Origin of the sequence: Falsirhodobacter deserti (genome assembly GCF_004015795.1) — a bacterium.
Lineage (GTDB): Bacteria > Pseudomonadota > Alphaproteobacteria > Rhodobacterales > Rhodobacteraceae > Falsirhodobacter > Falsirhodobacter deserti.
In genome coordinates, this window is record NZ_ML137222.1 from 14,865 (window position 1) to 72,535 (window position 57,671).

At 62.7% G+C, this 57,671-nt stretch carries 44 protein-coding genes and 7 pseudogenes (1 of these 51 only partly in view); 23 read left to right on the plus strand and 28 right to left on the minus strand.

Features of this window, described 5'->3' with window-relative positions:
- Positions 1 to 1,159 (plus strand): IS110 family RNA-guided transposase (locus JX25_RS14305; protein ID WP_128255837.1); only part of this gene is annotated, 1,159 nt, incomplete at its 5' end.
- A gap of 211 nt (positions 1,160 to 1,370) precedes the next feature.
- Here the strand turns inward: JX25_RS14305 and JX25_RS14310 are convergent.
- The 4 genes and pseudogenes from JX25_RS14310 to repA all read right to left on the minus strand — a co-directional run.
- Positions 1,371 to 2,165 (minus strand): annotated as a pseudogene (locus tag JX25_RS14310) (transposase); the annotation flags it as partial.
- Positions 2,166 to 3,141: 976 nt separating this feature from the next.
- Positions 3,142 to 4,251: a plasmid replication protein RepC gene (gene repC / locus JX25_RS14315; protein ID WP_128255780.1), complete on the minus strand. Its 1,110-nt coding sequence runs from the start codon at positions 4,249 to 4,251 to the stop codon at positions 3,142 to 3,144.
- 172 nt (positions 4,252 to 4,423) lie between these two features.
- Entirely contained in the window at positions 4,424 to 5,332 is a 909-nt protein-coding gene (gene repB, locus JX25_RS14320) for a plasmid partitioning protein RepB (RefSeq protein ID WP_128255781.1), read from the minus strand.
- Complete coding sequence (gene repA / locus JX25_RS14325) at positions 5,332 to 6,519, minus strand: plasmid partitioning protein RepA (protein WP_128255782.1); 1,188 nt, start codon at positions 6,517 to 6,519, stop codon at positions 5,332 to 5,334. The genes repB and repA overlap by 1 nt, the downstream gene beginning before the upstream one ends.
- Positions 6,520 to 6,702: 183 nt before the next feature.
- On the opposite strand from repA, the gene JX25_RS14330 reads away from it, so the two are divergent.
- Together JX25_RS14330 and JX25_RS14335 are read left to right on the plus strand one after the other, a co-directional pair.
- Positions 6,703 to 6,933: a type II toxin-antitoxin system ParD family antitoxin gene (locus tag JX25_RS14330; RefSeq protein ID WP_128255783.1), complete on the plus strand. Its 231-nt coding sequence runs from the start codon at positions 6,703 to 6,705 to the stop codon at positions 6,931 to 6,933.
- The gene (locus tag JX25_RS14335) at positions 6,926 to 7,219 is read left to right on the plus strand and encodes a type II toxin-antitoxin system RelE/ParE family toxin (protein ID WP_128255784.1); all 294 of its coding nucleotides are present in this window, start codon (positions 6,926 to 6,928) and stop codon (positions 7,217 to 7,219) included. Before JX25_RS14330 ends, JX25_RS14335 begins: the two co-directional genes overlap by 8 nt.
- On the opposite strand, the gene JX25_RS14340 is transcribed toward JX25_RS14335, so the two are convergent.
- From JX25_RS14340 to JX25_RS14360, 5 genes are read right to left on the minus strand one after another with little or no spacing between them, the layout of a single operon-like run.
- Complete coding sequence (locus JX25_RS14340; protein WP_128255785.1) at positions 7,216 to 8,367, minus strand: glycerol dehydrogenase; 1,152 nt, start codon at positions 8,365 to 8,367, stop codon at positions 7,216 to 7,218. The genes JX25_RS14335 and JX25_RS14340 overlap by 4 nt on opposite strands.
- Before the next feature lie 12 nt (positions 8,368 to 8,379).
- The gene (locus JX25_RS14345) at positions 8,380 to 9,159 is read right to left on the minus strand and encodes an SDR family NAD(P)-dependent oxidoreductase (protein ID WP_241557998.1); all 780 of its coding nucleotides are present in this window, start codon (positions 9,157 to 9,159) and stop codon (positions 8,380 to 8,382) included.
- An 18-nt stretch (positions 9,160 to 9,177) separates the two neighbouring features.
- Complete coding sequence (locus tag JX25_RS14350; protein ID WP_128255787.1) at positions 9,178 to 10,710, minus strand: GMC family oxidoreductase; 1,533 nt, start codon at positions 10,708 to 10,710, stop codon at positions 9,178 to 9,180.
- Positions 10,711 to 10,763: 53 nt separating this feature from the next.
- Complete coding sequence (locus tag JX25_RS14355) at positions 10,764 to 12,296, minus strand: UxaA family hydrolase (protein ID WP_128255788.1); 1,533 nt, start codon at positions 12,294 to 12,296, stop codon at positions 10,764 to 10,766.
- Positions 12,296 to 12,970, minus strand: coding sequence for a GntR family transcriptional regulator (locus tag JX25_RS14360; protein ID WP_128255789.1), 675 nt, complete (start codon positions 12,968 to 12,970; stop codon positions 12,296 to 12,298). The genes JX25_RS14355 and JX25_RS14360 overlap by 1 nt, the downstream gene beginning before the upstream one ends.
- A gap of 200 nt (positions 12,971 to 13,170) precedes the next feature.
- Here JX25_RS14360 and JX25_RS14365 point away from each other — a divergent pair, with 200 nt between their 5' ends.
- From JX25_RS14365 to JX25_RS14400, 8 genes are all read left to right on the plus strand, one after another.
- Positions 13,171 to 14,280 carry an iron-containing alcohol dehydrogenase gene (locus tag JX25_RS14365; RefSeq protein ID WP_128255790.1) on the plus strand — a complete coding sequence of 370 codons (1,110 nt, stop codon included), beginning with the start codon at positions 13,171 to 13,173 and terminating at the stop codon, positions 14,278 to 14,280.
- A gap of 75 nt (positions 14,281 to 14,355) precedes the next feature.
- Positions 14,356 to 15,399 (plus strand): sugar ABC transporter substrate-binding protein, encoded by a 1,044-nt coding sequence (locus JX25_RS14370; RefSeq protein WP_128255791.1) that lies wholly within the window; start codon positions 14,356 to 14,358, stop codon positions 15,397 to 15,399.
- 59 nt (positions 15,400 to 15,458) lie between these two features.
- On the plus strand, positions 15,459 to 16,979 hold the full coding sequence (locus tag JX25_RS14375; RefSeq protein WP_128255792.1) for a sugar ABC transporter ATP-binding protein: 1,521 nt from the start codon (positions 15,459 to 15,461) through the stop codon (positions 16,977 to 16,979).
- Positions 16,976 to 17,947, plus strand: coding sequence for an ABC transporter permease (locus JX25_RS14380; protein WP_128255793.1), 972 nt, complete (start codon positions 16,976 to 16,978; stop codon positions 17,945 to 17,947). Before JX25_RS14375 ends, JX25_RS14380 begins: the two co-directional genes overlap by 4 nt.
- Entirely contained in the window at positions 17,944 to 18,927 is a 984-nt protein-coding gene (locus tag JX25_RS14385; RefSeq protein ID WP_128255794.1) for an ABC transporter permease, read from the plus strand. The genes JX25_RS14380 and JX25_RS14385 overlap by 4 nt, the downstream gene beginning before the upstream one ends.
- A gap of 11 nt (positions 18,928 to 18,938) precedes the next feature.
- Positions 18,939 to 19,958, plus strand: coding sequence for an aldo/keto reductase (locus JX25_RS14390; RefSeq protein ID WP_128255795.1), 1,020 nt, complete (start codon positions 18,939 to 18,941; stop codon positions 19,956 to 19,958).
- 9 nt (positions 19,959 to 19,967) lie between these two features.
- On the plus strand, positions 19,968 to 20,387 hold the full coding sequence (locus tag JX25_RS14395) for an RbsD/FucU family protein (RefSeq protein WP_128255796.1): 420 nt from the start codon (positions 19,968 to 19,970) through the stop codon (positions 20,385 to 20,387).
- 4 nt (positions 20,388 to 20,391) lie between these two features.
- A complete protein-coding gene (locus JX25_RS14400; protein ID WP_128255797.1) occupies positions 20,392 to 21,216 on the plus strand; it encodes an amidohydrolase family protein in 825 nt (274 codons plus the stop codon).
- 20 nt (positions 21,217 to 21,236) lie between these two features.
- Here the strand turns inward: JX25_RS14400 and JX25_RS14405 are convergent.
- Positions 21,237 to 21,505 (minus strand): annotated as a pseudogene (locus JX25_RS14405) (transposase); the annotation flags it as partial.
- A gap of 225 nt (positions 21,506 to 21,730) precedes the next feature.
- On the opposite strand from JX25_RS14405, the gene JX25_RS14410 reads away from it, so the two are divergent.
- The 5 genes from JX25_RS14410 to JX25_RS14430 are packed head-to-tail and all read left to right on the plus strand — an operon-like array spanning position 21,731 to position 29,540.
- Complete coding sequence (locus tag JX25_RS14410; protein ID WP_241557999.1) at positions 21,731 to 22,888, plus strand: efflux RND transporter periplasmic adaptor subunit; 1,158 nt, start codon at positions 21,731 to 21,733, stop codon at positions 22,886 to 22,888.
- 12 nt (positions 22,889 to 22,900) lie between these two features.
- Positions 22,901 to 26,011 (plus strand): multidrug efflux RND transporter permease subunit, encoded by a 3,111-nt coding sequence (locus tag JX25_RS14415; RefSeq protein WP_128255798.1) that lies wholly within the window; start codon positions 22,901 to 22,903, stop codon positions 26,009 to 26,011.
- A complete protein-coding gene (locus JX25_RS14420; RefSeq protein WP_128255799.1) occupies positions 26,008 to 26,706 on the plus strand; it encodes a response regulator in 699 nt (232 codons plus the stop codon). The genes JX25_RS14415 and JX25_RS14420 overlap by 4 nt, the downstream gene beginning before the upstream one ends.
- Positions 26,696 to 27,775, plus strand: coding sequence for an ATP-binding protein (locus JX25_RS14425; protein WP_206611620.1), 1,080 nt, complete (start codon positions 26,696 to 26,698; stop codon positions 27,773 to 27,775). Before JX25_RS14420 ends, JX25_RS14425 begins: the two co-directional genes overlap by 11 nt.
- Complete coding sequence (locus tag JX25_RS14430; protein WP_128255800.1) at positions 27,768 to 29,540, plus strand: ABC transporter ATP-binding protein; 1,773 nt, start codon at positions 27,768 to 27,770, stop codon at positions 29,538 to 29,540. The genes JX25_RS14425 and JX25_RS14430 overlap by 8 nt, the downstream gene beginning before the upstream one ends.
- Before the next feature lie 58 nt (positions 29,541 to 29,598).
- On the opposite strand, the pseudogene JX25_RS14435 reads toward JX25_RS14430, so the two are convergent.
- From JX25_RS14435 to JX25_RS14445, 3 genes and pseudogenes are all read right to left on the minus strand, one after another.
- Positions 29,599 to 29,973, minus strand: a pseudogene (locus JX25_RS14435) (IS5 family transposase); the annotation flags it as partial.
- Positions 29,974 to 30,499: 526 nt separating this feature from the next.
- Positions 30,500 to 31,672, minus strand: a complete 1,173-nt coding sequence (locus JX25_RS14440; protein ID WP_128255801.1) for a DUF418 domain-containing protein — start codon at positions 31,670 to 31,672, stop codon at positions 30,500 to 30,502.
- On the minus strand, positions 31,665 to 32,267 hold the full coding sequence (locus tag JX25_RS14445; RefSeq protein ID WP_128255802.1) for a TetR/AcrR family transcriptional regulator: 603 nt from the start codon (positions 32,265 to 32,267) through the stop codon (positions 31,665 to 31,667). Before JX25_RS14445 ends, JX25_RS14440 begins: the two co-directional genes overlap by 8 nt.
- A gap of 198 nt (positions 32,268 to 32,465) precedes the next feature.
- Between JX25_RS14445 and JX25_RS14450 the strand changes: the two are divergent.
- Positions 32,466 to 33,545 (plus strand): annotated as a pseudogene (locus JX25_RS14450) (IS5 family transposase).
- A gap of 287 nt (positions 33,546 to 33,832) precedes the next feature.
- Here the strand turns inward: JX25_RS14450 and JX25_RS14455 are convergent.
- The 10 genes and pseudogenes from JX25_RS14455 to JX25_RS14490 form a co-directional block, all read right to left on the minus strand.
- A protein-coding gene (locus JX25_RS14455) for an IS5 family transposase (protein WP_241558006.1) occupies positions 33,833 to 34,557 on the minus strand; the annotation gives its coding sequence in 2 pieces (ribosomal slippage) (positions 33,833 to 34,267 and positions 34,270 to 34,557; 723 coding nt in all).
- A gap of 264 nt (positions 34,558 to 34,821) precedes the next feature.
- Complete coding sequence (locus JX25_RS14460) at positions 34,822 to 35,871, minus strand: hypothetical protein (RefSeq protein WP_128255803.1); 1,050 nt, start codon at positions 35,869 to 35,871, stop codon at positions 34,822 to 34,824.
- The gene (locus JX25_RS15190; RefSeq protein ID WP_241558000.1) at positions 35,864 to 36,727 is read right to left on the minus strand and encodes a viral aspartic protease; all 864 of its coding nucleotides are present in this window, start codon (positions 36,725 to 36,727) and stop codon (positions 35,864 to 35,866) included. Before JX25_RS15190 ends, JX25_RS14460 begins: the two co-directional genes overlap by 8 nt.
- Positions 36,727 to 37,182, minus strand: a complete 456-nt coding sequence (locus tag JX25_RS15275; protein ID WP_277750086.1) for an EAL domain-containing protein — start codon at positions 37,180 to 37,182, stop codon at positions 36,727 to 36,729. Before JX25_RS15275 ends, JX25_RS15190 begins: the two co-directional genes overlap by 1 nt.
- 106 nt (positions 37,183 to 37,288) lie before the next feature.
- Positions 37,289 to 38,173: pseudogene (locus JX25_RS15400) on the minus strand (diguanylate cyclase domain-containing protein); the annotation flags it as partial.
- A gap of 254 nt (positions 38,174 to 38,427) precedes the next feature.
- Positions 38,428 to 39,852: a hypothetical protein gene (locus tag JX25_RS14470; RefSeq protein WP_128255805.1), complete on the minus strand. Its 1,425-nt coding sequence runs from the start codon at positions 39,850 to 39,852 to the stop codon at positions 38,428 to 38,430.
- A complete protein-coding gene (locus JX25_RS14475; protein WP_128255806.1) occupies positions 39,837 to 40,913 on the minus strand; it encodes a family 8 glycosyl hydrolase in 1,077 nt (358 codons plus the stop codon). Before JX25_RS14475 ends, JX25_RS14470 begins: the two co-directional genes overlap by 16 nt.
- The gene (locus JX25_RS14480; protein WP_128255807.1) at positions 40,910 to 43,147 is read right to left on the minus strand and encodes a cellulose biosynthesis cyclic di-GMP-binding regulatory protein BcsB; all 2,238 of its coding nucleotides are present in this window, start codon (positions 43,145 to 43,147) and stop codon (positions 40,910 to 40,912) included. Before JX25_RS14480 ends, JX25_RS14475 begins: the two co-directional genes overlap by 4 nt.
- Positions 43,144 to 45,444 carry a UDP-forming cellulose synthase catalytic subunit gene (bcsA, locus tag JX25_RS14485; RefSeq protein ID WP_128255808.1) on the minus strand — a complete coding sequence of 767 codons (2,301 nt, stop codon included), beginning with the start codon at positions 45,442 to 45,444 and terminating at the stop codon, positions 43,144 to 43,146. The genes JX25_RS14480 and bcsA overlap by 4 nt, the downstream gene beginning before the upstream one ends.
- Positions 45,445 to 45,491: 47 nt before the next feature.
- Complete coding sequence (locus JX25_RS14490; protein ID WP_128255809.1) at positions 45,492 to 45,965, minus strand: hypothetical protein; 474 nt, start codon at positions 45,963 to 45,965, stop codon at positions 45,492 to 45,494.
- A gap of 397 nt (positions 45,966 to 46,362) precedes the next feature.
- Here JX25_RS14490 and JX25_RS14495 point away from each other — a divergent pair.
- From JX25_RS14495 to JX25_RS14510, 4 genes and pseudogenes are all read left to right on the plus strand, one after another.
- A pseudogene (locus tag JX25_RS14495) lies at positions 46,363 to 46,527 on the plus strand (transposase); the annotation flags it as partial.
- Between the two features lie 101 nt (positions 46,528 to 46,628).
- The gene (locus tag JX25_RS14500; protein WP_128255810.1) at positions 46,629 to 46,865 is read left to right on the plus strand and encodes a hypothetical protein; all 237 of its coding nucleotides are present in this window, start codon (positions 46,629 to 46,631) and stop codon (positions 46,863 to 46,865) included.
- The gene (locus JX25_RS14505) at positions 46,862 to 47,830 is read left to right on the plus strand and encodes a sensor domain-containing diguanylate cyclase (RefSeq protein ID WP_128255811.1); all 969 of its coding nucleotides are present in this window, start codon (positions 46,862 to 46,864) and stop codon (positions 47,828 to 47,830) included. The genes JX25_RS14500 and JX25_RS14505 overlap by 4 nt, the downstream gene beginning before the upstream one ends.
- 1,057 nt (positions 47,831 to 48,887) lie before the next feature.
- Positions 48,888 to 51,923, plus strand: a complete 3,036-nt coding sequence (locus tag JX25_RS14510; RefSeq protein WP_128255812.1) for a calcium-binding protein — start codon at positions 48,888 to 48,890, stop codon at positions 51,921 to 51,923.
- Positions 51,924 to 52,366: 443 nt separating this feature from the next.
- On the opposite strand, the pseudogene JX25_RS14515 reads toward JX25_RS14510, so the two are convergent.
- A pseudogene (locus JX25_RS14515) lies at positions 52,367 to 52,573 on the minus strand (transposase); the annotation flags it as partial.
- Positions 52,574 to 52,666: 93 nt separating this feature from the next.
- On the opposite strand from JX25_RS14515, the gene JX25_RS14520 reads away from it, so the two are divergent.
- A complete protein-coding gene (locus tag JX25_RS14520; protein WP_128255813.1) occupies positions 52,667 to 53,647 on the plus strand; it encodes an NAD(P)/FAD-dependent oxidoreductase in 981 nt (326 codons plus the stop codon).
- 102 nt (positions 53,648 to 53,749) lie between these two features.
- Here the strand turns inward: JX25_RS14520 and JX25_RS14525 are convergent, their stop codons facing one another.
- Entirely contained in the window at positions 53,750 to 53,956 is a 207-nt protein-coding gene (locus JX25_RS14525) for a hypothetical protein (protein ID WP_128255814.1), read from the minus strand.
- Between the two features lie 184 nt (positions 53,957 to 54,140).
- Between JX25_RS14525 and JX25_RS14530 the strand changes: the two genes are divergently transcribed.
- Positions 54,141 to 55,346: a transglutaminase family protein gene (locus JX25_RS14530; protein WP_241558001.1), complete on the plus strand. Its 1,206-nt coding sequence runs from the start codon at positions 54,141 to 54,143 to the stop codon at positions 55,344 to 55,346.
- A 106-nt stretch (positions 55,347 to 55,452) separates the two neighbouring features.
- Here the strand turns inward: JX25_RS14530 and JX25_RS14910 are convergent, their stop codons facing one another.
- From JX25_RS14910 to JX25_RS14540, 3 genes are all read right to left on the minus strand, one after another.
- On the minus strand, positions 55,453 to 55,623 hold the full coding sequence (locus JX25_RS14910; protein ID WP_164876172.1) for a hypothetical protein: 171 nt from the start codon (positions 55,621 to 55,623) through the stop codon (positions 55,453 to 55,455).
- Positions 55,624 to 55,690: 67 nt separating this feature from the next.
- The gene (locus JX25_RS14535; protein WP_128255815.1) at positions 55,691 to 55,924 is read right to left on the minus strand and encodes a hypothetical protein; all 234 of its coding nucleotides are present in this window, start codon (positions 55,922 to 55,924) and stop codon (positions 55,691 to 55,693) included.
- 749 nt (positions 55,925 to 56,673) lie between these two features.
- A protein-coding gene (locus JX25_RS14540; protein ID WP_128255816.1) for an IS256 family transposase crosses the window boundary here: on the minus strand, positions 56,674 to 57,671 show its 3' portion. Its footprint extends 217 nt past the window's final position; 998 of the gene's 1,215 nt are visible here — the last part of the coding sequence; its start codon lies beyond the right edge, outside the window — the gene reads right to left on this strand; it ends in the stop codon at positions 56,674 to 56,676.

A 57,671-nucleotide genomic window follows, 5' to 3' on the forward strand; every position in this document is an offset into this window, starting at 1 on the left:
CACCGCCGATGATTATCGTCGTCTCATCGCGGCTTTGATAGAATACGGTCTGCCTGTCACCGTCGGTTTCGAGGCGACAGGCAACTATCACCGGGCGCTGATGTTCGCCCTCGGGGCCGCGGGGTTCGAGCTGAAGCTCGTGTCTTCCGTCGCTCTCGCCCGCACGCGGGAAGCGCTGCACAACAGCTGGGACAAGAACGATCCCAAGGATGCGCAGGTCATCCTGCGTATGCTGGAGATCGGTGCGGTGCAAGTCTTTCACGACCCGTTGGTTGCTGGCACATGCGACATTCAGGAACTATCGAAGACCTACGAGATGGTTGCGCGGTCGAAGACCGAACTGTGGCATCGTCTCCTGACCCATTACCTGCCCCTGTATTTTCCAGAGGCGGACCGGTTCCACCGCAGTTCTCGTGGTGACTGGTTTTTGGCGTTCCTTGAGGCTTTTCCGTCTCCCTACATGATCACCGCCATGGACAAGGATGCTTTCATAGAGGCTGCCTGGCCGGTAATTGGTCGCCGCGTTGGCAAGGCGGCGCTTCTAGCGGATATCTACGAGACGTCAAAGACTTCCGTGGGTCTGCCTGTCGCTCCAGATTCAGATGCAATCCGGATGTTCCGCCTCGTTCTAGCGCAAGGACGCAGCCTTGTTCAGCAGCGCAACGCCATCGAGGATCGTGCGGCAGAGCTGCTGGCCGACCATCCAGATTATCAGCTGCTGCGCACGATACCCGGGATCGGGCCTGTCAATGCGCTGGCTGTTCTGGCCGAAGCCGGTGATCTGCGCCGCTTTCGTCATCACCGCCAGTTTCTGAAGTTCTGCGGTATGGACCTCGCGACCGTGCAATCCGGCGTATTCCGCGGACGAAGCAAAATCTCGAAGTATGGCAATGCCCGCCTGCGTCGCACACTCTGGCTGGCCAGTCAGGCCGCCGTGCTGAAGCCCGCCAACAGCTTCCGCGACAAGTTCGAGCGCTACATAGCGCAGGATCGCCACAATCCCGATCTGCGCCGCAAAGCCTATACTGCCATCGCTGCGAAGATGGCACGCACCATTCACGCCGTGATCAAATCCGGCGAACCCTATCGTCCCTTCTTCGAGGGGACGAGCCCAGGCGGAAGGACCCCTCTCTGTAGAGCCGTGGAGGCAGCCTCCTGACCTCGTAGATAATGTTCGGGCCTTCCGCTTGGGATTTAGGATCTCGTCTTAAGGACGGTGAGGGCGGCATCGTGGCCGACCCTGTATTTGATATGGAAGAGACCACTTCTTGACGGCGGAGCCCGCCTGGGCAACTATTCAAAAGGCATCCGGTCGCTCGGATGCCCCGTGATCTGATGCTCAAAACGGCAAATCGCTCCCGGCATAGGACGTTGTCGCTGACGATGCAGGCCGGCTCGCCATGGATCCTGACCAGCGCATTCAACTCTCGGGCCACCCTCGCGCCCGGGATGCTGGTGTCTTCGACCAGGCACAGGTTCTCGCGGCAGCAATCGTCGATCACCGTCAGGATCCGGAACCTGCGCGGGGCTCCGAACGTGTCCGCCACGAAGTCCAGCCACCAGCGCTGGTTCGGCATCAGGGCCGCCGGCATCGGCCTGCACGCTTGCGGCCCCGTCGCTGTTCGACCGAAAGTCCTTCCTCGCGATAGAGCCGATACAGGTTCTTCTGGTTCATCAGCATGCCCTTACGCTCCAGCAGCAGACCGATCTGCCGATAGCCGAACCAGCGGCGCACAGCCGCGATCTCGCGCATGGCCTTGCGGATCTCCGGATTGTCGGGCGGATGCTGCGCGTCGCACCGTCCTCGGATCGACACCGACCAGAACGCAGGTCCGACGTCGCGAGATGTCATGATCCCGCATCGCCCTGAGCACCGCCTCCCGCCGCACCTTCGGTGTCGTCAGGGCTTTCCCGGAAGATCCTTGAGCATGATGTTGTCGAGCATAGCATCCGCCAGCAGGCGTTTCAGCCTGCCGTTCTCGTCCTCCAGTGCCTTCAGCCTTTGCGCATCGGACATATCCATGCCGCCATACTTGGCCTTCAGCTTGTAGAACGTCGCCCGGCTGAGCCCATGACCCCGGCACACCTCCGCCGTCGCCATCCGGGCTTCCTACTCCTTGTAGCATTCCGATGATCTGCGCCTCGGTGAAGCGGCTTTTCCTCATGTCGTCTGCTCCTTCGTGATGAAGCAAGCTCTACATCAAACCGAGGGACCTTCCGGGGGGCAGGTCAATACCACCTGCTGAATGGAAAGCATCCTCTCGCCGCTTTCAGTAGAGACCAAGGGCTGATTGCGACCGGGCACAGCGTGGAGCCGACCCGGAACGTCACGTTGTCGGGCGGGTTGAGGGTGCAAGGCTCCTGGTCAAAACGGGTGCAAATGCCGCTTTACGCCAGAAGTTTGTTGTGGGTGCCGATTTTGGCGACCCGCGCCCTAGTTCAGAACGAGGACCGGGTCCATATGCGAGATAGTGTGCAATGACAAAGACCGTCTTACCCGCCGTGTCTGAGACCGGGGATGGATCGGCGACCACGGTTGAATGCGGTGACATCCTGCAGGGATACAAGAAGCAGATCCGGTGATCTGCAGGAAACCTGCAGCGACGCGCTACACGCTTCGTACATCTGGCAACACGCCTAAAGTGGTAGGAGGACCGTTGATCCGGATGCTAAGCTAGTGTTTGCGTGCTGCATGTCCAAGGCTGGCTGCGGAAGTTGGATGTGCCTCAAGAGGGGATGAAGTTCTATCTCCTAAAGACGACTTACGTCTCGGGGGACCATCTTCTGGTTTGTTCGCTGGTCGATGCCCTCATCATGCAGATATGTATTGAGGCTCGGGCGACCGTCTGCTGCGGAGGTAGTTAAGACTTTCTCGGCTACACCTTCCAGCTCTGGAAGGTGACGGGCGCAGCGCGCCGAAGCCGCTACACGCATTCATTCACAAATGGATAGCATTTGGTGTTGGCGGCTCTACCACTCGGGCAGGTTGCGATCCTACTAGGTGATACGTCGAATTGACTATCCATTTGTTGTCCGTTCGCCAAAGCCCCGCGATAGTTAGATTCGCATGAAAGGCGTTTCTGGTACTCGCCCATTGCTCCAGATCATTTACGATGAGGCGGGGTTGACAGCTGTCAACTTTCAGCCAGCTTGCGCTCCCCTGAGAAGCGCCTTGATCATCGGTTCGGTTCTGAAGCTGCCGATCGAGGCCTTCTTCACAAGACTTCTCAGGTAAGCTCCGGGGCAAGATATGTGCTCGAATCTTTGGAGGATGCACAAGACCGTAATGGCTGCGTCAGTTACTCCCATATAGCGTTTTGCATCCCGCCAAACGTTCGAAGCGATTCCCATCATCGGGTAAACCCTGTCTGCCGTAGCAACCAGCCTAGGCCAATCGGTTATCGGAGCTGGTGCGTAGTCGCTACTATTGGAACATGCAGACAGAACAGCGGCCAGATCATGGCATTCATCCGTTTCTACGTACTGTTCAGATTCAGATGGAGTTTTGTTTGAATCCTGTATGTGCCGCTCATTTTGGCTGTCATTGGCGCTCAGGATCTCTGCTTGCGGCTGAGGGGGCAGCACCTTCGTCGCGAGAGTCGCCACGTCATGTGCTAACGCCTTAACCTCGTCCAGTGACAGCTTCCGGCGAAGGCGGCGATGCAGGTCCGCGGCTTCAGCGGTGGCACCACGCAGCTGCGAAATATCGCGAAGGTGAAGGATGATTGTCTCGCGCATCTGCTTCAATTCTGCGGCCTCGCGATGTGCGGCTTCTGCGGCTTCAGTGATCTCGTTTGCGCGGGCCAAAAGCGGGCGCAGGTCGAAGCCGAAGGCGCGGCAGATACTGCCAGTCGCGTCCCGGCGGGCGAAGCGTTTTCCATTGGGGCTGTCGTGGCGCATGATCAGGCCGGCACTGACCAGCGCCGCAATATGCCGACGCAACGTGCTTTCCGGCATCCCGTGCAACCGCTCAGACAGGCGGGCATTGGAGGGGAAGACGATTGTCGGTTCATCCACCGACAGGTCGCGGGGCGGGTGGAATGAGACCAGCGCCTGCAGAACCGCCAAATCTCGATCGCTGACACCAAAGGCGCGGCGCGCCGCTGCAAGCGCGTTCAGCAAAGACCACTTGTCAATGGGTGTGGCAGGGCAGGGCGCCTCGGCCAGTGCGCGGTGTGCTGCGGCATCGGTCTGCATCTGGCCAGCAGAAACCGTCCGCCGCCCGAAGGGCGTCGTGGAAATGTGCTTCATTCGCGTTCACGAGGATGCAAATTTCAGGCCGTCCGGACTGACGGGTGTTGACAGCTGTCAACTTCTGGCGTTACGTACGAGTGCTTAGATCGACGAAACGGCCTCTCGGGATGTCATGTCCTGGGGGGCTTTTCTTTTGCTTTCCCTTTTCGTGCCTCCTTGTTGTTGCCGTTTATTCGTCACGACTGGCAAGCCAGTCATGGTGAATTGCTTCCATATTCGCCACGAGCCAGTCATCGAAGCCGGCAGCGGTGTCTCGGGCGATGGTGAGTGTCGTCGATCTTGCGCTGCGGCTGACTTGGCCCAGTGGACCGTTCGCGCCGGGCAGGACCTGTCGTGCCGGTGGCTTGGATGCGGCGGTAACATTGGCCAAGACAGCCTCGAACCGCGCGTCCGAGGTGTTCCCAACTGCCGCAGCGACAAGCGCTCCCACGTTGCGGCTGGCAATGCGGCTTGTCAATTTCATCCAACGGTCGCGGCCGATGCCAGGCGCCGCGCCGATCGCTGTCAGCAGGGCAGGGGGGACGGCATCGGCGATGGTTAACATCCGCGAAATCAATGTCTTGTCGATTTGAAGGGCGTCGCAGATCACCTTGCGGTCGTATCCGCTGTCGCGCATGTGCCGCGCGAAATTCGCCTTCTCGATGAACGACAGATCCTTGCGGGCGGTGTTTTCCTGCCCTTGTGCGATCACAAGGTCACGGTCGTTCAGATGGCGGACCATCGCCTTCACCGGCCGGCCAAGCAGCTTCATCGCGGCCACGCGGCGGCGGCCATAAACGATTTCGTATCGGCCTTCACTGTTAGGCGAATGGCGCAACAGGACCGGAACCTGCTGCCCGTATTCCCGCATGGATTCGGCCAGAAGCGCGATGCCCTCGGGATCGTCATCCAGACGGTCGCGCAGGCCTGCATGGTCGATCATGTCGGAAGGCACCTCGATCACCGAACGGTTGCGCAGATCAGCGATGGACTGGCTGACGGCGCCGATCGCACCCTTCGTTGCGCGGGGCTGTGCCGAAGGGACGGGTGCGCCTGGCGAAGGGGAAAGCAGCCCTTTCAGAAGATCTTTCCGCGCCATTATGCCACCCCTTTCCGGCCCCAGGCCTGCTGGATCAGCGCTCCGATCTCACCGTTCACTGCGTTCAGGCTTTCGATCGCGCGTTCATAGGTGGAGCGGGTAAACTGGTTCCGTTCCACCTCATAGAGCGTTTGCTTTGTGATGCCAGCATCCGAAATGGCGGTGGATTTCAGAACCGGATGGTTCAGCACGTGTTCCCCGAACATCGAACGCATGAAGCTGACCATCTGGTTCTGCGGCCCGTCGCCCGGTTCATATCGGGTCACGACATAGCGCAACCAGTCATAGCTCATGTTGCCACCCGCCTCGGCCACGACACCAAGAAGATTGGACGTCATCAGCAGGAACTGACACATGGACATCACGTCCAGCATCTGCGGATGAACGGTAACAAGAACCGCCGTGGCGGCAGAAAGTGCGGACATCGTCAGAAACCCCAGCTGTGGTGGGCAATCGATCACGACGACGTCGTAATCATCCTGCACCTCTGCCAGCTTGTCGCCCACGCGGGTAAAGAAGAACTGAGCGTTCCGTTCGGACAGGGCCCGGGGGGTTTCATGCTCGAACTCCATGAGGTCGAGGTTGCCGGGAATGATGTCGAGCCCGGGGAAGTAGCTTTGCCGGATCACGTCCCGCAGGGGCACCGGATCATCATAGCGGATCGCGTCGTAAAGCGTGCCGCCGTCGATCAGGTCGAATTCGGGCTGGAATCCGTGCAGGGCCGAAAAACTGGCCTGCGGGTCAAGATCCACCGCCAGAACACGGTATCCGTCCAGCGCCAGTTTCTGCGCAAGATGCGCTGCGGTCGTCGTTTTGCCCGACCCGCCTTTGAAGTTGATGACAGTGATGACCTGAAGATGGTCGCCATCGCGCCGCCCCGGCAGATAGGTGCCGGGAGTCTTCGTGCCCTTTTCCAGAAGATGGCGCAGATCCTGCACATCCTGAAGGCTGTAATACCGGCGTCCGCCGGCACGCGTTTCGGGCGAGGGGCCGCGACCATCCAGATGCAGCTTGCGCAGATAGGCGTCCTTGATGCCCAGAAGATCAGCCACCTCGCCACTGGTGAACTTGCGCACGTTCTTGGTGGCATTGGGTGGAAAAAGCTGTTCACGATGGGCCTGAAGCCGCTCGGAAAGCCGCTGTGCGTGTTCACCCACGAGAACGTCGATCCGTTCCTGCCGCCTCATTCAACCCTCATGTCCAAGCCGTGTGTTACGGTTCTAGTCGTTTTATATGATTCTTGGCGTAAATGAGTGGACTGGAATCGAGATTCGGGCAAGACGTTTTTCACGAAGCGGTTATCAGCCCGGTGACTTCTTGCGATATGGCAAAGATTGCCATACATTATGGCCAGCTGAAGGGGATCTGCCATGTCCACGATGAACGTTTCACTTCCCGAACCGATGAAAGCCTGGGTTGAGTCGCGCGCCCGCACGGGTCGATTCTCCAACTCCAGTGATTATGTGCGCGACCTGATTCGGCGGGACCAATTGCGCCAGGCGGCACTGGCCGAGGTGCAGGCAGCGCTGACAGACGGGTTGCAGAGCGGCCCTGCAACGCCGTTCGATCTGTCGTCCTTCCTGTCCGAGCGCCGTGGCTGATTATCTTCTGACGCCGAAAGGCCATGCCGATCTGGCCCAGATCTGGGCGGAAAGCGCGGATCGCTGGGGGCAGGCACAGGCCGACACTTATGTCACGGCGCTGACGGGAACGTTCGCGCTGATCGCGGACTTCCCCTCCATGGCGCCTTTGCGGCGGGAGTTTACACCCCCGCTGCGCATCCACCCGCACGGGTCGCACCTGATCCTTTATGTGGGCGCCGATCCGATCACCATCGTTCGCGTGCTTCACGGGCGGCAGGATCTTCTGGCTGCCCTTGACGGCTAGGCACGTCCCGGCGCGCTGGCGCTGCCTTCCGCCCGCTGCCGGCGTGAATGCGGGCCAAGCAGCGCAACAGCCATGGCATCTGCCGTCCTGATCGCACCTGCGATGCCGCGGGCCGTCAGGTCACGGTGGACAGAGTGGATCACGTTGGTGGGTCGCATCGCCTCCTCGCCCACACGCAGCAGGTCACTATCCGACACTTCTGACAGTCCAAGATCGGCCAGCCGGACGGGAAGGCCGATGGTGTGGCAGAAGCGGGCAGCCTCCTCGAACTCGGCCGAAGGGCGGTTCTCCAGCACCAGCAGGCACAGCACGCCGAAGGCCACCTTTTCACCATGGAAGAAGTGATGGGTGGGTTCCAGGATCGTCAGGGCGTCGTGAATTCCATGTGCGCCCGAAACCCCGCAATTTTCGAACCCCAGACCAGAAAGAAGGGTGTTCGCCTCGATCACATTCTCCACCGCATCGGTAAGGCAGCCCGCCTTGGCGGCAAGATACGCGGCAAGCCCGTCGCGCATCAGCACATCGTGACAGCTGCGCGCAATGGCGGCACCGGCAGCCGTAACCGCATAGCCATCGGCGATGTAGTTCTTCGACCGGCTTTCGAAGTTCGACCGCGCCTCGTACCAGGTGGAAAGGGCGTCGCCCATTCCGGCAGCAAGAAAGCGGACGGGCGCGCGCAGGATCACGTCGCTGTCCACCAGCACCATGTCCGGATTGCGATAGCACCGTTCCACCCGGTCATAAACGCCTTCCGCAGAATAGATCACACCGATGGAACTTGTGGGGCTGTCGGTTGAGGCGATGGTGGGAACGGTGAGGATCCGGGCGCCGGCATCGCGCGCAGCGATCTTTCCGGTGTCCAGCGTCTTGCCGCCGCCCACGCCGATCACCGTCGCACACCCCTTCGCCAATCCGGCACAGCGTGCGACCTCGTCCTCGGTGGATTCGCCGCCGAAGACCGTGGCCACCGTTTCCACGCCATGCGCGGCAAGAGAGGCGCGCAGCGCGTCGCCATAGGTCCGCTCCACGAAAGCATCCATCAGCAAAAGCGCCTTCGGGCCAAGCCCGGCCGCATAAAGCCCGACATCCGCCAAAACCCCCGGCCCCTGAACATAACGGAGAGGCCCGCCGTATCCGCGTTGTGTCATATCGTTTTTCCTTCAGCGCAGCGTCAGGCCGCCGTCGATGGTGATGATTTCGCCCGTGGTGAAGCTTGCCGCATCCGAGGCGAGGTAGACTGTCGCGCCCACAAGTTCGTCCGTCCCGCCGATGCGGTTCTGAACCGCGCCCTTGGCCCAGTGGTTCGCCACCACATCGGGATGTTCGCGCAGCACCTCGTCCGTCAGTTCTGTTCGGATATAGCCGGGGGCGATGGCATTGACGCGGATGTTGTGTTCGGCCCATTCGGTGGCCAGCGCCTTGGTCAGCATGTGCACGCCTGCCTTCGACACGTTGTAGGCCGCGTGGCGGAACGGCCAGTTCACGATCCGCCCCGACATCGACCCGACCGAGATGATGGAGCCCCCCTTCTGCGCGATCATCTGCCGCCCCGCCGCGCGTGACATCAGGAATACCCCGTCAAGGTTCACGGCCATGGTGCGGCGCCAGTCTTCCAGCGGCGTGTCTTCGGCAGGGGAGGGCAGGACGATGCCCGCATTGTTGATCAGGATGTCAACGCGGCCGAACGCGGCCACCGTTTCCGCCACAAGCCGGTCGGCATCAGCCTCCACCGAAACATCGGCCTGGACGGCAAGGGCACGCCCGCCGGCCGCCTCGATCGCGGCCACCACGCGGGCCGCGCGGTCGGCGGCGGACTGATAGTTCACGATCACGGCCGCGCCGCGCGCGGCAAGCCCCTTTGCCAGCGTTTCGCCGATCCCCCGCGATGCGCCGGTGACAATGGCCACGCGGCCCGAAAGGTCGAAGATGTCTTTGGTCATATGCATGGGTCCCGTAAGTCAGGCGGCAGCGCTGAGGGTGTTGCCAAGGAGGTGTTCGGCCACCCGCACGGCCTGCGCCACGATGGTCAGCGACGGGTTGAAACCGGTGGAGGACGGCAGGAACGAGGCGTCCACGACATAAAGGTTGTCGACGTCCCAGACCTTGCAGAACGGGTCCAGAACCGAGGTGGCCGGATCGCGCCCGAAGACGGCGGTGCCGCATTGGTGCATGGACACGGTGATGTCCATGCGCTGCGTGATGATCAGCGGATACCCGACGGAGCGCATGATCTGGCCCCATTTGCGAACCAGCTCGTTATGCGCCTTTTCGTTGTTGGGAGTGTACTGGATGCGGACGGTGCCATCCGGGTCCAGCAGGACGCGGTTGTTCCGGTCGGGCAGATCCTCGGACATGATCCACCAGTCGACGGAGCGCTTGGCGAACAGGTTCATCATCCATTCCGGGATGATCTTCATGTTTGCCGTCAGCATCCCGCCCTGAAGCTTGCCCAATCCCTGCACATTGCCCAGCGGATAGGGGCGGTGGTTATTGGCAAGATAGAAATCGTTGACGGCCATCGACTTCTGGAAGGTCACGCCATTCTTGCGGAACGGGTGCACGGCCATCATCGCGGTGTTGTTGTGGGCCATGTAGTTGCGGCCCAGAAGGTCCGAACTGTTGTTGCCGATCCCGCCCTTGTGCTGATCGTTGGCAGACCGCAGCAGCAGCACGGCAGAGTTGATCGCCCCGGCCGAGGAGATGAAGAGATCACCGCCGATGGTGCGGATCTGGCCATCCTGTTCAACTTCGATCGCGGTGATGCGCTTGCCGGTCGGATCGGTCAGCAGGCGCAGCACCTTCGTGTCCAGCACCAGATCGACCCGGTTCGTGGCGATGGCGGGACGGATCAGCCGCACCTCGGCATCGTTCTTGGCGCCAAGCTTGCAGGCAAAGCCGTCGCAGGTGGCACAGCGGATGCAGGCGCCGCCTTCGTGCCGGTCGATCGCGATGGGCAGCGGAAAGGGGCGCAGACCCTTGGCACGCAACTTTTCTGCGATGGCCTCGATCTCGGGCTCGTGCCCGATGGTGGGGTGGGGGAACGGGCCGGAGCGGGGCGGCTCGATCGGGTCCGCGCCCGCCGTGCCATGTGTGCCCATCAGGCGTTCTGCCTCGTCGTAAAAGGGCGCAAACTCCTCATAGCTCCACGGCCAGGCGGGGGCGATGCCGTCCTCATGCTCCAGCACCTCGAAATCTTCCTTGCGGAACCGAACCGTCGCCGCGCCGAAAAACTTCGAGTTGCCCCCGACGTAATAGAAGGTGGAGGGGTGAAACGGCTTGCCGTCCTTGTCGCGCCAGGTCTCTTTCGCGGTGTATTTGCGATCGTGAAAAACCGCCTTGACCGACCAGTTGTCGGCCTCGCGCGGAAGGTAGTTGCCGCGTTCGATCATCAGGACGCGCGCCCCGCCCGCCGCAAGCCGGTTCGCCATCGCGCCCCCGCCCACGCCGGCCCCCACGATCACCACGTCATAGTGGTTGTCGATCGCATTCATCGTCTTCCTCCCTCTGCTCGGCGGTGGGCCTCCTCTGCCCGCCCGCCTGGCCGTCACATGATCGCGCCGACCTGCCACGGCACGAATTCGTTGTCGCCATAGCCCAGCTCCTCGCTGCGCGTCGGCTGGCCCGAGGCCGTGTCCAGCATCAGCTGGAACAGCCTTTCGCCAAGTTCTTCGATGGTTTCCGCGCCCGTCACGACCGTGCCGCAATCCATGTCCATGTCTTCGGCCATGTGGCGGTACATTTCGGAGTTGCTGGCCAGTTTCAGCGATGGCGCCGGCTTGAAGCCGGAAACGGAGCCGCGCCCGGTGGTGAAGGCGATCAGATTGGCGCCGCCCGCGACCTGCCCCGTGACGGCCACGGGGTCATATCCGGGCGTGTCCATGAAGACGAGGCCATGCTCCGTCACCTTTTCCGCGTATTCATAAACCGCGTTCAGCCGCGACATGCCACCCTTGGCCACTGCCCCCAACGATTTTTCAAGGATCGTCGTAAGCCCGCCCGCCTTGTTCCCATGCGAGGGGTTGTTGTCCATCTCGGCATTGTTGCGGGTGGTGTAGTCGCGCCACCACTCGATCCGCTCCAGCAGCTTCTGCGCAACCTCGGGCGAGGCGGCGCGGCGGGTCAGCAGGTGTTCGGCGCCATAGATTTCCGGCGTCTCGCTCAGGATCACGGTGCCGCCATGACGCACCAGAAGATCGGCGGCAAAGCCAAGGCCCGGGTTGGCCGAGATCCCGGAATAACCGTCCGATCCTCCGCATTCCAGCGCCAGCGTCAGGCCGCTGGCGGGCAGCGGTTCACGCCTCGCGGCGCCGACCAGCGGCATCATCTCTTCCACCGCGCGGATGCCGGCTTCCACCGTGCGGCGCGTGCCGCCAACCGTCTGGATCGTCATCGACCGCAGACGATCCGATTCCGCCAGCCCTTCGCGCTGCAGAAGGGCGGGGATCTGGTTCGTTTCGCAGCCAAGACCGATCATCAGCACGCCGCCCACATTCGGATGCGTGGCATAGCCCGAGATGGTGCGGGCAAGGTAGTCATACCCTTCCGCCTTCGTGTTGAAGGCACAGCCGCCGCCATGGGTAAGCGCGATGACGCCGTCCACGCCGGGAAAGGGGGCGCGCGTTGCAAAATGCTGCGCCACCGCCTTTGAAACCGTGGCCGAACAGTTCACCGAGGAGATGATCGCGATGTAGTTGCGCGTTCCAAAGCGCCTATCCGGCCGGCGATAGCCAAGAAATGTCGCACGCTCCGCCTCTGCCACCATCGCGGGGGGCGTGGCATCCACGCACATGGCGTAATCGCGCGTGAATTCACCGACTGTCAGGTTCTGCGTGTGGACGTGATCGCCCGGCGCGATATCGGCGGTCGCGAAACCGATGGTCTGCCCGTATTTCGTCACCGGCTGTCCCCGCTCGATCGGGGCCAATGCCATCTTGTGGCCGCGTGGGATTTTCGCGCGCGGCCGCACGCCGTCGACATCGGGCATTTCCGCGGGGTCGATCCGCTCGCGTGCGACAGCGACGTTGTCGGCCGCGTTCAGCCTTATCAGGGGCGAGACGTAGTTGGCTGTGTCTGGCATCAGGAATCCTCGGACAGGAGTTCGCCTGTCCTTTCATGGTGAAGCTTCGCCATCACGTCGAACGAGGATTCGAGGTGGATGCGCATGGCAAGTTCGGCCTGGTCGGGCTTGCCTGAGGCAATGGCGGCGGCAATGGCTGCGTGCTGTTCGGTGACCACGGCAAGATGGCCAGGAACCGGGGCCGACATCTGGCGCATCCGGTCCAGATGCACCTTGGCCAGCGTGATGAAACGCCAGATGCGGGGCATCCGGCTCAGCCGCGCGATGGCCGCGTGAAAGGCGTCATCCTCGTCAAGGTATTCGTGCAGCTGATCCGCTGCGATCAGCCTGCGCATCCGGTCGATGATCGGATCCAGCTCGGCCCCGGGGTTTTCGGCGACGGCCGCGGCCCTGCGCACGCTTTCGATTTCCAGCGCGCGGCGGATCACGAATCCTTCCTCCGCCACCTCGAACGAGATCGGGCTGACATAGGTGCCGGAGTGGGAGATGACGTTGACCAGCCCTTCATCGGCAAGCCGCTGGACCGCCTCGCGCACAGGGGTGCGGGAAATCGAAAGCTCGGCGCAGATGTTCTTTTCCACAACGGCCTGACCCGGCGCCAGATCGAGCATGATGATGGCGCGGCGCAGCATCTCATATACTTGCTCGGCTTTTTGTGGTGCGCGATTCTGCATGTCATGGCTCCTCTCTACTCAGAAATAGCGCGTATTTGCGGGGTTTCGCAAACGGTTTTTGGAGGCGCTTGACAGACTCATATGTCGGTGCGCTAAATGACTCATATATCGCTGGGCTGATGACGGAGGAGGTCGCAGACCGGTTGCCACAAGAAGGGGCAGGGCGGGATCAGGCGTTCCGCTGCTTTGGAGGAGTTGTCTTGAGCACCATAAACTACCTGACGCGGATCGAATTCGGAGAGGGCGAGATTTCGCGCCTGCCGGAGTTTCTGGCCGGGCTCGGCGTGCGGCGACCCCTGATCGCGACGGATCGCGGCCTTGTCGCCACGGGTCTGGTGGATCGTGTGACGGCGCAGATACCGGAGGCTGTCGTTTTTGCCGACACCCCTGCGAACCCGACCGAAGAGGCTGTTACCTCGGCCCATGCCCTTTATGTCGCGGAAGGCTGCGACGGGGTTGTTGGGTTGGGCGGCGGCTCCTCGCTGGATCTGGCAAAGGCGGTGCGGCTGCTGACGGGCCATGATGGCCCGCTGGAGCAGTACACGGCCGTGTCGGGTGGCGTCGGACGCATTCATGGCAACATCTGCCCGATGATCGCCGTGCCCACAACTTCGGGCACCGGATCTGAAGTCGGGCGCGCTGCCGTCATCATAACCGCCGAAGGACGCAAGCTGGGCATCATCTCGGGGCATATGCTGCCGACGATTGCGCTGTGCGATCCCGAACTGACCTACGGGCTGCCGCGCGGGTTGACAGCCGCAACCGGGATGGATGCGATTTCCCATTGCCTGGAAACCTACATGGCGCCTGCGTTCAACCCGCCGGCCGAGGCGATCGCGCTGCACGGTCTGGATTGCGGGATGCGGTCACTGGAAGCCGCGATGGCCAACGGGCAGGATGCGGCAGCGCGGCGCGACATGATGACCTGCGCGCTGGAAGGCGCAATGGCGTTCCAGAAAGGGCTGGGGGCGGTGCATGCGCTGACCCATCCGCTTGGCGCGATCCGCGAACTGAACCTGCATCACGGCACGCTGAACGCGGTCCTGATGCCGGCGGTGCTGCGTTTCAATCGCCCGGTCATCGGGGCGAAGTGGGATGAACTGGCGTCGCGCATGGGCGGACAGCCGGATGCGGTGATCGCCGCAATGAACACGCGCATCGGCATGCCTTCCGGCCTGCGGGCCATGGGCGTGACGGATGCCATGATGGAACAGGTGTCGCACGCGGCCCTGAAGGATCACTGTCATGCCACCAATCCGCGGGTGGCCACGCAGGAGGAGTATCTTGCGATTTTGAAGGAATCGGCCTGACGGCCGCGCCGGGGAAGAGGAGCCCCCGGCGGTTTGGGAGCATGGGCCGGAGGGGCCCGACAGAGGGAGGAATACATGACTTTGGAATCCGATACGCCCCGGCTGGTAAGCAGCCATCGCGGTGTCCAGCTGACGCGCCGCGGATTGTTGTCGGCGGGCGCCGCCGCCACCGTGGCCGCCACGCTGCTGCGGCCCGACTTTTCCTGGGCGCAGAACGCGGAAAAGACCTTCTGCGCCTCGCTCGGGTGGACGGTCTGGGAATCCGGCCGCCATATCGTCAACGGCTACAAGGACGCGGTGGAGCGGTTGGGCGGTTCGCTGACCATCGCCGATGCGAACTATGACGTGAAGAAGCAGGCGGACCAGATCCTTGCCTTCATCGAGGCGAAACCCACGGCGATCTTCATCACGCCGGCGGACTCGGCCGCCATCTCGCCGGCCGTGCAGCAGGCCGTTGCTTCGGGCATCCCGATCTTCATCGGCGACAGCTATGTGCCGGGTACGACCGTGACCTCCACCGCGATGTCCAACAACTTCGGCCTTGGCGCCTATCCGGCCGAATACATCGTTGAAACGCTGGGGGGCAAAGGGAAGGTCGCGCTGGTATCGCTGCCCTCGAACGAAAGCTGGGACCAGCGGACGCTTGGCGCGAAATCCGTGTTCACCCGCCATCCGGACATCGAGATCGTGTCCGAGATCGCCTTCGCGCTTGGCGGATCGACAACGCCCCGGCAGGTGGTGGACCAGATCCTGACCGCCAATCCCGAACTGGACGCCATCTGGTGCGCATGGGACGGTGCGGCTTCGGAAGGTACGCTGGCAATCCGGGCAGCCGGGCGCGACACGATCATCACCGGCATCGATGGTGGCCAGCAGTCGTTCGAATACATCAAGGCCGGATCGCCGTTCAAGATCACCATGGCGCAAAGCTTCTACGAGATGGCGTATATGAACGCCTTCTATGCGCAGGAAGTGGCCGCCGGCCGTCAGGCGCCGCGCTTTGTCATCACGCCTTCCTATGCCGTGACGAAGGAGTCGCTGGACCCGCTCGACACCATTCCCGACACCTATGACGTGCCGGGCGAGGCTGCCAAGCTTGGCTGGAGCCGCGTTCTTTGACGCGCGTGGCGGCGGGGCAGCCCGCCGCCGACTTATCTGCATCACGGGAAGGGCAGGGGATGGCTGAAGGCACCCGCACGGTCCTCGACATGCGCGGCATCGAGAAGCGCTTCGGGGACGTCAAGGCACTGGACAATGTCGGCTTCGACCTGATCGCGGGGGAAATCCACGCGCTTCTGGGGGTGAACGGGGCCGGAAAATCGACGCTCATCAAAATCCTGTCGGGCGTTTACACGAAAGATGAAGGCCGGATCACGATCGGTGGAAAGGTGTTTGACCTGGGCAGCCCGCGTGCCGCGATCGAGGCAGGCATTGCCGTCGTTCAGCAGCACCCTGAACTGGTTGGCGATCTGTCGGGTGCTGAAAACATCTTTCTTGGCCATGAATCCTCGCGGCGCGGCCTGTTTTCCCGCATCGACCGCAGTGATCTGGCCACCCGCGCCAACGCGCTTCTGGCGCGCTTTCCCATCGACGTGGACCTGTCCCGCCGTGTGGCCGACATGCCCGCCGTGGACCGCGAGATCGTGGCGATCCTTCACGCGCTGCGCCTTGAGAACGCCCGCATCCTGATCCTGGACGAGCCGACATCAACCCTGACAGAGCGGGAAAAGGCGTCCCTCTTCTCGATGATGCGGATGCTGAAGGCGGCGGGTATCGCCATCATCTACATCACCCACCGGCTGGAAGAGGTTTACGAGATCGCTGACCGCTTCACCGTGTTCCGGGGTGGACGGAACGTCGCCTGCCACACCGTCACCGAGGCGCGGACGACCGGAATGTCGATCCCGAACCTGATGCTGGGCACGGGCGGCGGGCTGACCTTTCCGCCCCGTTGTTCGCGCATCAATGGCGATGCAGTGCTGGAGGTTTCGGGCCTGTCCTGCGACGGGATGTTCCGCGACGTGACCTTCACCGCCCGCAAGGGGGAAATCCTTGGCATCTTCGGCCTTGTCGGGTCGGGCGTGGACGAGCTGTCGAAGGCGCTGTTCGGCGTGTTCCGCCCTGATCGGGGCGAAATGCGGCTGCACGGGCGGCCTGTAAGCCTGCGGTCACCTGCGCAGGCGCTGCGATCGGGGATCTTCCTTGTCCCCGGCGACCGGCGGACAGAAGGCCTGACTTTGAACGAGAACGTGATCTTCAACACCACTGTCGCAAACCTTGGCCGCGCGTCGTTCGGTGGGCTTCTGCGCTTTGGTGCGAACCGCCGCAACGCACGGGCCCTTGCCGAAAAGGTCGATCTTCAGCCGATGCGGCTGGACCGGTCCCTGCGCGGCTTTTCCGGCGGCAACCAGCAGAAGGTGGTGATTGCCAAGGGCCTTTACCGCCAGGCCAAGGTTTACATCTTCGTGGAGCCGACGGTCGGGGTCGATATCGGCGCCCGCTCCAAGATCTATGCGTTGATGCGAGAGATTTCGCAGGACGCCGCCGTGATCGTCATTTCTTCGGATTGCGACGAGGTTCATGGCGTCGCCGATCGCACGCTGGCCCTTTACAAGGGCGCGCCCGTCGGCGGCGCCGACCGTGACATGTCGCGCGACCACCTGCTGCATGCAGGCATCATGGGGGGGATTGCAGCATGATCACGCGGCAACTTGGGATGCGGCTTCTGGCCTTTGCGGCGCTGGTGGCGCTGATCGGACTGGCCTTCTGGTCGCAATCGGCGGCCTTCGCCTCGGGCGGGAACCTGCGGTCGCTGATGCGCCACATGTCGGTGCAGGGGCTGGCCGCGCTTGGCCTGACCTTCGTCATCGTCGTGCGCCATTTCGATCTGAGCTTTCCGGGCGTCGCTTCCATGGGGGCGATGACGCTGGGCTGGCTGATCGCCGCGGGGATGCCCCTGCCGGTTGCCATCGGCGGCGGGCTGGCGGTGGGCCTTGCCTTCGGGCTTGTGAACGGCTTCGCCATCGCGCGGCTGGGGCTGCCCGACATCGTGACAACAATCGCCACGGGCGGCCTCGCCATCGGGTTTTCCTATTTCTATTCCAACGGAACCTCCATCTCGCAGAACTTCTTCATGTCGGGCATTCTTGACCTGAACGACCGCAAGATCCTGGGGCTGGACATGCCGTTCGCCATCCTGATGGGAACGGCCCTGATGGGGGCGATCCTGTTGCACGCGTCCCGTCTGGGGGCCGGCTTTTACGCCACGGGCGAGAATCCCGTCTCAGCACGCTTTTCCGGTGTGCCGACGCGCCTGCTGATCGTTCTGGCCTTTGCGTTGTCGGGTATGATGGCGTGTCTTGCGATCACGCTTCTGGTCGCCTCGTCCGGCGCGGCGAACGTGACGGCAGGCAACCAGCTTCTGATGCCGGCCTTCGCCGCCGTCTATCTGGGGGCTGCGCTGTTCGGACGCCCTTCGATCGGGGCGACATTGGCGGGAACGCTGCTGATGTCGATGATGCTTAACGGCTTCACGCTTCTGGCGATCCCCTACTACTACTCCGATGCCATCGTCAGCACGGTGCTGATCACGGCCATCGCCATCTTTGATCCGCGCGTCTCGGCTTTGCTGCGGGGCGCGGTCCGCCGGAAAGGGGCATCCGCATGACCGACATCATATCCACTGCGCCCCGCATCCGGCAGGGCCACAACAGCAGGGAAGTGCTGATGCGCTACGCCTTCTTTCTTCTGGTCCTCGTGGTCTTCGTGACCTTCGCCATCCTGCGGCCCACCTTCGTGACGCCGGGCAACATCCACGGGATGCTGATGTCGGCCTCCATTGCCGGGCTGATGTTTCTTGGCCTGACATGGCTGATCGCGGCAGGAGAGATCGACGTCAGCTTCATGTCGGTCGCTGCGCTGTCGAACATGGTCGTAGCGGGGCTTGTTGTGGACGGGGCAGGCTGGGGCGTTGCGGTTCTGGGCGGGCTGGGGGCGGGGGTCGTCTTCGGGCTGCTGAATGCAACGCTGGTTGCCGTGCTGCGGCTGCCTGCGCTGGTCATCACGATCGCCACCGGGGCGCTTGCCGCTTCCGTGGCGGCGGCGATCGGGCAGGGCACGTCCATTGCTTTGTCGCATACAGGATTCGTGGGCGATCTTCTGGGACTTCGGGTGGGCGTGCTGCCCCTGATCGCCGTCATCGTCGGCGCGCTTTACGCCGCAAGCTGGTTCGTGCAGGAGCGGCTGGTCTTTGGCCACTACATCTATGCGATGGAACAGAACCGCGCCGCCGTCGTGGAGGCGGGCGTTCCGGTCAACCGGATGCTGTTCCTGCTGTTTGTGCTGTCGGGTGTCGTTTCCTCCTTCGCGGGGGTGCTGCTTGCGGCGAACCTGTCGTCCGGGCAACCTTATCTGGGAACGTCCTACTTTCTTGACGGGCTGACGGCGGTTCTGCTGGGCGGCATGGCGCTGAAGCTGGGCAAGCCGAACGTCATCGGCACCCTGACCGCCACGATTTTCCTGATCGGCCTTCTGAACGGCGCGGCCCTGCTGGGCTGGACCGACAGCGAACGGCAGATCGTGCGCGGCAGCCTGCTGCTGATCGGCGTCGGCCTTGTTGTCTTCGCCCGCACCCGCCGCAAAGCATGAAAGGACACATGATGAAAGCGACGACCCGCCGCACCGTTGGCACCACCGGGCTGGAGGTGACAGCCCTTGGCATCGGATCGGCCCCGTTGGGCGGGCTTTACGCCGACGTTCCCGCCGCGCAAGCGCTGGAGATGCTGGAAACCGCATGGGATCTTGGTATCCGCTATTTCGACACGGCGCCGATGTATGGCCTGACCCGGTCCGAACATCTGGTCGGGCACACCCTGCGCGAGCGTGACGGCAGCCATGTCCTGTCCACCAAGGTTGGTCGGCTGATGACCACCGAACGCGCCGGCCGCAAGCTGCCGCCTGCGCCGCCGAAGAACCCGCTTGATCCCGGCTGGTGGAACGGGCTGCCGTTCCGCGAGGTCTTCGATTACAGCTATGACGGCGTGATGCGCAGCTTCGACGACAGCCAGCAGAGGCTGGGCATGGACCGGATCGACCTGCTGTTTGTTCATGACATCGGGCGGGTGACGCATGGCGATCTTCACGACCATCACTGGAATGCACTGACCAAAGGCGGCGGCTTCCGGGCCCTGCAGGAACTGAAGGCCGCCGGCGACATCAAGGGCTTTGGCCTTGGCGTGAACGAATGGGAAGTCATTCGCGATGCGCTTGAGGAGACGGATCTGGACTGTTCGATGCTGGCGGGCCGCTACTCGCTGCTGGACCGCGATGCCGCGGACAGCTTCCTGCCGCTGGCGCAACGACGGGGCGTCGCCCTGGTGGTGGCGGGCGTCTACAACTCTGGCATTCTGGCGGCGCCCAAGGGCGGGCGCAGGAAGTTCAACTATGCCGATGCCGATCCCGCGATCGTGGCCAAGGTGGAGGCGCTGCGCGCCGTCTGCGACGGATATGACGTTCCGCTGGCCGCTGCAGCCATCCGCTTTCCGATGCGCCATCCCGCCGTCACCTGCGTCGTGATCGGCGCGAAGACGGCCACCCAGCTGCGCCAGAACGTCGAATGGTTCGACACCGATCTGCCCGAGGCGATCTGGTCCGACCTCGACCGTGCCCTTGACCTGTAGGAGACAACGATGCTGAAGACGATCAACCCCCTGCTGACCGGCGAGCTGCTGGCGATCCTGTCCGACATGGGCCACGGGGATGAGCTGGTGATCACCGACGCCAACTTCCCCGCGGCCGCTGTGGCCCAACGCCTGGTCCGCCTGCCGGTCAGTGCGACCGACGTGGTCGATGCGGTGCTGTCGGTGTTGCCGCTGGACGATTTCGTGCCCGCACCCTCGGCCGCGATGGACGCGCCGGACGGTCGCCCCGCAATCTATGCCGATTTCGAGGCTGCGATGAACAAAGCCGAAGGCCGCGAGGTGGAGCTGGAGCTGATCGATCGCTTCGCCTTCTATGATCGGGCCAAGTCGGCCTATGCCGTCATCGCGACGGGCGAACGCCGCCTTTATGCAAACATCATTCTGAAGAAGGGCGTCCTGCGGACGTAAGGCCATGCTTGACGCACATCAGCATTTCTGGACTGTCGCCCGTGGTGATTACGGGTGGATGAGCCCTGACTCTGCCACGCTTTATCGGGATTACGGGCCGGAGGATCTGCAACCGTTGATGCGGAAGGCGGGGATCGAACGGACCATCCTTGTTCAAGCCGCCGAGACCGAGGCAGAAACCGACTTTCTTCTTGATATCGCGGCACGAACCGACTTCGTTGCGGGGGTGGTGGGCTGGATCGACATGTTCGCGGCGAATTTCCCGGCCCGGTTCGATCACTATTCCCGGCAGCCGAAATGGGTCGGGCTGCGTCCCATGCTTCAGGAACATGATCCCGAACGGATTCATGATCCGCTGTTTCGCACCAATCTTGCCGAGGTGGCGCGCCGCCGCATCCCCTTCGACATCCTGATCTTTCCGCGCCATCTTCCCGCGATGGTGGAGGCGGTTCGCGCGGCGCCCGGGCTTCACGCGATCCTTGATCATATCGCAAAGCCCGACATGACAGGGCCGCTTGATGAAGGCTGGCTGAAGGGCATCAGGGAGCTTGCCAGCGTGCCGGGCCTGCACTGCAAGATCTCTGGCCTTGTGACAGAAGCGGGCGAGGATTGGACGGTGGACCGCCTGCGCCCCTTCGTCGATCAAGTCGCAGATGCGTTCGGTCCGGACAGGCTGGTTTTCGGATCAGACTGGCCCGTTTGCACCCTGGCCGCGACGCATGAACAAGTTGTCAATGCAGCGAAAGAGATGTTGGCAAGCCGCTTCGGCCCTGAAGAGTTGACCCGCATCATGGAAACGAACGGATTGCGTTTTTATGGGGTTCTTTAGGGTCAGGAACCGTTCTCGGGTCATAGCCAGAACATGACGGCAGCGGCGAAAGCGACGGCGGAGAAGGACGCCCCGGGGCACCGGTCGTAACGGGTTGCAGCCCTGCGCCAATCCATCAGTCGGCCGAACATGATCTCGATTTGGTTGCGGCGTTTGTAACGACGCTTGTCGTGAGTGATGGTCTTTCGGCGCGACTTCGGCCTGGAATGCAGGGCCTGATCCCCTTGTTTTTCAGGGCGTCGCGAAACCAGTCCGCATCATATCCACGGTCCGCCAGCAGCCAGTCTGCTGCGCGGCGATGAGCCAAAAGTGACTGCGGCGCGTTGTGCAGCGATCCCGCGGGCAGGTGGCCAGATCCTCCCACCAGTCCTTTGGTTTCCGGAAGGGCGTGCAGCTTCTGCCCTTTCGAACTTGTCATACGCGGTGTGATCTCCACGATATCTCCACGATATCTCGGCGGTTCTTCCACCGGCGGATGCCATCTGCCCTCGGTGTGAAATCGACGGGACGCACCATGACACGCCGAAATTTCTTGATTCTCTGCTTCCTCGGGCTGATGGCCGTGACGCTGACGCTGTTCCAGTTCGGGAGCCGCCCCGACGCCGCATCTGAGGAGACCACGGTGGAAACCGCGGCCCTGTTGACCGTCGTGACACTGAAGCCAGAGCGGGTCGTGCTTGAGAGCGAATATTCCGGCCGCATCTCGGCCCGGCGGCGGGTGGAGATTCGTCCGCAGGTCGGTGGCCTCATCCTGGAGCGCCACGTCGAGGAAGGCACCCATGTCTCTGCCGGGGACGTGCTGTTTCGCATCGACCCGGCGTCGCTGCAGGCCGAGCTTGCCGTGGCGGAGGCTGCGCTGAAGCGGGCGGAAAGCGCCACGGACCATGCCCGCCGTGCCGTCGAACGCTCGGATTCCTTGCTCGCCAAGAACGCCGTCAGCGCGCAGGGCAACGATACCGCCCACAACGATCTGCGGCTTGCGATGGCCGGTGTTGCGGAAGCGCGCGCCTTGGTGGAGCGCAGGCGCCTCGACCTTGATTTCGCGACGCTGCGCTCCCCGATCGGCGGCTATGTCGCGGCGGGCATCGCGGATGTCGGGGAGCTGGTCACGGTTGGCGGCGAGAAGGCTCTCGCGGTGGTGCAGGACCTGGAGACCGTCTATGTTGACCTGCGCTTGCCGGTCGACGATCTGGACTCGGTCCTGATGGCCACCGAAGAGGGGCTGGGGCCGGTGACGATAGAAAACGATCGTGGCACGGCAGCACCGCTTGTGGGCGCTTTGAAATCCTCGGATGTCATCGTTGATCCGGCCACGGGGTTTGTCAGCGTCCGTATCGAGGCCGCAAACCCAAAGCTTGCCCTGCTGCCGGGCATGTTCGTCCGCGCGAAGCTTCCGCGAGGGGTGGTGCCCGATGCCCTGCTGGTGCCGGAGGACGCGGTTCTGCGCACCGCAGACGGGGGGGCGCAGCTTGTCGTCGTCTCCCCCGGGGGCGAAGCCACCCGCCGCGATGTGACCTTGGGCGAGCGCGTCGGCAACCGCGTCATCGTCACCTCCGGCCTGACTCCGGGAGAGATCGCAGTGGTGCGTGGGCAGGACCGCGTGCCCGAGGGCGTGACGGTCGCGGCTGTTTCTCGCCCCGCCGATGCCTCCCCGTCAGACGCCCAATTCTGAAAAGCGAACAAAATGGCCCAGTTCTTCATCCTGCGCCCGGTCTTTGCCTGGGTGATTGCGATCTTCATCGCGCTTGCGGGGATTGTCGCGATCCCGCACCTGCCGGTGGCACGGTTCCCCGAAATCGCGCCGCCCAGCGTCAGCATCTTCACGAGCTATCCGGGGGCCGACGCGCAGACCGTCAGCAACAGTGTGGTGCGGCCGATCGAGAAGGAGCTCTCCAGCGTCAAGAACGTTCTCTACTACGAATCCAGCGTCGACGCGACGGGCGGGGCAACCATCTCGGTCACGTTCACTCCTGGAACCAATGTCGAGATGGCGCAGGTCGAGGTGCAGAACAGGCTGAAGAACGCCGAGGCCCTGCTGCCCGACCCTGTGCGGCGCGCGGGCCTGGGGGTCGAGGCGGCGGATTCGGGCTTCCTGATGGTCATCACGCTCAGGTCCAAGACCGGTGTGACGGACGAGTTGAGCCTGGGCGAGTATCTCAATCGCAACCTCGGCGAAGAACTGAAGCGCATACCCGGTGTCGGGCGCGTGCAGCAGTTCGGATCGGATCGCGCGCTGCGGGTCTGGGTCGATCCGGCGAAGCTCGCGGCCTACGGTCTGACCATGTCCGATGTCACCGCGGCCATCGCGCGCGAGAACGCGCAGGCCGCGCCCGGCCGGGTGGGCGATGACCCGACGGTGCCGGGCACCCGGACTTCGACCCCTCTGGCGATTCAAGGCCAGTTGACCTCGCCCGAAGCCTTTGCCGCAATCCCCCTGCGCGCCAAGTCCGACGGCGGGCGCCTCGTGCTGGGCGATGTCGCACGGCTGACACTGGGTGCGCAGACCACGGCCTTCAGCGTCAGCAGCAACGGCAAGGCGGCGGCGGCCGCCGCTGTCCAGATGTCGCCCGGCGCCAATGCCGTCCGCACCTCCGCCGCCATTGAGAAACGGCTGGAAGAGCTGCGGTTTGCCATGCCCGAGGACTTGGAGGTCTCGATCTCCTACAACACCGCGCCCTTCGTGAAGGTATCGATCTCGAAGGTGATCCACACGCTGATCGAGGCGATGGTGCTGGTTTTCGCGGTGATGCTGCTGTTCCTGCAGAACCTTCGCTACACGTTGATCCCGACCATCGTCGCGCCTATCGCCCTTCTCGGCACCTTCGCGGTGATGTGGCTGGCGGGATACTCCATCAACGTGCTGACCATGTTCGGCATGGTGCTGGCCATCGGCATCATCGTCGACGACGCCATCATCGTGGTTGAATCCGTGGAACGGATCATGTCTCGGCAGGGCCTGTCGCCGAAAGAGGCGACGCAGCAGGCGATGCGCGAGATCACCGGGGCGATTGTCGGCACTACGCTGGTCCTGACCGCCGTCTTCATCCCGATGGGGCTGGCCAGCGGATCCGTCGGTGCGATCTACAAACAGTTCACGCTGTCGATGGCTGTGTCGATCCTTCTGTCCTCCGTCCTCGCCCTGACGCTGACGCCTGCACTCTGCGCCACGCTGCTGCACCCGGTGACGGACCATCGCAAGGCCCGTGGCGTTTTCGGCTGGTTCAACCGCAAGTTCGACACGCTGACGAAAACCTACACTGGCTGGGTCGCCTGGACCCTGCGCCGTGGCGGGCGGATGTTCGTGCTCTATCTCGCGCTGATCGCGGTCCTGGGCGTTGCCTACACGCGGATCCCGACCTCTTTCGTCCCCGAAGAGGACCAGGGTAACTTCATGGCCATGTTCGAACTGCCCGCAGGCGCCACAGCAGAGCGCACCCGCGACGTGATCGCCGCCTACGAGGCGCATATCGCAACCCGTTCCAACATCGTCGAGAACACGGTGATCCTCGGGTTCGGGTTCTCGGGTTCGGGGCCGAATGCAGCGCAGGCCTTCACCAGCATGAAAGACTGGGATAAGCGCACGACCAGCGTGGACGAAGAGATCGCCGCGGCCGAGGCGGCGATGGCGGATATACCCGAAGGGACGGCCATGATCATGAAACCGCCGGCGATCGAGTCGCTGGGCACGACATCGGGCTTTTCGCTGCGGCTTGAAGACCGAGCCAATGCAGGCCCTGCTGCGCTGAAAGCGGCGGAAGACCAGCTGATCGCCGCGGCCGAGGCCAGCCCGCTGCTGTCAGGTGTGATGAGTGAGGGTCTGCCTGACGGCATGAGCATCGCGCTCAGGATTGACCGCGAGAAAGCAACGGCGCTCGGGCTGGGGTTCGACGTGATCAGCGACACGATCGGGACCGCAGTGGGGTCAACCTACGTGAACGACTTCCCCTATCGGGGGCGGATGCAACAGGTGATCGTGCAGGCCGAGGCCGCGGCGCGGATGCATGTCGAGGACGTGCTGCGGCTCGAGGTGCGCAATGCCGAAGGCAGCATGGTGCCGCTGTCGGAGGTCATCACCCCGGTCTGGGAACCCAGGCCCTCGCAGCTGGACCGCAACAACGGCTATCCGGCCGCGCGGATCTCGGGCGAGGCGGCGAACGGCGTGTCGAGCGGTGCGGCCATGGCCGAGATGGAGCGTCTGGCCAAGGCGCTGCCGCAGGGGTTTGCCGTGGAGTGGACCGGGCAGTCGCTGCAGGAAAAGCAGTCGGCCAACCAGGCGCCCATGCTGATGGCGGCCTCTATGCTTATCGTCTTTCTCGTGCTGGCGGCGCTCTATGAAAGCTGGTCGGTGCCCTTCGCGGTGATGCTCGTGGTGCCTTTGGGTATTCTCGGCGCCGTGACTGCCGTGCTGCTGCGCGGCGCGGACAACGACGTGTTCTTCAAGGTGGGGCTGGTGACCATCATCGGTCTTTCGGCCAAGAACGCGATCCTGATGGTGGAGTACGCCCGTCACATGCGCGAGCGTGGGATCGGGCTCCATCGCGCGATCCTGCAGGCTGCGCGCCTTCGGTTGCGGCCAATTCTGATGACCTCGCTGGCCTTCATCCTTGGCGTCGTTCCGCTTGTGACCGCGAAGGGCGCCGCGTCCGAAATCCAGAACGCGATCGGCACGGGCGTCTTCGGCGGCATGATCTCGGCCACGGTTCTGGCCGTGTTCTTCGTGCCCGTGCTTTATGTCGCTGTCAGCCGCCTCGTTCCGGCGCCGGCACGTGACACGCTCCAAGAGGTTGCCGCATGACCGATGCCCTCATCCTGATCGTCGAGGACGAGCCCGAGATCGCCGAGATCCTGGAGAGCTACTTGGCACGCGAGGGCTTTCGCGTGATCTGCGCCCGCGACGGCACCACGGGCCTTGCGCATCACCAGCGCCTGCGGCCCGACCTGGTGGTGCTGGACATCAAGCTGCCGGGGCAGGACGGCTACGAGGTGCTGGCCGCGATCCGGCGCCGCGGCGAGACGCCGGTCATCATGGTCACGGCGCTTGCCGAGGATCTCGACAAGCTGCAGGCGCTACGGATCGGGGCCGACGACTATGTCGTCAAACCCTTCAACCCGCATGAGGTGGTGGCCCGCGCCCGCGCCGTGCTGCGCCGCACGATGGGGCGGGCGCGGGACAGCCTGTTGCGCGTGGGCCCCCTGACGGTCGATCCTGACGCCCACCGCGCCACGCTCGACGGCGACGCCGGTTCTCTCTCGCTCGACCTGACGCCCACGGAATTCCGCATTCTCGTCCATATGGCGCGCTCTCAGGGCCGGGCCTTCAGCCGGGCCGACCTGGTGGATGCCTGTCTGCCCGAAGGGTCGGCGCTCGACCGCACCGTCGACAGCCACGTCAGCAACCTGCGCCGCAAGCTCGCGGCGGCGGGCGCGGATGGCATGCTCGAGGGTGTGCGTGGGATCGGCTACCGTCTGGACGCGCCCCATGTCCGGTAATCTGAACGCACGGATCACCAAGACGATGGTCGCGCTGACGCTGATCGCGGCGCTTGTCGTCTCTCTGGGGCTGATGGCCTATTTCCTGTTCATCTACGACTGGCTTTATCCCGATCTCGAGGAGGAGGCAATCTGGCGGACGGCCGACACCGTCATGGTCCTGTTCCTATTGGCCTTCGGGTTGCTGACGGCCTCGGGGATCGGATGGCGCCTGGCCCGGCGGATCGTCGAGCCGTTGAAATCGGTGGCGGCAGCCGCGCGCCGGATCGCCACCGGCGATTTTTCCGCCCGGGCCCACCTGCCGGCCGGCAGCTTTCAGGAAGCCGCGGACCTGCTGTCGGATTTCAACACCATGGCCGAACGTCTGGAGCGGGCCGAGACGGAGCTCGGCTATTCCAACTCTGCCATCGCGCACGAATTACGCACACCGCTGACCATCCTGCGCGGTCGCCTGCAGGGCCTGTCGGATGGGGTCTTCGATCCGACACCCGAGACCTTCGGCCGGCTGATCGCACATGTCGATCAGCTCTCGGTGATCGTCGAGGAGTTGCGCACGCTTGCGCTCGGCAATGCCGGCCAGCTGGACCTCGCCCATGCAAGCCTCGATCTGGCCGAAGAGGTCGGTGCCGCGCTGAACGGGCTGGAGGCGGAGCTTGCCGCCGAGGGGATCAATGTGACCCGAGCGCTGGCCCCGGCCCGGACCGTGGCGGATCGAGCGCGGCTGCGTCAGGCCTGCGTGGCGATGCTGGAGAATTGCCGCAGTTACGCGCCGCAAAGCCGCGTGCATGTCGAGACAGGTGTGGAAGGCGGCGAGGCGTTCTTTCGCTGTTCCGACACCGGGCCGGGCCTCTCCGCAGGGGACCGGACCCGCGCCTTTGACCGGTTCTGGCGGGCGGACGCCTCGCGCGGGCGCAGCCTCGGCGGCTCGGGCCTTGGCCTGCCCATCGTGCGCGCCATCGCACGCGCCCATGGCGGCGAGGCCCGGATCCTGCCGCATGAGCCAACAGGGCTGATCGTGGAAATCCGCCTGCCGAAGAAGCCCCTTCCCTTGGGAGAGACCGATGACTGACGATCCTGACGCCTACGGCGAACTGGCTGCGCGGCATGTGTCGATGCGGCGTGTCCTGCAACTCTTCGTCCCCTATCGGGCGCGCATTGCGGGGGTTCTGGCGCTGATGGTCCTTGCCTCGGCCATCGGGCTGGCCGGGCCGTTCCTTCTGCGCGCGATCATCGACGTCGCCCTGCCAAAGCAGGATCTGTCGCTGCTGGTCTGGCTTGCGGGCGGCATGATCGCGGCGGCGCTGGCCTCGGCCGGGATCGGCGCGCTCCAGATCGTGCTGAGCACCCGTATCGGGCAGGCGATCCTGCACGATCTGCGCGTGCGGCTCTACGCGCATCTGCAGATGCTGTCGTTGCGGTTTTTCACCGGCACCCGCTCCGGCGAGGTTCAGTCCCGGATCGCGGGCGACATTGCCGGGCTGCAATCCCTGATGACCGAAACCGCGAACGAGCTTGGCCGCTCGCTCAGTGCGGTGGCGATGACGGCGGTGGCGATCCTCATCCTCGACTGGCGGCTGGCGCTCTTCGTCCTGCTGATCGTGCCGGTGACCGTACTGATCAGTGCCAAGGTCGCGCGCCTGCGCGAAGCGCTGACCTACCAGCAACAGGCGCGCGCCGCGGACATGTCGGCGGCAGTTGAGGAGACGCTGTCGGCCCCCGGCATCATCCTTGCCCGGACCATGGGGCGCAGCACCTTTCTGACCCAGCACTTCGCCCGCATCTCGGGCGATCTGGCGCAGCTGGAGGTCCGTTCGCATACGGCAGGTGAATGGCAATGGTCGCTTATCGGCTTTGCACTTGCGACGCTGCCCGCCCTGACGCTGCTGGCGGGCGGGCTGTTGATGCAGACGGGCAATCCCGCCACCATCGGCACGCTCGTCGCGATGATCGCACTTCAGGAGCAGCTCCTTTGGCCTTTCGAGCAGTTGCTCGAGGTCGGCCGCGACACGCGCAAGACCCGCGCGCTTTTCGCCCGCGTCTTCGAGTATCTCGACAAGCCGGTCGAGATCACCGAGTGCGCGGCCCCTGTCACCATCCCCCGTGCCGAGATGCGCGGCGAGGTCAAGCTCGACCATGTTCGTTTTGCCTATGCGGAGGGGCAAGACCCCGCGGTTCAGGACGTCAGCCTGACGATCCCCGCGGGCAGCCATGTCGCAATCGTCGGACCCACGGGTTCCGGCAAGACCACGCTCGGCTACCTGCTGGCGCGGCTTTACGATGTCGATAGCGGCGCGATCCGCTTCGACGGGGTGGATCTGCGCGATCTCAGCTTCGACACACTCTCACAGATGCTCGGGGTGGTCTCGCAGGAGCCGTATCTGCTGAACGCCTCTGTTGCCGAGAACCTGCGCTTCGCCCGACCGGATGCGACCGAGGCCGAGATGATCGCGGCCGCAAAGGTGGCGCAGATCCACGACCACGTTGCCGCGCTGCCCGATGGCTATGACACCCTTGTTGGCGAAGGCGGTTTCCGGTTCTCGGGTGGCGAGAAGCAACGCCTGGCGCTGGCTCGCACCATCCTTCGCGATCCGCCGATCCTGCTTCTGGACGAAGCGACGAGCGCGCTCGATACCCGAACCGAACGAGCGATGTCCCAGGCGCTGGAGGGGCTGTCGAAGGGTCGCACGACCATCACCATCGCACACCGGCTCTCGACCATCCGTGGGGCCGACCTGATCGTCGTGATGCAGCACGGGCGGGTGGTCGAGACCGGCACCCATGCAGCGCTGGCGGCGAATGGCGGCGTCTATGCCGAACTTCTGGCGGGCGCGTGACCGCCCGGCCTCAGTGCTGGATGGCCGCGGCCCGGCGTCTTGCGCCTAGGGTCAGGATTTATAACCAGTAGATGACGGTTGCGGCGAGGGCGATGGCTGAGAGGAAGACCTTTGGACAGCGGTCATAGCGGGTTGCCACGCGCCTCCAGTCCTTGAGCCTGCCGAACATGATCCCGATGCGGTTGCGGCGTTTGTATCGACGCTTGTCGTATCTGACGGGTGTCTTGCGTTGCCTTCTACCAGGGATACGGGCGCGTATCCCTTCGTTCTGCACTGCTTCCCGGAACCAATCGGCGTCGTAGCCGAGATCCCCGAGCAGCCAATCGACCTTTGGCAGGCTGCCGAGGAGCGCCCGTGCGCCGGTGTAGTCGCTCACCTGGCCGGCGGTTACGAACAGGTCGATCGGCCGCCCTTGGCTGTCGCAGATGGCATGCTACCTACTGAACTCGTGGCGCAGAACATCGACAATCTAGATTTGGCTGCTGAGCGGCTAGCCTCGCTGCCGCAAATATAGTTGTGTTGCCGACGAGGGCCGTAAACCAGATGACGGGCTGCTGCCCCGATGCAGCAGCAGGAAGCATGCCCGGCCAAGCTTCCCACCCCATCGAAGGCCATTCGCTAGCGCCTCAATTTAGAGGGCTATAGCGTAGGTGTAGTTCTCCGTTTCGTCAGCTTCGGCCCGCCATACCCCGCCGATTGTCCGCTATAGTGCGATATTGCCGCCGATCACCGCATTCACCGGGTGAGATAGGAAACCTCCGATTTTACGCTACAGCGGGTAAGTCTTGAAGGTCATTGAACAGCAGCTACCTACCTCATTCCAGACGTTGATCGTCGACTTCGAGTATCTAACAGCTGCCATCTCCTAACGTGTCTTACACGACATCTCTGATCCCGGCCTTCACCGGTATGGCGCGATATCTGCGGGTCATCGAGTGACGTTACTGACCCGCAGCTTTTTAATGCATACGTTCGCTAGAGCTGAAAGAAAGCCGGGTAACCGCCCTAAGCAGCCATTCCAGCGGCCCGTAGCGGAAGTGAGACAACCAGACCTTGCTCAGAACCAATTGCAGACCAATGATTACCACGTCCACCAGCAGCACTTGCGTCAGCGAAAGCCGATTGATCAGGCCAAGTCCATAACCGTGGAACACCAGCGCAAGCAGCAGCGACTGCATGAGATAATTGGTGAGTGCCATACGTCCCGCAGAGGCCACCAGAGCGTATGGCCCACCGGCGGCGGGGCGTAGCACGACGTGCAGAAAGCCGAGAACCATGGCGGCGGAAAGCAGCGGCGCCGTGACGATGGATAAAGCCAGCCCCGCGGTTTCGAAATATGTTCCCGGCGCCAGCGTTGCGCCTGCGGCATAGGCGAGAGCGCCGGGCAGGCCGACAAAAAGGCCGAGCTGCATCACGCGTCCTGACCAGTTTCGCCGGACAGCTTCGAGATGCGCGAAGACTTCCCTCCGGCCGGCGACATAACCCAGCAAAAACATGGCCAGAGCCGTCGGTGCCTGCAGAAGCAGCAACAAGGGAAGGAAATCCCCCAGCACGCGGATGTGGGCCGCAATGATATCGGCGGCCGTACCACGCCAGTTCTCGGCCTCCGCGCGGATCATGTCCCGAGCCATATCCGTCTGGTCGAGCGACGGCAGGCCTGCCTGCCACACGGCGAGCCCGGCCCATAACAGCGCTGTCGCTGCAATCAGAGCCACCGCCAGCACGATCAGAAACCGGTCGCTGCGCCTGCGAAGGGCCAGAAGGATCAGCCCCAGAGCCGCATAGGTGGTGAGAATATCGCCGTGGAAGAGGAAAACCGCATGCAGCGCACCCATCGCGAACAGGCCGGCCTGGCGGCGTATAATGCGCGGCAGGAAGCTGGTTCCGGCGCGCTCCGCCGATTGCATCTGCAAGGTCACGGAGTAACCGAACAGGAACGAGAACAGCAGATAGAATTTGAGCTCGAACAGCGCCGAAACGACGCCCTCGATAAACATGTCGAGAGCACTCGCATCAGGTGAAGGCAGGCCGGTGCCATACCAGGTCGAGGCGAAGGCCATGCTGTTGACGACGAGAATTCCGGCCAGCGCAAAGCCGCGCACGGCGTCGATGGCGTCTATGCGCTCAGACATCGTTGTGGCCTTTGGGGTGGTTCTGCAGCATGGCGAGCAGACTGTGCATACTTGCCGTCATCATCTCCGGATCGAAGAAGGGGTCGGCGGCCGCGCGGCTGAAAACGCCGTCAATCCAGGTGGACAGCAGTGCGATCATCTCGTCGCGTGGTACCGCGAACGGCCGATCCTGCCGGTCGATCAGCGCAGAAAGCGCCTCGATCATCGCCCTGTCGGCCTCGGCGCTCAGCTTTGCGATGGTCGCGTCACGCGCCGTGGCAGCGGATATTTCGAGAATCAGGCGGCGGATTTCAGGATCGGCGGCCGCGGCCACCACATCTGACAGGAGCTGCCGGAGCGCCAGACCCGCATCCTGCTGGCCCTTCAGCGCATTCAGCCATTCGATTGTACCGGACGCATTGTCGGCCACGACGGCGTGGATCAGCGCCTGCTTGTTCGGAAAATAGTGAAACAGCTTGCCCGAGCTCGTCTTGGCTTCCAGCCGCACGGCGTCCGTGCTGGTGCCGTCAAAACCGGACCGGGAGAAGCAACGCTTTGCGGCGTGGATAAGCTGGGCACGCTGAGCTGCCTGGCTTGCTGGATTGGGTTTTCGCATAAGAGCAGCCTAAATCAGAGTAATTGCTCTGCGTTAGGCTGCTCTTGGATGAAATTCAATAGGTTTTGTATCATTCAATGGGACTATAGATGTGCCGATTGTCGGCTGGTTTTCTGCGAAAGCTGGACACCCGCAAGAACCTACCGAGCTTGTTGATTTCGTGATTCAATCTGCCCGTCATGATTTGGAGGCGGGACGATGGAGCAGCGGTCTCTATTCGGGTTGTCGGAGCATCTGGAGCGCCTGAGCAAGAACGGTGATCCGCTGGAGACGCTCGCGGCGAGTGTGGACTTCTAGTATCTCCGCGGCTGGCTGGTCGATGGGCTGGGATACGGCGACGGAGCGAAAGGTGGTCGGCCGCCGTTCGATCCAGTGTCTATGTTCAAGGCGCTGATCCTGCAGGCGCAACACAATCTCAGCGACGCACGCATGGAGTTCATGATCCGGGACCGGCTCTCCTGGATGCGGTTCCTCGGTTTCGATCTCGGCGCGCCGACGCCCGACGAGAACACGATCCGGCACTTTCGCAAAAGGCTGACCGAGACGGGAACGCTGAAGCGGGTGATGAAGGCCTTCGACTGGCAACTCCAGAAGAAGGGCTACATCCCCATGTCTGGCCAGATCGTCGACGCCTCGCTGGTTCCGGCGCCCAAGCAACGCAACACCGAGAGCGAGAAGGAGGCGATCAAGGAGGGCAAATCCGCCCGCGAGATTTGGCCCGACGAGCCGGCCAAGGCGGCCCAGAAGGACGTGGATGCCCGATGGACCCTGAAGATCGGCGGCAAGGTGCGGTATCGTCCCGACGGAACGCCGCTGCCGATGATCGCGACGCCGGTCTTCGGCTACAAGAGCCACATCAGCATTGACCAGCGCTTCGGCTTCATCCGCGAGGCGGCCGTGACGTCGGCATCGGCGCCCGACGGACGGCAACTCAAACACCTGGTGAGCCGGGAGAACACCGGCTCGGAGGTCTGGGCGGGCAGCGCCTATCGCAGCCAGAAGAACGAGAAGTGGCTGGCGGAACGGATGCTGACGAGCCGCATCCATCGTCGCAAGCCCGCAGGCAAGCCGATGCCGGAGGCGACCGCTCGCGCGAACGCGAGGAAGTCATCGATCCGCGTCGCCGTCGAGGATGTCTTCGCACATCAGAAGGTCCGGTTCGGCCTCTTCATCCGCACGATCGGCATCGCCCGGGCCGAGGCGAAACTGACGCTCGCCAACATCGCCTACTACATGAACCGCTTGATCTTCCATGAGCGTCGCATGATTATGGGATGAATCCGCCCAAAAACGGCAAAACACCACGAAATCACCTCTCTGGTCGCTCCGGGGACCGAAAAGCCGGCGCTCCGCACGGCAGCCGCGCCGCTCAGACCAAGGTCAAGGGGTTATTGCGGGTGTCCATCTCGCTCAGGAAGACCGTCCGTCGAACACCCCAGTCGTGCCATCCATCCTTGTTTCAGTTTAAGAGGGCTATAGCGTAGACGTAGTTCTCTGTTTCATCGGCTTCGGCCCGCCAAAGATTTCTAACTCCTTATGCGAAATCAAATGATTAGGGTCAGGATTCATAACCAGTAGATGACGGTTGCAGCGAGGGCGATGGCTGAGAGGAAAACTTCTGGACAGCGGTCATAGCGTGTTGCCACGCGCCTCCAGTCCTTCAGCCTGCCGAACATGATCTCGATGCGGTTGCGGCGTTTGTATCGGCGCTTGTCGTATCTGACGGGTGTCTTGCGTTGCTTTCGTCCGGGGATGCAGGCGCGTATCCCTTTGTCCTGCAACGCTTCCCGGAACCAATCGGCGTCATAGCCGCGGTCCCCGAGCAGCCAGCCGACCTTTGGAAGGCTGCAAAGCAGCGCCCGTGCGCCGTTGTAGTCGCTGACTTGGCCGGCGGTGACGAACAGGTCGATCGGCCGCCCTTGGCTGTCGCAGATGGCATGCAGTTTGGTGTTCATCCCACCCTTGGTTCGACCGATCAGGCGGCCACGCCCCCCTTTTTCGCGGCCATGCTGGTCGCGGTGCGGTGTGCCTTCAGATAGCTCGCATCGATCATCACGGTCTTCCTCTCTCGGTGCTCTGCGGCCAGGCCCCTCATCATCCGTGCAGAGACGCCTTTCTCGCTCCATCGCTTCCAACGGCTGTAGAGCGTCTTGTGCGGCCCATAGGCTTTCGGGGCGTCTCGCCAGCGTAAGCCATTCCGGTTGATAAAGATAATCCCGCTCAGCAAGCGCCTGTCATCCACCCGGGACTTTCCGTGCGACTTTGGAAAGAAGGGTTTCAGACGCGCCATCTGTGCGTCGCTCAGCAAGAAAAGATCCTGTCACCGCTCCGTTTTCGAAGCGGTGAATCACGCAGCACTACGGAAAGCAATGCATCCTGACCCTGAGGAAAGAAGGGCTAAGGCCGCGCCATCTGCGCATCCGTCAGCCAGAAAAGAATGCTCATCGATCGGTCTGCTTGCGGAGCCTGAAACACGCCCGACAAGCAAGATCAATGGGTCCTGGCCCCAATCTGGGGGCACTGGATCTGGGCTGGAACATCAGCGCGGGAATGCTCACCACCGCACATCGCGCAGGCGTATCTCGGCCTCAAGCTGCGAGTGGTCATAGAAATCTGCGGTAGAACTGTTTCGCACGAAGCTCACCGTGATTCTGGGGCCTGTAGTGCTTTGGACGGACACGCCGACACCATGGGTCTGGTCTTCGCGCACGGCACCAAGAAACCGGTCGCCATCTGCGCTCTGTGTCCATAGGAACAGGTCGATTATGCGGCCGTTCCTGGGAAGCTGGACTCCCAGTTCGATGCGCGACCGGAATGCCATTTCATTCGGAATGCTTTGGGCGAACGAGACAGAGCCGTAGGGCATTATGCGGTCGAAAATCGAGCGCAGGCCTACGATCGCAACTCCCTGTTCTGACGCCCCGTAGCTGAGCCGTTCAACTTGAAGCCATGCCTCGTGATAGCTATTCCCGACTTGCCCCAGCGAAGACAGGCGTGCGCTCGTGGAGGCTTCTGTGCTGCGCCCTAACTTGCGTTTGTTTTCGCGCAAGCGATGACAGAGGTCGAGAAAGGTCCACCCGCGAAGGTTGTTGAGCAGGCACGCAGAGATCTGGGCGGAACTTCGTCCGATGTCGTAGCGCGGGGACCACGACATTTTGCCTTCGCCCTGCAGGTCCAGCAAGCTGCCGTTGCCCAGAGCGAAGCGCGTTCTGGCGCCAACGCTTGCCCCGCCTACCCATCCGGGCTTCGCCTTGATTCGCGGATCTGCGTGGAACTCCAGCCCGGCAAAACGGAAGCGGTCGTTCAGCGTGCCACCGTTGATGTTGCCGTCAAAGGCCAGGATGGGCGCGATCCACATATCCTGCCGGAGCACGCGCGATCCCGTCCCGTCATAGTAGTAGCCTTGGCGCGCCAACTCAGTGCGCAGCCCGTCGCGCACCGCAGGATCCGCCGCGTACCTGTCGAAGATGTTCGTCAGAGCGAAAAGGCGGAGCCGCTCCGATCCGCCGAGGCTCGTCTCGTATCGGTCCAGTTCGTCTCCAGATGCGGCCATGGGGGCAACACCGATCAGGAAGATCGTGATCAGGATGCGAAGGCTATTCACCGGCGTTGGGATCCGCGCCGAAGAACACGCCGTTGGCATCGACCTGCCGCCCCGTCACCGGATCCTTTCCGGAGATCGTGTAGAGCCCGCCAGTGGTCATCTGGTGCCGTCCGCCCGCAAATTCGGGCGTGCCGCCTACCGCGCCACGCAGGCTTCCCGCAGCCGAAAGGATGTCGGTGCCCGTAGGATCCCAGACTGTCAGCGTTACATCGCCGCCGTAGGCCCCCGTGCGGATGTTGAAGGGCAGATCGGTCGCCGTCATTTCGGTGCGGACGTCGGATCCGGTGCCTACGCCCGTTTCCAGTCTCAGCGAAGCGGTTTCCTTACCGAAGTCCAACTCCATGTTCACGAGGCCGTCGCTGTTGGCCCCCGTCAGCAGCGGTGCGCCGTCCAGCGACGCCCAGACGAAGTTCGCGCCGCGAAGGTAGTATTTACCGTCTGCCGATACCGGGGCACCCGCACGCGCGGCGGTGAAGGGTGTCTGGTCCACTGTCAGGCGCAGGATGCGTTCTGCTGGAGCCATGCCACCGTCCGATGCCACCTTCGCAATGACTTCGATGGTCATGACATCGTCATAAATCGTGTCCGTCAGGTCCAGCAGATTACGATAGCCGGCGGGGCCGGTGGGGTCGGCATCCTCGAACTTGGCAAGGATTGCCTGATCCTGAGGCGTGGAGTTGTCTCGGCGGATCCGGTTGCGCCCGTTGTGGTCGGTCTGATATGTTGCAAATGCTGGCGTGTCGATGGTTTTGCCGGGAGTTGCCGGCTCTGGGTTGCCGCCGTTTCCATTACCCCCGCCACCGCCGCATCCAGCAAGTGCGATCGCAGCGCATACCGCAAACATCCGAAAGATCATCACGCTTTTTCCTCGTTTGTACGTCTCGTCGCACCTGAAATGTTTGTCTTGAAGAACTGGGGTGCCGGAACCGGGCAACCGAACAGATAACTCTGGACCTGGGGACAGCCACGCTCGGCCAGAAAGGCAAGCTGCTCCTCGGTTCCGATGCTCTCGGCGATGGCTTCCATTCCGGACACTCGCGCCGGATAAAGGATGACTTGCACCACGGCAGAGTTTTCGTCGTTGCAGTGCACGTTGCGCAAGAAGCCCTGATAGATCTTGAACCGCGGGGCCGGATGCCGCTTCAGCAGGCTGCGCGACGCGAAACCGGTTCCATAGTTGTCGAAAGCCAGCCCCACGCCCATGTTGCGCAGGTCGTGCAGCGTCTTGACCATTGGACCATCTTGCGCCGTCAGGATGTTCTCTACGATCTCCATCTCCAGCGCGCTCGGAGACAGGGCGGTGTCGCGCAGTGCCGGGCGCCCGGCGCAGGGCGGGCAGGAGGAGTCCTGCGCGAGATTGCGTCGAGAAGCGGTTCACCGACATTCGGAAGTCAGGGTGGATCGCAGCCCAAGCAGCGGCTTCGGTGCAGGCAGCGCTGAGGATCCACTCTCCCATCACGAGCGACAGCGGCATCTTGTTCAGCCCGTCGATGAATGAGGCAGGTGTCAGCGGGCCCCGTGTGGGATCGTGCCAGCGCAGCAAAGCCTCAGCTCCCGCGAGACGGCGCCCGACGGTCGTGAACTGGGGCTGGTAGACCTGTTCGAACTCGCCGTTGTCAAACGCCTTGCGCAGCTCCTCCTCAAAGGTGCGGCGCAGCCGAGCTCCGTCCTCCAGCGCCGTCGTGAAGGCAAAGGAGGCACCGCGCCCCGACGATTTCGCACGGTACAGCGCAACATCGGCCGCATTCATCACATCCGTGGAATGGGAACTGCGCAGCGGATGGATCCAGATGCCGACGCTCAGGCTCAGCTCCATGGCGGTGCTGTCATGTATGGTCGGGGTACTAAGCGCCTTGATGATTGGCTGCGCCACCTTGACCGCCACACGCTCGTTCTGCCCATGCAGCAGCACCGTGAATTCATCCCCGCCAGGACGGGCGATCATGACGGCGTCGCGGGATGTTTCGCGCAGGCGCGAAGCCACCGCGCGCAGCACCGCGTCCCCGGCCGAATGACCCGGCGTGCCGTTCAGCGCGTTGAAGCCGTCCAGATCCAGAAGCATCAGCCCGTCTACAGTGGAAACGGAATCCGACAGCGCGTCGTCCCAAGGTGTCCGGTTCGGCAGGCCCGTCAGCGCACCGAGAGAGGCAATCCGAAACAGGCGATCCTCGTTCCCCTGTCGTTCGGTCACGTTTCGAACGATGGTGTGCGGGCAGAAGGATGTCTCGCGCCTGACCTCGCAAATGTCGACCCCCACCTTCGCCTTCAGCAACTGCTTTTGCCGCCCGATGAGCGAGATCATGGCAAACGGGCCTTTGAAAACCTGCGCCGCAAGACCCGCAAGGCGATCAAGCGCGGTGTTGGGAGCCGGATCTACGGAGTCGTACCTCTCCAGCGCGACAAGGCGCTGCGCTTCGTTGTCTGGCACATCGAAATCCACGACCTGAACTCCCTTCAAACGGATCCGGCAGATGCTTCAAGCTGGTGGCGCACCCTCAGCATGAACCCCCAGTATGGAAGAGGGAACGCGCATGGCTGCATCAACCTTCATGCTTGTTAGTCCGTCCGCGACGCAGCCATGCCGCGGCGCGTGTCGTCGCCCGCCATCTGACTGTGCATTTGCGTGAACAACTGAAGCGCTTTGCTGCGATCGCCCGAGTTCAGGTAGGCGTAAGCCCGCAGCACACCCAGGCCGCGATTGAGGCCGTTGATGCCTTCGGCTGCGTCCAGATAGCCGATGGCGCGGCTGTAATCCTTCACGCGGTAGGCCTCGACCCCGCGCTGAACCAGGATCTCGTGCTCCACCTCCACCCGTTGCTGGCGGGTGAAGTTCGTCGCTGCGCTGATCTTGGCCGCGTCGTTCGACATATTCATGTTCAGGTAGGACATGGCCATGCCATAGCGCGCATCCCGTGCCACCTCGGCCGGAACACGGCCCTTGGCCACGGCAGAAAAGGAAGCCAGCGCTTCCATTGGCCGCTTCAGGTTCAGGCTGCACCAACCGCGTTCGTTCAGCAGGTCCAACGATCGAGGCTCGGGCGTCAGTGCGATGCAACGCCCCCAGTCGCCTGCGGCCGTTGCCGCACGCATAGCCGTGATCCGACCGTCGCCCGACGGCGGCAGGCGGTCCCATTGCGAGGCCGGAGCGGCTATCCCGCCCTGCGGAGCCGCCGGCCGGACCTGCTGCGGCGCCCGTGCGGGCGCGCTCGCGGAGGGAGGCGTGGAGGGCGCGCTCCGCGGCGGTGCGGCGGTGGCTGTGCCAGCCCCGCGCCCTGCGTCCAGCCGGTCCTTCAGCCCCGCCAGATCGGCGGCATTGGCGGGGAAGCGCGCCGTCGCTGTCGCGAACATCTGGGCCAGTTGGTCCGGTGTCGTGACGGAGTCGGCCTTTTCCAGTGTGCCGACGATATCCTGATAGCGGGGGCAGGCGGTCAGGATGGCCTCGTACGCGCCCCGCGCCTGATCAGGCTCGCCCGCACGCTCCTGCGCCTCGGCCAGACGCCAGACGTTGTTGATCCGGTCGCACTGGGTCAGCGCCGGCGTCGTGCGGGCGATCTGCACCGCGCGGGCCGGATCCGTGGAGACGGCCGCATCGAACTGCCGCTGTGCCGTGGCAGTGTCCAGAAGCGCCAGCATGTCGGCCGGCGGGGTCCAGTCGGTATGGGTCGTGCGCGCCGCATCCAGCGCCCGCTGCGCCCCCTCCACGTCACCGGCCGCGATCAGCTGGTAAATCCGGTCGGTTTCCGCGCCCGGGTCGGCAGAAGTGTTCAGCGCGTTGAGGTCCGCCGGAGGTTGCCAGTCCGGGAACGCGCTGCGCAGGCGGCGGATCTCAGCCTCGATCGCGGGCTGGTTGTTCTGCTGAATATAATACCGCAGGGCCGCAAGTTCATTTGCACTTTGCCCCAGAACGGGGGAAGCGGCGGCGAGTGCCACGACAGACAACGCCCAGACGTGCCGCCGCAGGATGTTCAGATGGGTTGGCATTGCGGGAACCTCTGGAGCTGGGCGATCAGCACGAACAGGTGCAGGGTGGCCGGATAATAGGGCTGATCGGTTGTGAAAAGCGGAATGGACAACGCAGCATCCTGCGCGGCGCCACATGCCGTCAGCCCTGCAAGGGCGGCATAGCCCATGTCGGGGCTGCGTTCCAACGCCGCGCCGGTCTGGACGTCGAACACCGTCGCCGTTCCCACGCCTTGGGTGCCCGTGGTGACATAGGCGTCGTGAAACCGGGCGACCATCGGATGCGCGGACAGCCCGCTGAGGCAGAGGTAAAGCGGCACGCGCATCGCCTCGTATCCGGCATTTGCGGAGAAGCCCGCCGGCGGGGCCGCCCAACCCTGCGGCGTCGCCAACATCCAGTCCGGTGCCAAGCCCGTCGCCGCAAGTTCCGAGAGCCGTGCCAGCCCGTCATCGACCGCGCGCTGAAGGCCCGGCGCGCCGAAGAACATGGCCAGTTCCGACATCAGTTGCGGCATCCAGTAGGACGGGTTGTAGATCGTTCCGTCGGTCCTCACGAAGCCATCGGCCCCCGGAAGCAGCAGCCGCTGCCCTGAAAAGGCGGGGACGGGGGGCAGGCAGGCGCGTACGATACCCGCAACGATCGTGGCGGCGCGGCCCCGGCAGTCGGGCATGTCGAACTGGTCCGCCCCCTTCATCAGCGCCCAGGCATAGAAGATGTCGCCGTCCGACGCGTTGTTCATGTCCGGGACGTTGGGCACCGTATCCGGCCGCCACCGCCAGGCCAGAAGGCCATCGTTGCGCAGCGCCAGGTTGCCCTCGGTCCAGCCGTAGATGGCGCGGAACGCCTCGGCGTCATCGAAGAGCACCGAAAGGTAAAGCCCGTAGCCTTGGCTTTCCGAATGGCTTGCTCCTTCCGAAAAGGCATCCACGATACGCCCGTCGGGTTGAAGATAGGCCGCCTTCCAGGCCGTCCATGACGGAAGCAGCGGCGCAAGTGTCGCTGGTGCCCCATGTGCCGATGCCCGCGCCGTCGAGAGAAGAGCGATCGCCCCCATCCCCGCCATACATTCGCGCCGGTTCATACTGTCCGTCCCTTCCTCGTGATGATGACATAGATGAACGCTGGAATTGTGGAGAGCAGCGCCAGTGTCAGGAGAATGAGCGCGTAATAGCCCGGCGCCCAGGACGCGAAGTTCCCGATGACCACGAAGATCTCGCGGAACGAAATGGGACCTGTAACATGCGGTCGGGGGTTTGGCGGCCACACCTGCCAGGTCCCGTCCGTCCCGCGCAGGGCCACGCGCGCGCCTTGCGCCGCTTCGGTGCGGCGGAAGGTGTCGAAGCTTTGTGCGAGCACCTCGGGTGCGATCGAGTTGTCAGCCACAAGTGTCCACGTGCCTCCCTCTTCCTGCGGAGCCATCAGGACGGCCGTCCCCGGCCGGTTCAGTATCCAGTCGGACAGTCGCTCCCCTTCGGGCGAGGCGAGACCGTGCAGGCGAGCGGTCCAGGCCGCGATCTGGCTCGGCCGCTCCGGCTCCGAAGTGCGGGCGGGGCTTTCGCTGTCGTCGCCCCGGTCCAGCCGGAAGAACCGGGGCGCGTCGTCCTCATGCGGGAGAACGTCGGTCTGAGTTTGAAACAGCTGGGCGATCTGTTCACGCGTCAGTGGCAGGCCGGGCCCCATGGCGCCGGAGTCCTGCGGCAGCCGTGCCAGCGCAAGCCGCCCCTGCCCCTCGGCCACCGGGGTCAGCGCCAGCTGCGCGATGAATGTCGTTAGAAAGCTGGCATCCGATCCTACCGTCGTCACGTCGGCGGGTCCGATGGCACGCAGTGTGTCGCTGAAAGAGCCAAAGGTCATCGGCGGGCTGGGCGGCACGTTCAGCGTGCTGGAGTTCAACACGACCAACATGTCCGTTTCGCGTGCCGGGCATGGCAGCGTAGGCGGCTCGCCCGGCACGATCATTTCGAAAGTGATGGCATTTTTGCCGCCGTGCAGCAGATGCGCAGGAAACCGCACGGGCAGGGGTGGCTGCAGCTTTCCGCCGTTCACGTCCAAGGGCAGGAGCACAGTCGTTTCCCCGTTGACCTTGACCAGGAGGATGGAACCTTGCGGCAGATCTTCCCCGTATCCGTAATCGAGGGTCAGCATGCCCCGCTGTGAGGACAGGTTCATCCAGTCGGCGGGCAGAGTGAAGGGAACTTCGGCCGACGCGTAACGGGTGTTCCGTACGATCTGCGAAGCACCCAGAGCCTTGAAGCTTGTGGTCGTGCCAGGTTCCAGATTCGAGCGCTCCTCCTCGTCGGGAAGAGGGGGGAGCGTGGCGGCCAGCACATCGGCCAAGCCCGGCCCGTCGGTAACTTCCATGACCAGCGCGCCTTGGGGACTGCGCAGGAACGTGGCGCCCGCGGGGGCACCCGTACCTTCACGTATCGACACGCCGACGCGCCGGGCGGCGCCATCCACCGGGTGATAGGGAGAGCGGACCTGCGTCGTTCCGCCCTCGGGCATGACGCGGCCGATCGCGGTCATCACTGCGGCCAGGCTTTCCGTCGCCACGCCCTCGGGCATCCTCACGTCGATGGATTGCCCGCGCTGGACAGTGCTTGTCAGCCGAGCGCGAAAGTTGGCGGCATCGAGGGGAACCATCTCTGCGGGTACGGTCACGCCGCTGCCGGGAAGGTCAATTTCGGTCCAGACGTCGAAGCTGGCCTCCGGCCCGCAAAAAATGCGGTGCTGTTGGCGCAGCGACAGGCCAATCGCGTTATCTCCGCTCCGCAGTGCCGTTCCAGGCACGTCGATCCGGCCCCAGTCGCCGATGCTGGACAGTGGCCATGTTCCCGCCTCCTGCCCATTGACGCTCACCGTCACCGACGAACGTTCCGGCAGATTGTTGACGCTGCTGCGCAGGACCAGACGGAAGGACGCGGGCGGCGAGGCCTCGGCCGGTAGAGGAAGGGCCAGCATGATCTCAGCAGCCTCTCCGGTCAGGCGCAGGACGCCCGGCTCGGCGAAGCTTGGTCCCATCGCGATACGGTCGCCGGGCACGGCGGCCGGGGCACGCAGGCCGATGTTCCACGTTCGCGCTTGCGCCGTGCCTGTCACGGTGTTGCGCGCGAGGGAGCCGATCTCGGGCAGCGGGCCTGTGGAAGGGGCAGGCAGCGTCGCCGGGGGATCGGCCAGCTTGGCGGAGGGCGCAGACGCTGGCATATCGGGCAGCAGGATCTGCCCATTGCCTCCGGCACCGAGAGCGTCCTGCGCCAGCAATGGCTCCGAGAAAAGAAGCGATGCCAGCACGATGCCAAAACAGAAACGGGTCATGCGTGCACCTCCGCACGCGCGGGGCTGTCCTTGCGCATGTCATCTTCAAGGAAATCGCTGCCGAACGCGACCAGATGCGCCGGTTGCAGGCTCATGTCCTTGCGTTCCGCCTCGTGCTTGCGCCACGGTTCAGCGGCATAGTCGCGGATCGTTCGAGGTAACGACCGCGCTGCGAGCGCCAGTATGTAGCCAAGCCCCCAGATCAGCCCGACGCCGTTGCGTGTGGCATCTCGTCGCCGCTCCCAGGTTTCGCTGTTGCCAAAGATCAGCAGGGCCACGGTTTCGCGGGCGCGCATGGGTTGGTCCGGCGGGAACAGCAGGCGCAGCGCGACCTGCCGACCGCTGTCGGAGGTGGAACGGACGATGCCTCGGATCTCGCTTTCTAGATGCGACTCCTCGGGGAAACGGGGGGTAAAGATAATTTCGTCGCCCTTCCCATAGGGCAGCCTGTCAGGTTGGCGCGGCACGAGGATCTGAGCCCCTGTGGTTGACGCGTCGATGATGATCCCGGACACCAGCTCGCCTGTGGCAAGCCGTACCTCTGCCGGGCTGTGCATCTCAACCCGGGGGGACGCCCGGCGTTGCTGCTTCTCGCACGTCGCGCGCAGCGACAAGGACACGAGGATAAAGTTGAAAAGTGCCCATGCCCCCACGACCGCAAGCACCTGGCGGTCGCCCGGGAATGCGATCCACCGTCCCACCGCCAGAACGACACCGAACGTCATCAGAGCGAACAGGATCAGCAGCGGACGGTGAATGGGCGAGATGTAGTTCGATGCGAGCGTCTCGCTCTTGTCGGTGACATTGAAGCGCGCATCGCGTGGGCGGATGATGGTGCGGATGATCGCCTTCAGCAGATAAGGGGCCTGCGCGACCTCATATATCTCGGACACCAGGGGCCAGCGGAACCGCGAGAAGATGGCATTCTGGGTGAGGAAGCTGACCAGCAGGTAGGTCAGGCTGAACGCAAGAGCGTCCTGCGCCGTGCCCACGAAAATCTCCACACCGAAGATCAGATAGGCGAGGGGAGCCAGCAGATAGGCCATGCGGATGATGGGGAAGAGCCAGAAGCTCATGGAGTTCAGATAGCACAGCCGCTGCTTCAAGCCCAAGCCGGACCGCATCAGCGGGTTTTTCAGCAGGAGCATCTGCATCATGCCGGTTGCCCATCGCCCGCGCTGCTGGATGAAGCTGGCGAAGGTCTCGGGTTGCAATCCTGCGATCATCGCACGATTGAGATAGAGGCTCCTCCACCCGCGGGAATGGATCTCCAGTGCGGTTTCGGCATCCTCCGTGATTGTATCGCCCGCAAAGCCACCGACGTCGTCCAGCGCGGCGCGGCGCAGGACGGCCGCCGAACCGCAAAAGAACGCTCCGCCCCAGCGGTCCAGCCCGCGGTGGATGAGGCCGTAGAACATCTCGTTCTCCGGCGGGGCGGCGACGTGGAAGCCGAGGTTTCGCTCGATCGGGTCCTTGTTGATGAAGTAATGCGGCGTCTGCACGAGAAACAGGCGGGGATCGGCGCGGAAATAGCCGACGGTACGCGCCAGGAAGTCGCGCGACGGGACGTGGTCGGCGTCGAAGACCACCACGAGCTCTCCATCCAGCCGCGAAAGCGCGGCCGACATGTTTCCTGCCTTGGCATGTTCGTTACGGGCCCGGGTGGAATAGATGACGCCCAACTCGGCGCAGAGGGCCTGAAGCTCGGCCCGTCGTGCGCGCGCTGCGGCGGCGGCATCGGCGTCGTCCTGATTGCACTTCTGGTCCGTCCCGCCGTCATCGCACAGCACGATCCGGCGCTTGTCGCCAGGATAGATCATGTTTCGCGCGGCCGACAGCGTGATGGCCAGCATGTCCGTCGGCTCATTGTAGGACGGCACGAGCACATCCACGGTTGGCAGGTCGGCACGGTTCTCGATCCGGGGCGGGATCTCGCGCCGGGTCGGATCGGCCACCAGAAAGGCGTTGAGGAAGAAGATGATGATCGAATAGGTTTCTACGGCGAACAGCATGATCGCGATTACGAAGGACGGCGTGAGACCGGCATCGGGCAAGGTGCTTGTCAGCCGCCACACCCAGTACCGGATAACGATCACGCTGCCCGTGGCCAGCAGCAGGAAGCGGGGCCAGCCGCGCCGCGCGAAGGGCTTCAGCACCACAATGATCACCACCGCCATGCACGATAGGGTGATCTGTGCCAGAAGAGATGTCGGCGCCAGCGCTAGCGCAAGGATCGCTGCGAACAGCAACGCCCAGACCACCAGAAGAAGAACCGCGAAGAACGGGCTAGAGCGCATGACGGGCATCTCCGTGATTGGCTGCTGAAACTTGCAGCCCTAGGACCTTAAAGGGGAGCGGAAAGCGGCGACAGCAGCCGGGATCCGGATGCCTCGCGCGGGCCGGTGAGGCCTGAATATGCGAAGCTGGTGTCGCGGATGGGATTAACTGCCTCCTCGACGGAGCCGACGACGCAGTTGCGCAGCACCGCTTCCAGTGCGTTGCGCTTGGCGGGGATCAGGCGTTCGGTCCCGTCCACTTTGCGAACGGCCAGCACGCAGTTGATGTCACCGAACGTCTCCAAGGCGTAGGAATAAGCCCCAAGGCTGTCGGTTTCAGTGATCATGACACCGGGATCGACGGTCTCGAAGGGCGTGGGAAAGCCGTTGATCCGGGCGCGCAGCGCTTCGATCCGCAACCGTCCGGCCCCTTCGCCCCAGCGACGGCTCGCGCGAAGGATCATCTGGTTATCGCCCGGGATGGCGGTCGCGTTGGGCAAGGAAATCACCTGCTCCACCTCATTGCCGATACTGCGCTGCATCACTGTCAACTGCCCCGCAATAAAAGCCCAGCCCATAGAAGGAGGAAGCATCCTATATTCAGTACTCCTTCTGTCAGCCGGATTCAGGAGACGGTCGCCAACGTTGACGATGTCGCAGGCGGAGAGCGACACTCCAAGGAGAACTGCCGTAAGGCACCGAAGGAGGAGCAAGGGAAGAGGCATGTGGCTATCCGTTCGAGTACCGCCCGAACGACCGCCTAAGCAATTCGGATGATTTTGCTGATCTTCAGGTTCTTCACACGTTCATGACGATTTACAACACGTTCCTGTTTGGATCGCGCATTTCCTTAAGGAGTGTTCTCTAAGCGCATCATGTTTCGAAGGCAGATAATCGCGATGGCGATCACCAGGGTCCTTTCCAACGAGAGGACAGACGATGAAGAAGGCACGACTGACCGAGGAACAGATCATCGGCATCCTGCAGGAGCACGAGGCCGGGGCGAAATGCGCCGATCTGTGCCGCAAGCATGGCATGTCGGAGGGCACGTTCTACGCCTGGAAAGCGAAGTATTCCGGGATGACGGTGTCCGAGGCCAGGAGGTTCTGAGATTTCGCACTAGCGGAAAGCGGGCACGACCGATAACGCTTGCCCAGTATCCGGGCTTCTTTAGGTTGAGGAGTATGTCGGCAGAAGGGCAAGCCATGGAAAAGCCATCTCTAGAAGTCGTTGAGGAAGAGGTTGCCCGTGCATTGTCAGTCGCCGACCCTCTTCCAAATGACCTGAAAGCAGTGTTTGAGCGTCACTGCGACAATCTCGTGAAACTGGCCAGGTCGCTGGAAGCGGCAGGCATGGACAGCGAGACTATCAGAAGTGCCGTTGCAACCTTGCTGAAAACCTACGAATCTGATCTGCTGAAAGTGATCGAGGCACGTCTATGAGTGACACTTTCCGCTTCAAGCTCGACGACGAGCCAGGACGCTTGGCGGCGCTGCGTCGTTACGGCATTCTCGATACGGATCCGGAAAAAGATTTCGATGATATCGTAGCATTGGTGAAATCTATCTTCTCGGTACCCTATGCGGCCGTGACACTGATCGATGCGGATCGTCAGTGGATGAAGGCGGCCGTAGGCATGGCGCCAATGGAGTGTGCGCGCGACGATTCATTTTGCATGCATACGATTCGTGGGCTTGAACCGCTGTCGGTTGAGTCTGCCTTGGATGACCCCCGCTTCATCGACAATCCTTTCGTTACCAGCGCGACGCATATTCGCAGCTATCTGGGCGCGCCTCTGACCACCCCAGACGGCTACAACATCGGGGCGCTTTGCATACTCGGGACTGAGCCTCGCGTCTTCACGGAGGCCGACAAAGCGGTTCTGGTGAATTTTTCGAAGGTCGTCGTCTCGCAGATGGAGTTGCGTCAGGCTGCCACTCGTGACGCGCTGACAGGGGCCATGACGCGCCGGAACTTCGAAGATCAGATGGCCGACATGGTTAGTGGCGATCGGTCTGGGAGCCTGATCCTTCTGGATGTCGATCATTTCAAATCGATCAATGACACCTTCGGTCATCCAGCAGGCGACGAAGTGTTGCGGGAAGTTGTTGGTCGCTTGATGGCGTGCATACGCAGCGGCGATTGCGTTGGCCGGGTGGGAGGGGAAGAGTTTGCCCTGCTGCTGCCGGAAGCCTCCGCCAATAAGGCCACGGTAATGGCGGAACGTCTTCGCAGAGCCGTCATGCAAGACCCACTTGCAGCCCTTGAGAACCAGCGGATTACCATCAGCCTCGGTGTGGCAGAACGTCGCGACGGCGAAACCGCCGAGGCATGGCTGAAGCGAGCGGACGAGGCTCTTTACGAGGCAAAGCGGACCGGCCGGAACCAAGTGGTTCAGGCAGCCTGATCTGGCTCCCTCCTCGCAGTGGCAACTCCAAGCAGCAGGGAGTGCTCCGCTGCATCATTGCGTGGAGCAACGCGCTGAGGGACTAGGGCAGTTCAGAGGTGGAGGACTTGTTAGTGAAGTACTCTGGATGCCGCACCGGCATCTGGATGGATCTCTCCTCCTGCGGCGCCGGTTGCGCCGTGGCTGGGTGGCAAGAAGGCCCTCCTCCCGAAATCACCGAGAAAATTGACCTGCCCCCTGCCGGTCCCTCGGGAATCCTCCCGGTTTCAACGGGGTTTGGCCGAAGAACTCATGCCGCCATTTTCAGTTTCTGTGCGGGTGTTATGCCGCCGATGCCCATGTTGGGTCGCTTGTTATTGGAAGTCCATAGCCGGTCGGGGGCGATGCTTTGTGCCTCTCCTGTCGATACCCTGCGCCAGGACGTCCTGCAGGACCGCCCGAAGGGCATCCACATGGCCGTGGATGTCGCTGATGACCGCCAATCCGCCTTGCATGCCGCTTCCCTGACATTGCCACATCATCACCCTCGCCACCACTGCGCCGGGTGAATCACGTTCCGCATACCCCTCGCGAGCCGGCTTCTTCAGTCGCCTGTCAGGATCAACAGCGCTTGGGGATCATCAAGCCGTTCCAGACGAGGCTTAGGGCTGGATTCCTGACTGCCGATTGGTTAATGAGCCTTGCCGACACCCGCAAAAAGCTGGGAGATCGGCGGCGGCCCCACAACGGGGACCCGCCCATTGGCGTGATCGGACACAACCGAGCGTGACCCGTTATCCCGATGGCGCAGCCAGCCTGTCATCGTAAGGCAGTCGGCAAGATCCAGCTTCCGGCGGTTCGGTCCAAGGGGAGAGCACGGGGTACTGTCACTCCTTCGACATCAAACGGCGGCAGATGATGTGACGTGGCAGGGCCGAGAAGAGTGGGGCAATTCAAGGGTTGCTCATCAACAGGCCTCCTTTGGCGCGACTGAAACAAACCATCAATTCGATGGGTCCTGAGCCTAGCGGCTTCTACCGAGCCTTTAAGATACTACAAGAACGGGAACTTTTATTCGATGCCTGCAAAGAAGAAATTCAAGAAAGAAGCTATCGATAATCCTTCGCTTGCGTTCAATCTGGTTACGCCGACGGATTACAGCTCAAGCGCACAGTTCTTGAACATAATGGAAGTCGCGCGAAGCTGGATTGGCCACCGGCCTGATACCTGGGGTGGTATGACCACCAAGGATCTGGTCAACGGCGGATACCTCGACGAAAACGGATGGCCTACGGCTGTGCCGGAGGGGCTTTCGTCCATCGGCACGCTTTGGCAATGGGGCGGGCGGCCTGGTACTGCCAAAGAAAATGCCGGAAAATATGTGCTGACTTACGACGGTGAGGGTACGATCAAGCTGACCGGAGATGCGCGGGTTGTAAGTTCCGAGCCCGGACGCATCGTGTTCGAGAACGTGTCAGGCGGCACATTCTATATGAACATCACGGAAACGGATCCCGAGGGATCGGGAGATTATCTTCGCGACATCGCCATCGTGGCGAAGAAGCATGTGCCGCTTTACGAGGCGGGTGCCACTTTCAACCCGGATTGGCTTGATCTTATCGCAGACGCCAGGGCGCTTCGATTCATGGATTGGGGCAACACGAACAATGCGCAGGTTGTGGATTGGGAAGACCGGCGCGAAGCCGGAACATTGCTCGGCGTAAGCAAGGGTGATGGTGTTCCGATCGAACACATGGTGACCCTTGCAAACGAGGTTGGGGCCGATCCATGGTTCACTATCCCTCATACAGCATCCGATGCCTATGTGGAGGCCTTTGCAACCTATGTCCGCGACAACCTTGATCCGGCTCTGACGGCGCGGATCGAATACTCGAACGAGGCGTGGAATGCGTCGTTCCAGCAATTCCATTGGCTGCGCGATAAGGCAAAGGCCGAGTGGGGTGATGGCAACGGAAGCGCGCCCCACCAGTATTATACCAAGCGTGCCACCGAGGTTGCCCAGATCTGGGACAAGGTATTCGCGGAAGAAGACGGACGGCTGGTTCATGTGCTTTCCGGGCACACCGTAAATACGTGGCTTACCGATGAAATGCTACGGGCGGACAAATGGAAGGCTGCTGACCCGGACGGATGGGTCGACCCAAAGAGCGTGTTCGATGAATTCGCTGTCACGACGTATTTTGGCGGCGCGACCATGCGGAACGCCGAATTGCGCAAGGAACTGATGGATGTTCTGGAGAAGCCGAAAGTAAAGGCCAGTGCCTGGCTGGCAAAGAAGCTTTCTGATCCGGACTACCCTGAGTCCATTCCTGAGACCGCCAGGAAACTGGCTGCGCAGAAAGCCACCGTCGAAGCGGCTGGTCTTAAGCTGGTGGCTTATGAAGGTGGGCAGCATGTTCATCATTCATTCGCGGTCAATGATCTGACGGATAAGCAGGTTGCGCGCTTGACGTCCTTCATGACCGACTTCGTCCGAAGCAAGGAGATGGCTGGTCTTTACAAGGATCTGTGGGCCGTCTGGAAAGAGGTTGGCGACGGGCCTTTCATGCAGTTCGGAGAAATGGGAACCGCCTCCAGATGGGGATCCTGGGGGATCCACACCAGTACGTCCGACGCCAATCCGCGATCCAAGGCCCTGAAGAAGCTGAACGAAGCTACGGAGGCGTGGTGGACTGACGCGGATCCGGGTGAGACGTATCAGCAAGGGGTGATCCTTCAGGCCAAATCACGTGGGGAAACCCTGACAGGCACAAGCAAGATCGACTACCTGATCGGTGGGAAGGGCAATGATATCCTCATCGGTGGAGCCGGCAATGATGGCATCCATGGCGGGCGAGGGCATGATCGGGTGGTCGTTTCCGGCACCAAGTCGGACTATACCCTTGCGGCAGATAAGCATGGTTATCGTCTTGTCGGCCCGGATGGCGAGGACCGGCTGATCGATGTGGAGGAAATTGCTTTCTCCAACGGCGAAGTCCTGACGATCAAGGAGATGCTGAACCAGCCGCCCCCCGTGCAGGCGCCCGATCCCGGTCATGATCCGGATCCGAAACCACAGCCGCAACCCGGGCCACAGCCAGAAGCACCGGGTTCTGAAGATGAAGCTAAACCCGGCCCGGATGACTCTGCGGTCGTTGATGTTGCGCCGACAGGCAAATATCATGATGCGGCCGGTGCGGCAGTTCAGGTGGCAGGCGGCGCCGCGTCCGGCGTAGTTGTAAACGGTGTGAATACGTGGAGCATCCTCGGGCGTGAATTGGGTTCCGAGAGCCATTATGTGGTAAACGAGAGCGGCAAGTCGGCCGAGGTGAAAGGTCGTATCCTGCAAGCCAACTATTGGACTCAGCAGGAAAATACGACCGGCAAGCATGAGGCATTGGTGTCCGCGACAGCGATGGAAACAGCACTGAAGCTGGGATCGGTGATCGCCCGTGGCGGAGAACTGAATCTTACGGCGGGCAATGACAAGTTCTACGGTCGGGATTTCAATGATCACGTCATAGGAGGCGCCGGAAATGATTATCTTTCCGGAGGCAAAGGAGATGACCTTCTTTTTGGAGGCCTTGGTGACGACCAGATACTAGGCGGAGCGGGCAATGATACCCTTTCCGGCGGCGCCGGCAATAATACCATAGATGGCGGTGAGGGCCTGGATCGCGTGCTGCTTGCGGGTGTGATGGCTGATTTCGAAATCACTGTTGATGGTCGAGGCCACCGGCTGAGCAGTAAAGACAGCAACGATTTCCTTCTTGACGTGGAAGAGTTCGAGTTTTCAGACGGTCAAGTGGTGACATTGGAGCAGATGCTGAATGGAGCACCGCCGGAGCAGCTGCGACTTGCAATGAACGGGGCGCATCTCGATGCTCAGGGTGCGACCGCACAGTTTATGGGTCAAGCCGCAACCGGAGGTTCGGGCGGCGTGCTTGATACGGCAATTGATGAAGACCAGCTGGACTTCCGCCAGTCGGACGTAAATTGGAAACCTTCGCGTAAAGTAGATGCTCTTGATAACCTTTCGCTGGCGGATGACGCAGATAAAGCCGCCTTCATTGGTTTGAATGACAATGACCGGGGTTGGCTGATGGATCTTTGATCTGGGGGTGAGCTTCCATCCAGCGGCGACCTGAGCCACCTGGTCATTCGTACCGGTCGGCGTGGGTTGAGCAATCGTCCGGCGCGCGAAGCATTCATCTTGCGCAGCGGGGCGGGCGATTGCGACCGTCTGCTTTGGGCTCAGGCTGTGCTGGAACCCATCGCGGACAGCTTGAAACCTAGGTCGTTTGAAATCCTCGACCATGCGACCGGTCGCACAGAACGTGGGATGATGGATCTTTTCAATTCGTCACTGGCCCGCCGATTCCGATCGGTGCCACCATCCGCTGATTTGCTGGCGACATTCAGCCCAATCTCCTTTTTCACATTCTTCAGCCTGCGGGTCATGAAGTAGGTTGCGCCATCCGGGCGTTGATGGTGCCGAACGGATGCTCGACGTCCCGTGACGGACCGTCATCGGCTCAAAAGGTCCGATCCACTGACCCGCAACTTGTTTCCGTCGATGGCGACGCACACGCCCGTTAGCACGCCGATGCGGCGGCATAGCTCCACGAACTGCGCGCAGGTTCGGCGGATGCTGGATCCGTTGTCGCGCCGGAAATCGGCGATGGTCTTGTGGTCAGGAACAAGTCACCTCGTCAGCCACATCAGTTCGAACTTGCGGCCGGCGCGCTCCAGCCGGCGGCTTGAGAGGCGGTGCAGGACCATTCATTCATCGACGGTCCCGGTCGTTGCCCTATAGAATGTCTCTGGACCGGGAGGTCGGCATTACAAGGTGCACGAATGACGATACGGGACCATGAAAGTTTAGATTGCCTGATCGTCGGGGGCGGGCCCGCCGGGCTTACGGCGGCGCTTTATTTGGCACGTTTCAACCGGCGCTTTCTCGTGGTGGACAGTGGGCGCTCCAGAGCCTCCTGGATCCCCACAAGTCACAATATCCCGCTGTTCGCCGAAGGCATTGCCGGACCGGAAATCCTCGCGCGGCAGCGCGCCAATGTGGAACAGTATGGCGTCCGCATCCTGGGGGGGCGCGTCACCCGACTGCGCAAGCGGCCGGACGGCTTCGCAGCCTCGGTCCGCTGCGACGAAGGCGAGGAGCGCGAGGTCCGGGCGCGCCGGGTGCTGCTGGCGACCGGTGCTGTGGACATCGAGCCTGACTTGCCGGACCTGCCTGACGCCGTCCGGCGCGGCTTGGTACGCTACTGTCCGATCTGCGACGGGTATGAGGCGATGAACCGGAAGATTGCGGTCATCGGCTATGGCGACCGGGGGGTGGGCGAGGCCATGTTCGTGGCCCGCACCTATTCCCGCGACGTGACGCTGTTGACGCTGGGGCAGGGGATGGACCTTGATCAGGCCGCGCGGGAACGTGTGAGGGAGTACGGAATCAGGCTGGTCGAGGAACCGATTGCAACGCTGGATCAGGATGGCCGCCGGATTTCCGCGATGCGCACCAGAAGCGGGAAGGAGCACCGGTTCGACGTGCTTTATTCAGCCCTGGGGATGAAGATCCGGTCTGATCTGGCCGTCGCCCTGGGCGCGGAGCATGACGGGGCCGGGGCGCTGATCGTGGATGATCACAACCGGACCAGCGTGGCGGGGCTTTATGCCGCGGGGGACGTGGTGCGGGATCTGAGCCAGATCGTGGTCGGGATGGGACATGCAGCGGTTGCCGCAACGGACATCCACAATCGCTGCGAGTTGCCGACCGAGGATGAGCCGGAATGGCCGTCAGGCGCGGGTGTCAGACAGCCCGGATAAGACCGGCGACAAAGGGAGCGCTTGATCCGAGCCCCCAAGGCAGGTGCGGCTCACACGCCTGCACTGGCCTGCCCACGCAAGAGGGGCCGGATCAGGGCGCGACTATCTCAGCAAGTCGCCCCACATCTTTTCGCTCTTGTTCTGGGGGTCTTTTCGCGCAGGGGCCTCGGCGACGGCTTTGACTTTGCCGTGCCGGTGTGGAGGGCCACTGTCCGGCGAGCCATAGGACGCGTTGAAGATCGAGCGCGGCTCGATCGATACACGGGCGTTGGCGGTGTCGATGATTTTGGTTTTAGCGACGGATCCCATGAGGGGTCCTCCATAACGCCGGCCAGATGATACCGGACGGCTTATCCTATATAAGGTTGATGCCACCTCTTCTCAAGGTGGCCTGCGCGATCCCGATCTCGCTTTGCACGCAAAATAACGAGGCGTCGGTTTGCCTTGCTCCGCAGCCATAGAAGGAGCCCATCCTTATGCTAGCTGGCAGGCGATGATCCGGAGCAAAGCGGGTGGTGGAGGCAGGGGCGTGCTTCGGGAGCGGTGCCGACGAAGGGAGGAGACGCATGTCCCTCCTGCCGGAGGTGAGAACTCGGTAAAGAAAAGGAAGCTGATGATGACGACGTTGAGCATTGTCCATAGGACGACCTATCATTACCGGGCGTTTGTGCAGTTGCTGCCGCACCGCTTGATGCTTCGGCCACGTGAAAGCCGTGAGCTGAAGCTTCTTTCCCATCATGTCCGGTGCTCCCCCGACGCGGAAGTGACATGGTCGAGGGATGTCTTCGGCAACGAGGTTGCCACGGCTCGCTTTCTGAAGAACGCGGATCTTCTGACCATCGAGAGTACCGCGGAGGTTGGACTTGACGCGCCGGCATGGCCGGTTTTCGACATCGACGCCTCGGCCCTGTCTTACCCATTTCGATATGCGGACGAGGATTGGACGGATCTTGGTGCGCTTACCGTCCAACATTATCCGGCCGAGCCTGCGAAGGTGGACCGGTGGGCCCGCAGCTTCATTGCGGCCTCGCCAACGGACACGCTGTCTCTGCTGAAGGATCTGAACCTCGGGGTGCACCACCAGATCCGGTACGAAAGCCGTGACGACGAAGGCACTCAGCCACCGGAACAGACCCTGTCCCGCGGTCGGGGGTCCTGCCGTGATCTTGCGGTTCTTCTGGTCGAGGGGGCGCGCGCGCTTGGTTTCGGCGCTCGCCTCGTGTCTGGCTATCTGTGGCCGAATGATGTTCGAGCGGTGGGCGCAGGCGCCACACATGCGTGGGGGGAAATCTTCGTGCCGGGTCCCGGCTGGATCGCGTTTGACCCGACCAATGGCACGATGGGAGGGGGCAACCTCATTCCAACCACTGTAGCCCGGGGCATTGCCCAGGCCATTCCGGTGTCGGGAAGCTATATCGGTCCAAAGGACGCCTTCCAGCGCATGGACGTCCAGGTCGACGTGCGCAGCATTGACACATCAGGGGGCGGAGGCCGGGAGCGTCCTGCAGCCACGGAAATCTATACCAGCTCCAACGGGGATCGCTGGCTGCTGATACAGAATGGGGATCGCCGGATTGTCCGTCATGAGCCGGCCCCCAGCTCAGGTGGACAAGCCAGCGAGACGGACCTGAACACGTTCTTGTTGACCCAAGGGCGCACGCCGCAAGGCGAGAACCTTCTTCGCATGATCACGTCCTGAGCCACCCGTATTAGACAGGGATCAGGCGCACATTTCGACCACCGCCGCGGAAGGGGGCGCGGATGACCCGCCGCTTCTCATGCGCGCGCGAAACGGCAACGTGGTTTCACTTTATCTTCAATGCAGCCTTGCGCACGAAGTCAGTCCAAGCGCTCCGTCTCGTCGACAGGGGCTGAGGATCCGACGGGGCTTCTTCGCTCTTCAGATTTGCGCGACTGGTGCGCAGCGAGTTGCACAGGCTCTGAGCCATTTGGATGGCTGGCTTCGGAAGTTTCATCGGGCTCTCCTCATTGTGGTTGGACGAGCGGGACCGGCGGGATGTCCCGCCGCTCCGCCACGGACTCTCAAGTCAGGAAGGCGCCCCAGATCGACAGCCTCGATGCGACGGCAGCCACCTTGTCGTTCAGGGGATGATCCCCTTCGATCGCAGGCGACAGGGGCCTGACTTGCGCCTGTGGGCTATCGAACAGATCCGGCAAGGGCGCGCTCTGACCCGACACGGAACTGCCATTCGTCAAGGGCATGCGGTCGAGGTTCCGGTTCCTGTTTGCCGGCAGGTCCGGCAGATCGACGATCACAGCGCTAACGGGGGAGCGGCGCGAGGAGGGGAACCCTCATCGTCCAGTCGTCCATGCGCAAGGCCGATCATCATCGACGAAGCGGCGGCTTCTTCTGTGCGTTGATCGTCCCGCGGAACGCGGAGCGCCGGATCTTCATGTTCGGCAAGGTGGATGCTCGGCTTCTTGGTATCGGATCCCATTGGATGGGTCCTCCATGGCGCCGGCAGGATGATACCTGCTGGGTATATCTGATATGGGTGGCGGAGCGAGCGATTGCGAGCCAGAGCCCCGAAAGACTTCGAGAACCGCTGCATGATAAACGCCTGTCCTGCGACCGCTGGCGTGGACGAGGCGTTCGGCTTCATGGCAGAAGCTGCAGTTGGAATAGCCCGCACCAGACTGTGGGTTTCACATCAAACGCGACAAGGGTGGCCCAGTAGCATGATCCGGGCGGGCGGAGACATCCGCCATCGCAGCCCGGCCGGATCATGCGTCAGCGAGACGTTGGACGTAGAGAAGAGCCCATAGCATGCGTAATCGGGCTGCCCCTCTGCGGAGGTCGAGATTCTGTTAAGATCAGATGATCCAATGGAAGGGAGTGAGGTATGGAATAGTTTGCCGGACTGGATAGGTTGCTGCGCAGTTGCGCGCTCTGCATCGTGGATAGTCAAGGAAAGACCCACTTCGAGCGTGACCTTCCCTTGCGAGGTCGGGGAGTGTCTGAAACTCTGTGTATCTGACGGGGCCCATACGGTTTTCAGATACAGTCAGGCGTCGAAGCGCCCGGCGAACATTATGGCCCGCTGATTGCGGGCCGCAACCCATTCCCGAACCGCACGACCGCCCTTCTCGCAGTTGCGGATGGCCAGGTAGATCAGCTTGGTCGCGGCCTCCTCGGTGGGGAATGAGCCCTTGGTCTTCCGCGTCTTCCGCAGCACCCGGTTCAGCGACTCCACGGCGTTGGTGGTGTAGATGATCTTCCGGATCGCTGCGCTGAAGGCAAAGAACGGGATCACCTCGGCCCAGGCCCGGCGCCAGGCCGGGGCAATGGAGGGGTATTTCCCGGCCCATTTCTCCTCGAACCCGTCCAACTGTCGGGCGGCCTCCTCCGCCGTCGGGGCCTGGTAGATCGGGCGCAGATCGGCGGCCACGGCCTTGCGGTCCTTCCAGCTGCAGAAGTTCATCGAATGCCGGATCAGGTGAACGATGCAGGTCTGAACTGTGGTATCCGGGAAGGCCGCTGTGATGGCTTGCGGGAAGCCCTTCAGGCCGTCCACGACCGCGATCAGGATGTCCTGAACCCCCCGGCTGCGCAGTTCGTTCATCACCGACAGCCAGAACTTGGCGCCCTCGTTGTCGGCGATCCAGAGTCCGAGGACCTCGCGCTCCCCATCCCTGGTGACACCCAGGGCGATGTAGACCGCCTTGTTCTTGACCATCCGACTGTCGGCATCGCGGATCTTGACCCTGAGCGCGTCGAAAATGACGATCGGATACATCCGGTCCAGCGCCCGGTGCTGCCACTCGCGCACCTCGTCCAGAACTGCATCGGTCACGCGGCTGATCAGGTCGGGCGAGACCCGCAGGCCATACAGATCCTCAAGATGGGACTGGATGTCGCGCACCGACAAACCGGCGGCATAGAGCCCGATGATCTTGTCATCCACCCCGTCGATCCGGGTCTGACCCTTCTTCACCAGCTCAGGCTCAAAGCTGCCATCCCGGTCGCGCGGAACCGACAGCGGCACCTCGCCATCCGAACCCT

What these genes read in the sequence shown, in the direction of transcription:
- repC (WP_128255780.1), bottom strand. Translation starts at nt 4,251, where the DNA reads ATGAAGCACATTTCCACGACGCCCTTCGGGCGGCGGACGGTTTCTGCT.
- repB (WP_128255781.1), bottom strand. Translation starts at nt 5,332, where the DNA reads ATGGCGCGGAAAGATCTTCTGAAAGGGCTGCTTTCCCCTTCGCCAGGC.
- repA (WP_128255782.1), bottom strand. Translation starts at nt 6,519, where the DNA reads ATGAGGCGGCAGGAACGGATCGACGTTCTCGTGGGTGAACACGCACAG.
- JX25_RS14330 (WP_128255783.1), top strand. Translation starts at nt 6,703, where the DNA reads ATGTCCACGATGAACGTTTCACTTCCCGAACCGATGAAAGCCTGGGTT.
- JX25_RS14340 (WP_128255785.1), bottom strand. Translation starts at nt 8,367, where the DNA reads ATGACACAACGCGGATACGGCGGGCCTCTCCGTTATGTTCAGGGGCCG.
- JX25_RS14345 (WP_241557998.1), bottom strand. Translation starts at nt 9,159, where the DNA reads ATGACCAAAGACATCTTCGACCTTTCGGGCCGCGTGGCCATTGTCACC.
- JX25_RS14350 (WP_128255787.1), bottom strand. Translation starts at nt 10,710, where the DNA reads ATGAATGCGATCGACAACCACTATGACGTGGTGATCGTGGGGGCCGGC.
- JX25_RS14355 (WP_128255788.1), bottom strand. Translation starts at nt 12,296, where the DNA reads ATGCCAGACACAGCCAACTACGTCTCGCCCCTGATAAGGCTGAACGCG.
- JX25_RS14360 (WP_128255789.1), bottom strand. Translation starts at nt 12,970, where the DNA reads ATGCAGAATCGCGCACCACAAAAAGCCGAGCAAGTATATGAGATGCTG.
- JX25_RS14370 (WP_128255791.1), top strand. Translation starts at nt 14,356, where the DNA reads ATGACTTTGGAATCCGATACGCCCCGGCTGGTAAGCAGCCATCGCGGT.
- JX25_RS14375 (WP_128255792.1), top strand. Translation starts at nt 15,459, where the DNA reads ATGGCTGAAGGCACCCGCACGGTCCTCGACATGCGCGGCATCGAGAAG.
- JX25_RS14380 (WP_128255793.1), top strand. Translation starts at nt 16,976, where the DNA reads ATGATCACGCGGCAACTTGGGATGCGGCTTCTGGCCTTTGCGGCGCTG.
- JX25_RS14385 (WP_128255794.1), top strand. Translation starts at nt 17,944, where the DNA reads ATGACCGACATCATATCCACTGCGCCCCGCATCCGGCAGGGCCACAAC.
- JX25_RS14390 (WP_128255795.1), top strand. Translation starts at nt 18,939, where the DNA reads ATGAAAGCGACGACCCGCCGCACCGTTGGCACCACCGGGCTGGAGGTG.
- JX25_RS14395 (WP_128255796.1), top strand. Translation starts at nt 19,968, where the DNA reads ATGCTGAAGACGATCAACCCCCTGCTGACCGGCGAGCTGCTGGCGATC.
- JX25_RS14400 (WP_128255797.1), top strand. Translation starts at nt 20,392, where the DNA reads ATGCTTGACGCACATCAGCATTTCTGGACTGTCGCCCGTGGTGATTAC.
- JX25_RS14410 (WP_241557999.1), top strand. Translation starts at nt 21,731, where the DNA reads ATGACACGCCGAAATTTCTTGATTCTCTGCTTCCTCGGGCTGATGGCC.
- JX25_RS14415 (WP_128255798.1), top strand. Translation starts at nt 22,901, where the DNA reads ATGGCCCAGTTCTTCATCCTGCGCCCGGTCTTTGCCTGGGTGATTGCG.
- JX25_RS14420 (WP_128255799.1), top strand. Translation starts at nt 26,008, where the DNA reads ATGACCGATGCCCTCATCCTGATCGTCGAGGACGAGCCCGAGATCGCC.
- JX25_RS14425 (WP_206611620.1), top strand. Translation starts at nt 26,696, where the DNA reads ATGTCCGGTAATCTGAACGCACGGATCACCAAGACGATGGTCGCGCTG.
- JX25_RS14430 (WP_128255800.1), top strand. Translation starts at nt 27,768, where the DNA reads ATGACTGACGATCCTGACGCCTACGGCGAACTGGCTGCGCGGCATGTG.
- JX25_RS14440 (WP_128255801.1), bottom strand. Translation starts at nt 31,672, where the DNA reads ATGTCTGAGCGCATAGACGCCATCGACGCCGTGCGCGGCTTTGCGCTG.
- JX25_RS14445 (WP_128255802.1), bottom strand. Translation starts at nt 32,267, where the DNA reads ATGCGAAAACCCAATCCAGCAAGCCAGGCAGCTCAGCGTGCCCAGCTT.
- JX25_RS15190 (WP_241558000.1), bottom strand. Translation starts at nt 36,727, where the DNA reads ATGATCTTTCGGATGTTTGCGGTATGCGCTGCGATCGCACTTGCTGGA.
- JX25_RS14470 (WP_128255805.1), bottom strand. Translation starts at nt 39,852, where the DNA reads ATGCCAACCCATCTGAACATCCTGCGGCGGCACGTCTGGGCGTTGTCT.
- JX25_RS14475 (WP_128255806.1), bottom strand. Translation starts at nt 40,913, where the DNA reads ATGAACCGGCGCGAATGTATGGCGGGGATGGGGGCGATCGCTCTTCTC.
- JX25_RS14480 (WP_128255807.1), bottom strand. Translation starts at nt 43,147, where the DNA reads ATGACCCGTTTCTGTTTTGGCATCGTGCTGGCATCGCTTCTTTTCTCG.
- bcsA (WP_128255808.1), bottom strand. Translation starts at nt 45,444, where the DNA reads ATGCGCTCTAGCCCGTTCTTCGCGGTTCTTCTTCTGGTGGTCTGGGCG.
- JX25_RS14490 (WP_128255809.1), bottom strand. Translation starts at nt 45,965, where the DNA reads ATGCAGCGCAGTATCGGCAATGAGGTGGAGCAGGTGATTTCCTTGCCC.
- JX25_RS14500 (WP_128255810.1), top strand. Translation starts at nt 46,629, where the DNA reads ATGGAAAAGCCATCTCTAGAAGTCGTTGAGGAAGAGGTTGCCCGTGCA.
- JX25_RS14505 (WP_128255811.1), top strand. Translation starts at nt 46,862, where the DNA reads ATGAGTGACACTTTCCGCTTCAAGCTCGACGACGAGCCAGGACGCTTG.
- JX25_RS14510 (WP_128255812.1), top strand. Translation starts at nt 48,888, where the DNA reads ATGCCTGCAAAGAAGAAATTCAAGAAAGAAGCTATCGATAATCCTTCG.
- JX25_RS14520 (WP_128255813.1), top strand. Translation starts at nt 52,667, where the DNA reads ATGACGATACGGGACCATGAAAGTTTAGATTGCCTGATCGTCGGGGGC.
- JX25_RS14525 (WP_128255814.1), bottom strand. Translation starts at nt 53,956, where the DNA reads ATGGGATCCGTCGCTAAAACCAAAATCATCGACACCGCCAACGCCCGT.
- JX25_RS14530 (WP_241558001.1), top strand. Translation starts at nt 54,141, where the DNA reads ATGATCCGGAGCAAAGCGGGTGGTGGAGGCAGGGGCGTGCTTCGGGAG.
- JX25_RS14910 (WP_164876172.1), bottom strand. Translation starts at nt 55,623, where the DNA reads ATGAAACTTCCGAAGCCAGCCATCCAAATGGCTCAGAGCCTGTGCAAC.